Source organism: Neorhizobium populisoli, from assembly GCF_019430945.1.
GTDB classification, from domain to species: Bacteria; Pseudomonadota; Alphaproteobacteria; order Rhizobiales; family Rhizobiaceae; genus Neorhizobium; species Neorhizobium populisoli.
Window position 1 is genome coordinate 1 of sequence record NZ_JAHYCB010000012.1, and the last position, 56,153, is coordinate 56,153.

Sequence of the window (56,153 nt, forward strand, 5' to 3'; positions counted from 1 at the left end):
CGTGGCGCTGGCTAACAAGATGGCCCGCACGATATGGGCGATTTTGGTCAAGGGCGGCACATACCAAGCGCCAGCAATGGCAGAGGCGTAGGAACAGAATTCCCGGCGTTCCTGCGTCGGGATAAAGTGGCAAGGTACGAGAGCGTGATGAACCCGAGGGGCGATACCTCGATGTCGATCAGACCGTCTGACTCACTGCGCCTTTAAGCGCGCAAGATTGATTAGGCGATCGACATCGCGGATCTCATCGTGGCCAGCGGTCAATGACCGCGCTCACAGGCCGGACATATGACTGCACCGTCCGGAGGTGATTTGCGCTGAAAAACCTTGCCAACCGGGCCGTTCCACATATGAGGCAGAGACGTGCTGCGAGACTGATACTCAAGATGTTGGTGCAGGAAATGTCGATCGTCGCCGTACCATCGACAGAGGAGCCGGAAAGAAGGTTTACCGTGCCGAAATTGAGCGTCGAAACACTGAAATTGCAGCTTTGTGCTGCGGCGCCGCCTGCGGATGCAAGGAACAGGCCGATCAGGAGCAATAGGAATTTCATTCAATTCTCCTGCACAAGGCATCCATGGCCGCGGTCGTCTTGTCGAGGTCGATCTGGGCCTCGCAAGTGCCTGCGGTGGGTGTTGGACAATAAGGGTGGTCTTGCCGGTCAGGCCTGTCAGATAGGCCTGGCCATCGTAACCGACGACGTAGCTCGCATCCGAGCCTTCGACGGAAATGAGCGAGCCGCTTTCCACGACCTCGCCGTGGACGTCTTCAGCGTAACGAGTGCTGCACCCGTTTGCGGTTTTACGGCGAAACGGACGACGACACCGCTGCCCTTGTGCGGCATGACGGTCTCACGCGCGCTGTCCAGAACGGCATCGATCGGCAGGCCGGCGGGGTCGATCGACAGGCTGTTCTCCTCGTAGGAGCGAAGGTTCGGCACGAGTAGCCTGCCATGACGGTTGGTCTTTCCGGCCGGCCGGTTTTCGAATTCGACGGCCACATCAGGTGTGCCTGCATCGACGATCCCGAAAGAATCTTCGATCCTGTCCGAGATGAAGACGTCACCGCCGGCGAGAATCAGCGCGCCATCGACCTGCCCACGGACGGAGACGTTCTTGTCCGATTGCTCCACGCGTCCCTCGACGCGGCCGCTACCGCTACGATAGGCGACGGTGGCGGCCCGGCTTGATCGGGACCCTTCGACATCGCTCACACAAGAAAACCGCTTTCGTCACCATACCGGCTTCCGGCAACCGCCGCCGTGCCGATGCCAAGCGTGCCGAGCGCGAAGGCGGCACCAGCGCCGCCGTTCAGAAAATCCAACCCGGCTTCCGCATGCGCTTCCAGCGTCAACCGGTCTGTGAGACCGTAACGTGCACTCGCCATGCCGAAAGGTCGCTCGTCGTAATTGAAGGATTCCAGACCGTAGTTACGGCGCGCGAAACCGATTTCCGCAGAATAGTCGATTAGACCGGGAGCCAGGAGATCTGCCGATGCAAACAGCGGCGTTTCCGTAACCGTCTCGCGGCCCAGCGCATCACGCACGACAAGGCGTGCCGTCGCATCACCGCTAACGGCCGGAATATCCGAAATCGAGAATGGTCCGGCCGGCACCTCGTGAGACGAACGGCGGGTACTGTTGACATAAAGATCGACCGTGGAAGGAACGGCCGCGGTACCTGATACTTCCGGAAGCGGCATGGTGACGAGGTCTGAGCGCAGACCGAAGTTACGACGGATTTGTACTCCGCCGAGACGAACGGGACGTGTCCAGGCCAGCCCGCCGGTAATCAGGTCACCGACCTGATAGGTCGGCATACGGTCCGGGTCGGAATAACTCCAGGTCGTATCCAGCCGGGCGGTGGAGTAAAGATCGTTTGGGAGAGCGTGACGACTTGCGACGATGAAAACAGGCCAAGCGGTCCGAATACGCGCATGTCGAAGGCGCCGGAAAGTCCCTGAAATTCCCAGAGGTCCTTGAGGCCTTCGCCGCCACTTGCGCCATACAGCGTGTAGTTGACCAGTGCGCCGGCGCTGCTTTGCGGTTTCAGACGCTCGCCGTCAGCAGCAGAGGATCTGCTATCGATATTGTGAACGGCAAGGGCATTCGTCGTGGCTGTAAAGGTGATCGCCTGCAGCTTTTCCTCATATAGAAAGGAAACGCCTGGTAGCTTGCCGATATCGACGCGATTGCCGGGAAGGCGCGCCTCGTCGGCGGCCTTCAGCCCGCAGTTCTCGAGTTGCACAGCCTCGATCGTAAGCCTGCCGCCCTCATGCCGAAAGGCCGCGATCAAGCCGGTCGGCCGGCCGTTGACAGAGACTTCGAGCTGAAGATCGAAGGCCGACCCGGGCGCATCGACATTCATGGAAGCGATCTGCGGTATTTGCTGGGCGCACGCGTCGCCGCTCCAGCTGATCGCCGCGAGCAGTACGACTGCCAGACGCCAATCAGCCGCCTTGAAGCTTGGCCTTGGCATCGAAGCCACCCGCCTCGTTTTCACCACGGATCGCCAGCGCGCCGGCGCTTTTCCCGTTTGCCGGTACGAACCAGGTTGCTGTGGAACGACCAAGCACATAACCGACCAGGCCATCGCGCTTGGCAACGGCACTGCCGCCACTGGTCAACGAGAGGTTTGCAAGCTTGAAGCGTCGATCTCCACGGTTTTCCGCACTGACTTTGTAGCCGCCCGAGACGGGCCGGATGCTCCACGAAATTGCCGGATTGGTGGCCCCGCCATCGGCGAAGACGACTGGGATGGAATGGCGCACGACCATAACGACGGTCGCGGCCTGCTTCCCAACCGGCTGCAGTTCGTCGACGATCAGGCGGTAGCTTTCCTCTCCCTTGACCGGTGCTTTCGAGGTCCGCACGATGCGCACCATATTCTCACCGCCCGGCTTCAGCTGGATAATGGGCGGACTGGCGACGACGTCCTCCGCCGGAGTGAACACGTCCTGCCCGTCCTTCTGCGACCACCGGAAGTGCGAACCTGCACGTTGATCGCTTTCGGAGCATCGTTCCAGACGCGGATGTTCGACGTTGCTGTGGGCGCAGACAAGTCGATTATGACGGGGGCGACGCGCAACGAGGCGGAAAGCGCCGGTGGCGATAACCCAAGGGCGGCCATAAAGGCGATGGCGAATGGTTGCAGGCGCAAGGGGCTGTTCCGATCAATAGGTAAGCGTAACGGTGACCGTGTCGGCATAGGAGCCGGGCGCGGGCGTCGTCTGTGCCGATACACGGCCATATACAGTGTAGGTCTGGGCCGAGCCGGTGCAGTTGGAGCTCACCGTATTGCTGCCGACCGTATTGCCCCAGATGCTGGAACGGGACGTGTCCGTGTAGAGGGAATAGCCGATTGTTGCGGCGCCGGAGCCGGTCATCTTGCGCGCCGAAGTGGTCGCGCCGCTGCCGAGGCCTTCGTTCAGCCCGATATTGTAAGCCGTGCCGTTGGTGCACTGGACGACGATCGAGCTGGTTGCATCACGATTGGAGCCGATGACGCCGGTCGAGCCAAAGCTCAAGTTGCTTGCCGAGGAAATCTGGCAATCGGCGGTGATGGTCATCTGCACGTTGAACTGGGACGTCGCCGTCTGGGCAAGTGCCGTCGTTGCGAAAACCGTGAAGAGTGCGGAAAAACCAACGAGGAGGCGGGTCATCAATGCTCCTTGGAACAAAAGCGAGGCAGGACGTCTGCACACACGATGCGTACTGCGCCGAACCTATTCCGGAGTCGATAACGAGCAGCTAAGAGTGTTTAATTAGAATTTACATATAACAACCGTGAATTGATAAAATTACCTGAGGGATTTCCCGTACATTTCTCTGCGTAACGCGAACTGTCGTGCACATTGCCGGAGGCCGGCGTCGAAATCGCGTTGAAAAGATCAAGCGTGCCCTAGGGTTATCGGGAGGCGTGTTGTGCTGAGAGGTCACGCACCAGCTTGAGGCGGACAAGCTCCAGCTCCGCATCCGGCAAGGCCCGGTGAGCTGGAAACACCGGTTCGGTTTGCGCTATTGCGCCCGCTACAAGCTCTGCGAGCCTTTCCCCTGACAGCCTGTCGCCGACAATCTGTCGCGCGGCAGCGAGAAACACGTCGTCGGACTTTTTGAGCCGAAGCGCATGGCGCGGGAAGCCGCCCGTCCGAAGCAATATACTCAGCCATTTGCCATCCCACGAGGGGGCGCTTGCGCAGAGTTCATGCCCTGAAAGCACGTCCATGGCAGTTGCTGCAACCTGTTCGACGGCAAGTCCCTCCCGCTCCAGTTGCCGGCGTGAAATGCCGTGGATCGCCTCCGCTTTCACCGACCAGTCGCTCCAGCCGGGAGCTGGCCGAATGAGGCTTGAATAGCGACTGCCGTCCTCAAACACCCAGCCGATCTCGATCGGGTAGCTATGTTTGGTGAGGGAGGAAGCCTCAAAATCGAGAAAGACCAACATCCGGATATCTGCACATTCGAGCGTCTATTGCGTCAGCTATAGCCAATCGGAATCCCTCACAACAGCCTTATGCGAGATGCAGCGGATGGAGTGCTTGCCTCGTCGCGCCCTCCAGCTGCCGGCGAAGCGGCGCAACATGGACGACTATGCGCGGATTTCGTGGGTCAGAAGCACTCTCGGCCAAGCTCAAAAGTCGTGCCCCCGAAAATACCGTGTATATTCACCGCCGGTATCGAACCGCGATACATGCGCGCCGTGGTGAAGCCCTGCGAAACGCCCTGATCCGCGAGTACGGCGGTAAATATCGTCTATGCAGCGGGAACATCGATATGCAACATCTCGCTCATCGCGGCAACGCTGATGTTTCATAACTTCTGGGCGTCGCCGGCCGCGATGGTCGTGCCTCAGACGCTGAATTTCCTGAAGAATGTCGGTCTCGTCGGCGGTATGGCGATCATCATGACCTTTGGCGCAGGCCCGTATCGGTTTGGCCGTTAATCTGGATCGACATAGGCTAGATGGTCGCCGCCGGGCGCTATCGAGGCGATCGGCGGCGGCCGTGAGCTCGCAGTTTCCGGAACTGCAACTCAAGATATTTTGTCGAATACAACGCTAGCTAAAGCCTGCTCTCCGAGATATTCAGGGAAATATCCCGCTTAAGGATTTGGAGGAAAATCATGATCATCAACCGCCGTTCCTTGTTTGGCGTTGCCGTTGCAACGGCCGCCGGCTTTCTGTCGCTGACCTCGCTTGCGGCTCCGGCCGTTGCGCAGGAAAAGGTCACCGTCTTCGCTGCCGCCAGCATGAAGAATGCCCTCGACAATGCCAACAAGGCCTGGGGTAAAGAGGTTACGGTCTCCTATGCCGCGAGCGGCGCGCTTGCCAAGCAGATCGAAAGCGGCGCTCCGGCCGACATTTTCATCTCGGCCGACCTCGACTGGATGAAATATGTTTCCGAAAAGAAGCTGGTGAAGGAAGATACCAAGTCCAACTGGCTCGGCAATCGCCTGGTGCTGGTTGCCCCGAAGGATGCCGCCAAGCCGGTCGAGATCAAGCCTGGTTTCGATCTTGCCAGCCTCCTGAAGGGCGGCAAGCTTGCCATGGGCGAGCCGAAAGCTGTTCCGGCGGGCAAATATGGTCAGGCTGCTCTCGAAAAGCTGGGCGTCTGGTCGTCCGTCGAGAAGAGTGTTGCCCTGGCCGACAGCGTGCGCTCCGCACTTGCCTTCGTATCGCGTGGTGAAGCCCCCTATGGCATCGTCTATCAGACGGACGTGACCGCAGATCCGGGCGTCGCCATGGTCGGCAAGTTCCCGGAAGACAGTCATCCTCCGATCATTTATCCGATCGCCATTCTGACCGAATCCAAGTCGAAGGATGCGCCCGCCTATCTGGAATTCCTGAAGTCCGCCAAGGCTGCACCCTTCTTCGAGAAGGAAGGCTTTACGGTCCTGAAGTAACAGGATTTAAGGTCATGGCTCCCGCCTGAAACGGGAGCCATGTTTTTTGGGGACCGCGTTTGGACTGGCTTCATCTGAGTGACGAGGAATGGACTGCGATCAGGCTCAGCCTCTGGGTGTCCGGCATTGCCATGGTCGTCAGCCTGCCGTTCGGCATCTGGGTTGCTTATCTGCTGGCGCGAGGTGGGTTCTGGGGTAAATCGATCCTGAACGGGATCGTCCACCTGCCGCTCATCCTGCCGCCGGTCGTTACGGGATTTATCCTGCTTGTGCTTTTCGGGCGGCGCGGTGTTATCGGCGCATTTCTGGACCAATATTTCGGCATCGTGTTTTCCTTCCGCTGGACGGGAGCGGCGCTCGCCTGCGGTATCATGGGGTTCCCGTTGCTCGTTCGCTCGATCAGGCTTTCGATCGAGGCGGTTGACCGTAAGCTGGAGGAGGCGGCCGGTACGCTTGGTGCAAGCCCGACCTGGGTTTTTATGACGGTGACGCTGCCGTTGATCCTGCCCGGCATCATTGCCGGCATGATCCTCTCCTTCGCCAAGGCGATGGGTGAGTTCGGCGCAACGATAACCTTCGTTTCGAACATTCCCGGCGAGACCCAGACACTGTCTGCTGCGATCTATACCTTTACCCAGGTGCCGGGCGGAGATGCCGGAGCCATGCGATTGACGCTTGTGGCGATCATCATCTCGTTTGCAGCGCTGCTTGCTTCGGAATTCATGGCCCATATCGTCGGCAAGAGGGTCAATGTCGAATGACCCTGATCGTTGAAGCCCGACAGACGCTTGGAGAGTTCAACCTCGATGCCGGTTTTACATCGGAAGGCGGAGTGACGGCGTTGTTCGGCCGCTCCGGCTCCGGCAAGACTTCGCTGGTGCGGGTGATCGCCGGCCTGTCCAAGCCAGATCAGGGGCGGCTGATGGTCGATGGCGACGTTTTGCTTGATACGGAAAACCGTATCTTCGTGCCGAAGCATCGCCGGCGGTTCGGTTATGTTTTCCAGGAAGGTCGGCTTTTCCCGCATCTTACCGTTCGCCAGAACCTCAATTACGGCCGCTGGTTTGCCGGCATGAGCAGGCAGGGCGATGATTTCGACCGGATCGTCGAACTGCTCGGGATCGAGCTTTTGCTGGAGCGGCGGCCGGGCAAGCTTTCCGGCGGCGAGAAGCAGCGTGTCGCGATCGGTCGGGCACTGCTTGCCGCGCCGAGGCTTCTATTGATGGACGAACCGCTTGCCGCACTGGACGATCAGCGAAAAGCGGAAATCCTGCCCTATCTCGAACGCCTGCGTGACGAGATGGCCACGCCGATCGTCTATGTCAGCCATTCCGTCAGCGAAGTTGCACGGCTGGCCGATAAGGTCGTGATGATGAAGGGCGGACGGGTTGAGGCAATCGGTACGCCGTCCGAAATCCTGGGTGGACAAGCGTTTCTTTCCAGCGACAGGCGCGATGCCGGTGCTGTCCTGACCGGTAGGGTCGAGGCGATCGACGATGCGCACCGGCTCGCGACTATCCGTCTTTCAGCATCGGAAATCGTCGTGCCCAATGCGCATGTGGAAACCGGCCGCAGTGTGCGAGTTCATATTCCCGAGCGGGACGTCATGGTCGCAACCTTGCGGCCTGAAGGGCTGAGCGCGCTTAATATCCTCGAAGGTCGCATTGTTTCGATCGAGCCTGACGGAGAAGGCATGATGCGTGTCCGAATCCGCAGCGGCGAGGACGATCTTCTTGCCCGCATTACCGCATTGTCTGTCGAGCGGCTTGATCTCAAGCTGGAGAAAGCGGTCTTCGCGGTAATCAAGACCGTAGCTCTGGAGCGGTAGCGAGCTTTCCGCTGAAAATCAGGCCCGAAATGCCTGCATGGCTTCTCGTAAAGGTCTGCTCAGGTGTTTGTCGCGCCGCACGACCAGGCCGAGTGAGCGGTCCAGCCTGGGCGATAACGACCGTATGGTGAAACGGGCGGCGTCCTGCGCTTGGCGAACAGAGAGCCGCGGCAGGATCGCCCAGCCGAGTTCCGAGGCGACCAGTTCCTTGATTGCCTCGACGCTGCCAAATTGCATTGCCGGGCGCGCCGTCTGGCCAGCCGCCCTGAACCATTCGTCGATCGCCTTGCGGGTGTGGCCGCCTTCGTAGAGAAGCAGGGTCCGGTTGCAGAGGGATTCCGCATCGAGCACCTGCGGCGCGCTTTTCTCTCGAATGGAGGCGACGGCGACGAGTTCGTCCTCGGCGATCTTTTCCACCTCGAAGGCACGACCGGGGGCGGGCAGGGTGACGATTGCGAGATCGAGCCGGTTGTTTTCCAGATCGCGCAGGATCTCGGGCGTGTTCCCTGTCCGGACGGTGACCTCCAGCCCGGGCATCCGCTCCTTCAGGCGCGTGATGACGCGGGGAAGAATGTAGATACATGCCGTCGCGCCGGAGCCGATACGAATACGCCCGGCAAGTCCGCTACGGTGTGGCGCCATTGCCTCCATGGTCTCGGAAACCTGCTTTTCGATCAGGCCGGCATGGACGAGTAATTCTTCGCCGGCGAGCGTCGGCTGTGCTCTGCGACCTACGCGCTCGATCAGCCGCACGCCGAAGTGTCGCTCAAGCTGCCGGATCTGCAGGCTGATGGCCGGTTGCGTCAGGCCCGCTCGTTCCGCCGCAGCGGAAAAACTGCCAAGTTCGGCGACGGATGCGAAAGATCGGAGCTGTTCGAGGTTCATATTTTCCAAAGTTATTCTTATGCTTTGCATGAGATGCATAAGCTTTATTTTTGATCCGATAAAGGGCAAAGATCGTTCACATGCCTTTCAGGAACGTCAGATGAATACCCCTCTTCACCCCGTGCAGATCACGCTTCATGCCTGCGAGCCCGCAGACATCCCCGAAATCACGGCAATCTACGCCGATGCCGTAACCTACGGGACGGCGAGTTTCGAGCTCGAGCCGCCGATGATTGACGACATGCTGGCGCGGCGCGCGGCATTGGTCGACGCGGGATATCCTTATCTTGTCGCGAAGGCCGGTGAGAAGGTTGTCGGCTATGCCTATGCCGGGGCCTATCGCGCTCGGCCGGCCTACCGTGGCACGGTCGAAAATTCCGTTTATGTCCATCCTGAGGCGAAGGGCTACGGCATCGGTCGCACGCTTCTGCTGGCCTTGATTGAGGCAAGCGAAACGCGCGGCTTCCGGCAGATGGTCGCGGTAATTGGCGATTCCGGCAATACGGCTTCGCGGCGCTTGCATGAAAGCGTCGGTTTCGAACTCACCGGCGTTCTGAAATCCGTCGGCTGGAAACATGGTCGCTGGCTGGATACCGTGCTGATGCAACGTCCGCTCGGACCGGGCGACGGCCTGCCGCGCTAAGACGATGATCGGCGCCGGCACTGTTGTCCTGCTCAGCCTGTCGCAATTCCTGTGCTGGGGCATCGGTTATTATATGATCGGCGTCTTCGGTCCCGCGATTGCGGCGGAAACCGGTTGGACTCTGCCGGTCGTTTATGGCGGTTTTTCCGGAGCATTGATTGTCATGGGCCTATCCTCCGGGCCGGTCGGACGGATGATCGACCAATATGGCGGCAGGCCTGTGATGACCGTGGGTTCGGCACTGTTGGCGGTCGGCTTCTGTAGCCTGGCTCTGTCTCATTCCCTTGCGGCTTACGGTGCCAGCTGGCTGCTCGTGGGGCTCGCGCTTCGCATGACGCTTTACGAAGCGGCGTTCGCCACGCTTGCACATCTTGTCGGTCGCGCCGCACGCAAACCGATTTCGCGGATCACCTTGCTCGGCGGGCTCGCATCTTCGGCTTTCTGGCCCGTCGGCGATCTGCTGGTTTCTGAAATCGGCTGGCGAAATGGACTGTTCGTCTATGCCGCACTCGCAGTCGTGTCGATGACGCTCCATTGGTTTATCCCTGCCACCGCGGAACGGTTTCCAGAAGCGGGTGTGGAGCCTACCGTTTCCGAGACGTCCCGCCCCAAGCTCAAGACAGCGGCGCTGCTGTTTGCTCTGATGAACACCGTGTCCGCCTTTCTGAATTCTGGCCTCTCGGCGCATATGGTCGCCATCATCGGCGGCTTCGGGTTTGCTGCCGGGGTCGCCGTCGGCGTGTCATCGCTTCGAGGTGTCGGCCAGTCGCTTGCTCGCCTGGCAGAGATAGCGGCTGGCAGTCGTGTCGATTCGTTTGTGCTGGGCGTCGTTGCGGCTGCGGCACTTGTGTGTTCGATCGGCTTTGCACTGGCGGAAGGAGTGGTCGCCGCCATTATCTTTGCATTCGTCTATGGAATTGGTATCGGCCTTCTGACGATCGTACGCGGCATCCAGCCGCTCGAACTTTTCGATCCACGTAGCTATGGCCGGCTGTCAGGCTGGATGTTGATGCCGGGTTTCATCGCCTCGGCCTTCGCGCCTGTGGTCTATGCGGCCATTATCGAAAGCCAAGGCCAGAAGGCGGCGATAGTGCTTTCGCTGGTGCTCGCGCTCGGGACCTTGGCCTGCGCGATAGCCATGCAACAGCTCCTCCGCAAGCGCGGAGCCACACCCACCAGGGAGATGGATTGACCCGGAGCGAAGCGGAGGCAATGTATAGCGCTTGATCTGAGCCTCTGACTCCTTCCCAAGTGAATTGCATGCCCTCCGAAGACCGCCCATCCGGTGACCGTAAAAAGAGCCGAGTAACGCTTCTCGACGTGGCGCAGCACGCCGATGTTTCGCGCGCGACCGCTTCGCTCGTTATCCGCAAGAGTCCGCTGGTGGGGGCGGAAACCCGCGCCCGCGTCGAGGCGGCGATGCGCGAGCTGGGCTATGTCTATAATTTGGGTGCGGCACGACTTCGGGCGGAACGCAGCCATACGGTCGGCGTCGTGGTGCCCAATCTGACTAACCCGTTTTTTGCAGAACTGCTCTCCGGTATCGAATCTGTCATCGACGCGGCCGGCATGGTGGTGATCCTTGCCAATAGCGGCGATCTTGTCGAACGGCAGGACATGGTGATGCGCAGGATGCGCGAGCATGGCGTCGATGGCGTCATTCTTTGCCCCGCCGCGGCCACGGGCACGGATTTCCCCGACCGCATCGAGGAGTGGAACCTGCCGCTGGTCCAAGCACTGCGCCACATTTCGGACGATATGGATTATGCCGGTGTGGATTACGCGGCCGGCATGCACCAGGCCGTCGAGCATCTCGCTTCGCTGGGGCACCGGATTATCGCGTTTGCCGTTCATGGGCCGATCCACTCGGCCTACCATGAGCGGATCGAGGGTTTTCGCGAGGCGATGCAATCCCGTGGTCTGGAGCCGGACCTGATTGTGCGGGTGCCGGATCAGACAGCTCAGATTCCAGGCTCGGCATCGCTTCTTTTCCAGGGGACGGCAAAGCCGACAGCGGTCATCTGCTTCAATGATGTGATCGCGCTGGGCCTTGTTGCCGGCCTGCACGATCTGGGCCTGAAAGTGGGCGAGAGCTTCTCGCTGATCGGCTTCGACGATGTGGCGGAAGCCGAAGTTGTCCGGCCGCGGCTTACGTCGGTGTCGACTGCGCCGGTTTCGATCGGCGAGAATGCTGCAAAGCTTCTGCTCGACCGCCTTTCCGATCCATTGCTGCCACCTCGCAAGGTTGTCAAGGCAACGCAGCTACATATCCGCCAGTCATGTGCATCGGTTGGCGAAGCAGTGCTGTAAGAATCTGTTAGTTTGCCGTTGACGTGTGATCTAAAAGCTTTTAGATCGATCTAAAAGGATGGCGCGGCAGAGGAGCGGCGCAGTCCGGGCTTCATTGGGCCAGACATATTGGGGAGGTCCCAAGTTGTACAAATTCAATTTCGAGCCGGTTATCGCCGGGCTCGACAAGCTGCTTTACGGCGCCGTGCTGACAATCCAGCTTTCGGTCGCGGCGATGATCCTCGGCCTGATCGTCTCGATCGTCTGCGCTGCGGCGAAAACCTCGAATGTCGCGCCGCTGCGCTGGGTGATCAACGCCTATATCGAGATCATCCGCAACACGCCTTTTCTGGTGCAGATCTTCTTCATATTCTTCGGCCTGCCGTCGCTTGGCCTGCGCCTGACGCCAAATGGCGCGGCCCTTCTGGCGCTGGTCATCAATTTCGGCGCCTATGGCACCGAGATCATTCGTGCCGGCATCGAGTCGATCCAGAAGGGGCAGATGGAGGCCGGCACCGCGCTCGGCCTCTCGAAGCTGCAAATCTTCCGTTATATCGTCATGAAGCCGGCGCTGCGCACGGTCTATCCGTCGCTGACCAGTCAATTCATCTATCTGATGCTGACCTCGAGCGTCGTCTCGGCGATCTCGGCCGACGATCTCGCGGCCGCCGGCAACGACCTGCAGTCGGCGACCTTTGCGAGCTTCGAAGTCTATATCGTCGTCACGCTGATCTATCTCGCCATGTCCGTCGGTTTCTCGCTGATCTTCTCGGCGATCGAGAAGGCGGCCTTCAAATATCCGCTGAGCCGGTAAGGGGAGACGGAACCATGCCTCTTATCAGAGCCTTCGGCCCCAACGAGTTCTGGATCATCGTGCTCGCCGCACAGTGGACGATCGCGCTGTCTGTGATCGCCTTTGCGGGCGGCGGATTAGGCGGCTTGTTCATCGCGCTCGCCCGTGTCTCGGATGCGAAATGGCCGCGCCGCATCGCGACCTGGTTCATCCGCCTCTTCCAGGGCACGCCGCTCCTGATGCAGCTTTTCCTGGTGTTCTTCGGGCTCAATATTTTTGGCTTGGGTATCAATCCGTGGTTTGCGGCGGCGATCGCCTTTACGCTGCATGCAAGCGCCTTCCTCGGCGAAATCTGGCGCGGCTGCATCGAGGCCGTGCCGCCCGGCCAGCGGGAAGCAGCTACCGCGCTCGGCCTGCGTTACTTCAACCGCATGCGCTACATCATCCTGCCGCAGGCGTCGAAGATCGCTGTAGCGCCGACGGTCGGCTTCCTCGTGCAGCTCATCAAGGGCACGTCGCTTGCGGCGATCATCGGCTTCACCGAGCTGACGCGCCAGGGGCAGATCATCAACAACGCGACCTTCAGCCCCTTCCTGGTTTTCTCCACGGTGGCTGCGGTCTATTTCGTCCTCTGCTGGCCGCTGTCTTTGCTGGCCGGGCGCATGGAAAAGAAATTCTCCCGGGCGACGACACGCTGACGGGACCCGCGCCGGAGGGAGGTTAACCCGGCACAACGAAAGGGTAGGAAAAATGAGCATTTCAAGACGCATGATGATGGCCGCGATCGGCGCAGGCCTGATGGTGGGCGCAATCGCTTCCACCGCTGCCGCACAGACCGTCGACAGCATCAAGGCCGCAGGCACGCTGAAGGTCGGCATGCTCGTCGACTTTCCGCCTTTCGGCATCATGAACACGTCGAACGAGCCGGATGGCTACGACGCCGACGTTGCCAAGCTGTTGGGCAAAGAATGGGGCGTGAAGGTGCAGATCGTTCCGGTCACCGGCCCGAACCGTATTCCGTACCTGCAGAGCAATCAGATCGACCTGCTCGTCGCCTCGCTCGGCATCACCGAAGAGCGTGCCAAGACCGTTGATTTCTCGCAGGCCTATGCCGGCATTTCGATCGGCGTGTTCGGCGCCAAGGAAACCAAGGTTGCCAAGCCAGAAGACCTTTCCGGCAAGACGGTTGGCGTGGCCCGCGCTTCGACGCAGGATACCGGCGTCACCAAGGTCGCTCCGGCCGATGCCAAGATTCAGCGTTTCGACGATGACGCGACCGCGGTTCAGGCGCTGCTTTCCGGCCAGGTTCAGCTGATCGGCGTTTCCAATGTCGTTGCCGCCCAGATCGAAAAGGCCGCTCCGGGCCGCTTCGACCAGAAGCTGCAGCTCAGCCAGCAGGTTCAGGGCATTGCCGTCCGCAAGGGCTCGACAGAGCTTCTGACCGCTGTCAACGCCTTCATCGACAAGGCCAAGTCCAGCGGCGAACTAAACAAGATCCACGAAAAGTGGCTCGGCGCTCCGCTGCCGGATTTCGTGGCGAACGCCAAGAAGTAAGGTTCAGGCCCGGCGAGTGGTGAGGCCCCCCCTCTGCCCTGCCGGGCATCTCCCCCTCAAGGGGGGAGATTGGCAAGAAGCACTGACATCGCTCCATCTCAACGTTGGAGTTCGGCGAAACGGCGCTCCAAATCGATCTCCCCCCTTGAGGGGGAGATGGCCGGCAGGCCAGAGGGGGGTGTTGTTGAGCACAGTACGCCGGATGATCCAAAAATAAGGAATTCCTCGCATGACCAATCTACAAACCAACGCATCGGCCGCGCAGGGAACCTCCGATCTCGCCGTCCGCATGGAAGCTGTCGAAAAATGGTACGGCGAATTCCACGCGCTGAAGAATGTCGAATTGTCGGTAAAGCGCGGAGAGCGGATCGTCATCTGCGGCCCGTCCGGCTCCGGAAAATCGACGCTGATCCGCTGTATCAACCAGCTCGAGACGATCAAGAGCGGCAGGATCGTCGTGGACGGCCACGACCTGACGGCAGGCGGCAAGAATGTGGATATCGTGCGGCAGGAAACCGGCATGGTCTTCCAGCAGTTCAACCTCTTTCCGCATATGACAGGGCTCGAGAACTGCACGCTGGCGCCGATGAAGGTGCGCGGCATTTCGAAGGCGGAGGCGGAAAAGACCGCCCGCAAGTTCCTGGAGCGGGTGCGCATTCCCGAACAGGCCGAAAAATACCCGGCCCAGCTCTCCGGCGGCCAGCAGCAGCGTGTGGCAATTGCCCGTGCGCTTTGCATGAACCCGAAGATCATGCTGTTCGATGAGCCCACGTCGGCGCTCGACCCGGAAATGGTCAAGGAAGTGCTCGATACGATGATCGACCTCGCCAAGGAAGGCATGACCATGCTCTGCGTCACCCATGAAATGGGTTTCGCGCGCCAGGTCGCCGACCGCGTCATTTTCATGGATCGCGGCGAAATCCTTGAAATGGGCACGCCGGACGAGTTCTTCGGCAACCCGAAGAACGAACGACTGAAAATCTTCCTCGGCCAGATTTCCTGACCTTTTTCAAAGACGGATGCACTCCATGAAGCCAGATATCCTGCTTGTCGAAAAGATGATGCCGTATGTCGAGGAACGCCTCGATGCGGACTACACGGTTCACCGCATGTATGATCCGGAAGCGAAAGCCGCGCTTGAAGCCGCGCTGCCGAACATTCGCGCGGTTGCGACCGGCGGCGGCACCGGTCTTTCCAACGAGTGGATCGAAAAGCTTCCGTTGCTCGGCGTCATCGCCATCAACGGCGTCGGCACCGACAAGGTGGATCTACCTTTCGCGCGCGCCCGTAATATCGACGTCACCACGACGCCGGGCGTACTGACCGATGACGTCGCGGACATGGGCATCGCGCTGATGCTCGGGTCTCTCCGCCACATCGCGAAAGGCGATGCCTTCGTGCGTGCCGGCCAGTGGGGCAAGGAAGGTTTTCCGCTTGGCAACAGCCCGAAGGGCAAGCGCCTCGGGATTCTTGGTCTCGGCCAGATCGGCAAGGCCTTCGGCCGCCGCGCCGAAGTCTTCGGCATGGATATCCGCTTCTGGAACCGCTCGCCGGTCAAGGATACGAGCTGGAAGGCTTGTGCCTCTCCGGTGGCACTCGCGGAAGATAGCGACGTGCTCTGCGTCATCGTCGCGGCGAATGCCGAAACCCAGAACATCGTCGATGCGGATGTGTTGAAGGCGCTCGGCCCGAAAGGCATCCTGATCAATATCGCCCGCGGCAGCGTCGTCGATGAAGATGCGCTTCTGGCGGCGCTGAACGACGGCACGATCGGCGGCGCCGGGATCGACGTCTATCTCAACGAACCGCGCATCCGCGAAGACTTCTTTACGGCGCCGAATACTGTTCTCGCCCCGCATCAGGGCAGCGCCACGGTCGAGACGCGCGTCGCGATGGGCGAACTCGTGCTTGCCAACATCGCGGCGCATTTCGCAGGCGAAAAGCCGCCGACCACGGTCAACTGAGAGAGATTGAAATCATGATCATTCGTCAGGCCTTCTTCGAGGGCACGATCAAGGCTGGCCAGGAAGAAGCGTTCAAGGCCTACGTGGCCGACAAGCTGATGCCGATGTGGCTTGCTTTTCCGGGCATCAAGGAAGTTCGCGTCCTCTACAATATCGAACGGGACGAGGGTGCGCCGCCCTATCCGATGGCGCTTTCGACCATGTACGAGAGCCGCGAAGCATTGGCTGCGGCCCTGGATTCTCCGGTGCGTTACGAAAGCCGCGAGATGACCAAGGGCCTGCTCGCAATGTTCGACGGGCATATCCATCATCACGTTTTCGATCTGGCACTGAGCTGAGACGATATCCGCTGCCCCTCAGGTCGCGGGGCAGCACACCGATCATGCCGCGTCGTAAAATAGAGAAGACGAAAGCGCCTTTTCTGCTTTAAACACCTTTGCCACGAAACACGCAGGGTGAGACCGCATGACAAAAGAGCGTATCGGTGTAATCGGCCTCGGCCGGATGGGTGCCGCCATGGCGGAGCGGCTGGCACGGCAAGGCTTTGACGTGACCGGCTGGACCCGGAGCGGCATTTCGCTGGAAAGAGCCTCCGACCTCGGCATAAGCGCGGTAGATGATATAGCCGCGTTGGCCGATGCCTCCGATGTCATCATTCTGGCGCTTCTCGACGACGCGGCCGTGCATGCCACGCTCGAAGCGCTCATTGGATCGTCCATCTCCGGAAAGCTGATCGTCGATACCAGCACGGTCAGCCCGCAGACGTCGCGCGCTCATGAGGCCGCGTTGAAGGACAAGGGGGCCGCGATGCTCGACGCGCCGATTTCCGGTGGCCCGGAAATGCTGCTTTCCGGCACGGTCGGGCTTTATATCGGCGGTGCTGAGGCGGATTTTCGCCGGTTTTCGCCGGTCGCGGAAACGCTGTCGAACCGCATCCACCATGTCGGCCGTCTCGGCGATGGTGCGGCGGCCAAGCTCGTCAACAATATGATGCTGATGGGCCTATGGCAGGTGATGAGGGAAGCGATCAAGCTTGGCGGTGCGGCCGGTCTCTCGCGCGAGAAGATGATCGACATTCTCTCCGGCAGCCCCGCGGCAAGCCCTGCCATGCGGTCCCGCCTGTCGGTTGTACTCGGTGAAACGGAGGCCGTCGGCTTCCCGGTATCCGGTGTGTTGAAGGACATGGGCGTGGTCTTCGACTTCGCCGGCCACCTCGGTGTCGAAACGCCGGCGATCCGCGCTTCCCAGGCGAGCTTCAAACAGGCGGCTGAACTCGGCTTTGCCGAGGCCGATCTCGGGACGGTGGTGCGTCTTGCGCTGGAAGGTCGTACCTGAGCGCAAGCGCATTCAGGTGGCATAAGGCTCTTGAATGAATGCAGCCGCAGGATTTTGCGGCTGCTCCTAGGCGTTATCTTTTCAGTAGACCCCTTGGACATTGGTGATTGGCGAACAGGCCGCCTCACGGAAAAACTCGCAATTTCAAATTTCTGAAGTCATCAGCGCGCCGTAGCTGGGCAGGGCGCGTCTGCTTGTCATTACGCCAACATAAAACTGTTGACAATTTACATTCTACTTCCTACACCTCTCATCAAGAGGAGAGGTTTATGGCTTTAAGCGCTGTCGAGATTTTGCGTTCGCAATCCCTGCCCATGGTCCTGGAGCAGGAGATCGAGCGCGTCATTTTGAGCGGCGAGTTTTCTCCGGGTGATCGCATCAACGAGAAGGAGCTGGCGGATCGCTTCGGCATCAGTCGCGGCCCGATCCGCGAGGCGCTGCGCTCGATGGACTCCTCAGGCCTTGTCGAGCAGGTGCCGAACCGCGGTTTTTTCGTACGTGAATTGAGCGCCGAGCAGGCCTGCGATGTCTATGACGTGCGCGCTGCCCTGTTCGGCCTTGCCGGCAAGCTGCTGGCTGAGCGGATCACCGATGAGGGTATCGAGAAACTCAAGGCGCTCGTCGCGGAGATGGATGCGGCAAACGCCGTCGATGATTTCGAGCGCTACGTGAAGATCAATTTCCGCTTCCACGAATTCATTGTGACGAATGCCGGCAACCCGACACTGGCCCAGCAATATCTCGGCCTCGTCAAGCAGCTTAGGCTTTACCGCACCCGCAACCTGATGCTGAGCGACTCCATGCACGCCTCGCATCTGGAGCATCACGCCATGGCCGAAGCCGTGATCGCCCGCGATCCGGCCAAGGCACTCGCCGCCCATACCTGGCATGTCGAGGCCTCGAAGGAGCGATTGATGGCGAACGTATCGAATTCAATACATCACAGGGAGACACACGAGTGACCAATCAATCCGACATCACGGCGCAGGCCATACGTTTCATCGAGCGCACGACCTATGCCGACCTGCCGGAAGAGGCGCTCGCTATCGGCCGCCGCTGCATGGTCGATACGGTCGGCCTCTATCTCGCCGGCAGCCAGGAGCACTCTGTTCGCATCCTCGTAGAAGACGCGCTGGCGCAGGGCGGTCGCGGCGATGCGCCGTTGCCAGGCGCGGGTTCCGCCAAGGTGCCGGCCGCACTTGCCGGCCGCGTCTGGGGCACGTCGGGACATGCACATGACTGGGACGACACTCAGGTCTCGCATGACCCGGCGCATGTCTACGGCCTTTTGACCCATCCGTCGGTACCGCCGCTGACCGCAGCGCTGGTGATCGGCAGCCAGCTCGGCAATGTCGACGGTCGGGATATCATGCTCGCCTTCCAGGTCGGCTTCGAAGTCGAAAGCAAGATTTCCGAATGGATGACCCCGCGCCACTATCGCCGCGGTCACCATACCAGCGGTACGGTTGGCACGTTCGGCGCGGCTGCGGCCGCGGCAAAACTGCTTGGCCTGAAGGGCGACAAGCTTGCCCATACGCTTGGCATGGCGGCTAGCTTCGCTGCCGGCATCCGCTGCAATTTCGGCACGATGACCAAGCCGATGCATGTCGGCCGCGCCTGCGAAAACGGCATCACGGCAGCCCTGTTGGCGGCCCGCGGTTTCGACGCCGATCCTACAGCGCTCGACGGCACCTGGGGCTTCTTCTCGGTGATGGGCGAAGGCTTCAGCGAAGAAAAGGCCAAGGCAGGCTTCGGCTCGCCGCTCACCATCGTTTCGCCGAGCGTCAGCGTAAAACCCTATCCGTCGGGCATTCTTACGCACCAGTCCATGGATGCGATGCTGAAGCTCGTTCTCGACCATGACCTGAAGGGCGAGGAAGTCGAGCGCATCCGTTTCCACGCCGGCAAGAACATTATCGAGCCGATCCGTTATCCGATCGCCAAGAACCACCTGCAGGCCAAGTTCTCGATGCCGGCGCTGCTCGCCATGATCGTTCTGTGCCGCCGCGCCAGCCATCATGAATTCGTGGATGCCTTCGTTGCCGGCGAAGCGATGCAGGATCTGCAGGCGCGCACCGAAGTCATCAACGATCTCGAGATCGACGCCCAGGGTTACGACAAGATCCGCTCGCGCATCGAAGTCCTGACCAAGGACGGCCGCACGCTCGTCCAATGGGCGGATGAGCGTTATCGCGGCGGCCCGTCCAACCCGATCGACGATGCCGGCCTCGACGCGAAATTCCGCATGTGTGCCGAAGGTGTCGTCGATAGCGCCCCGCAGGAGGAGCTCCTTGCTCTGGTGCGCAACATCGACAAGGGCGCCGACATCAAGCGCCTCGTATCGCTGATCAGCGGCGCGGATGACAACGCCAAGGGAATTGCAGCCGAATAAGTTCAACCGGACAACGCCGCTCCGGGAGAAGCGGTGATCTAGAGGGAGAGAGTAATGAGCATTATCAAGATGATCGGGAAAGCAGCCACGGGCCTTGCCGCCTTGGCGCTGCTCTCCTCCGGGCCGGCTTTCGCAGAGCCGGCCGCCTATCCGGTCAAGGTCGTGACATTGGTCACGCATTCGAGCCCGGGCGGTGGCAGCGACGTCTTCCTGCGCGAGATGACGAAATATCTCGGCAAATACATCAACGCTACATTCGTCGTCGAAAACGTACAGGGCGGCAGCGGCGCAAAGGCCATGGCCCGTGTTGCGTCCGCTCCGGCAGACGGCAGCGTCTTCTACGCCACGACGCCGACCTATATCTACACCTCCTTGATGAGCAAGCCGCAGTCCACCTACAAGGACATGCAGCCGCTCGTGAATTTCTTCCTGGATAGCGAGGTGATCTTCACGCGTACCGACGGCCCTTTCAAGTCGCTGAAGGACGTTATCGACCATGCCAAGAAGGAACGCGGCAAGTGGGGCGCGGCAAACCCGGCCTCGCTGGAGCGCCAGGCCGCCGAACAGCTGAAGCGCGTCGCCGGCGTCAATGCCGCGATCGTCACTCATGAAGGCGGCGGCGACATGATGCTCAACGTCATGAACGGCACGCTCGACATCGGCATCGGCGAGATCCAGGAACTGCGCTCGCAGCTCGACGCCGGCAAGATCAAGCTGCTCGCCACCTTTAACCCTGAGCGCATCGTAGACAAACCGGATGTGCCGACCGTCAAGGAGTCCGGTTTCGACGTTTCGTTCGTCAAGTTCCGCGGTCTTGCCGGCCCGAAGGGCTTGGCCGACGCGACTGCCGCAATCTGGGACAAGGCGGTGATCGAAGTCCTCAACGACCCGGAATACAAGAAGGCCTATTCCGCCGAAGTGCTCGTCGCCAAGCCGATCGATCACAAGGAATATCCGGGCTTCGTCAACAATTTCGCGACGACGACCGAAGAGTTCCTGAAGACCACCGGCGCGATCAAGTAATGCCCGCGCTGCTTCGGGACCGTGCCTCGCTCGGTCCCGAAATACCGTTTTCCCCGTGAGGACGTTCTCATGAACAAAGATATTCTCAGCGGCGTGGTGCTTCTCGCCATCGCTGGCATCTATTACACGTGGTCCACCAGGATTGCCGACAGCACGCTCTCAGACGAGATCGGTGCCGATGGCCTGCCGAAAATGCTGGCGATCCTCCTTGGCGTACTGGCGGTCTGCCTGATCGGCCGTACCGTGCTCGCCATGGGACTTCGTGCCGCCGCCGCTACCGCCACCAAGGCGGAGACCGAAGAGGAAGAGGACGACAACGCGCCTCTGCCGCGCGCCCTCGGCTTCCTGGCTTTCGGAGCGGCTTATGTCTTCCTGCTTCCCTTCGTCGGTTACATCGTCGCCACCGCGCTCCTGATCGGCACAATCGCGATTTACGAGGGCGCTCCGCGCCGCAGCTGGATCGTGCTCGCAGCCGCTATCGGCGGCGGCCTGTTCTACTGGGCGATCTTCGTAAAGCTGCTCGGCGTCAACCAGCCCATGGGTTCGATTTTTCAAGGACTGTTCTGATGGCCACGTTCTGGGACATCTTTCATCTTCTCACCGAGACGCCGATCTTCTTCGTGGCGATCATCGGTCTCACCTGGGGCATTATGGGCGGCGCGCTACCCGGCATTTCCGCCTCGATTACCATGGCGCTCGTGCTGCCCTTCACCTATGCGATGGACCCGGCACAGGCGATCGCGCTGCTGGCCTGCGTCTATATTGGCGCTGAGTACGGCGGCTCGATCCCGGCGATCCTGATCCGCACGCCCGGCACCAATTCGTCCGCCGCAACCGTCATTGACGGTTATGAGATGAACCGCCAGGGACGTGCCGGCGAGGCGCTTGGCATCTCGCTGATGTCCGGCGTGGTCGGCAGCCTGTTCGGCCTAGCCATGCTCATCCTGCTCACCGAACCACTATCGTGGCTGGCGCTTGCCTTCACCCCGGCATCCTATTTCGGCCTCGGCATTCTGGGCTTGAGCGTCATCGCCTCGATGAGCGGTGGTTCGCTGATCAAGGGTCTCTGCGCCGCGACCGTCGGCCTGATGATCTCGACCGTCGGCACGGATCCGATCTCCGGCGTCACCCGCTTCACCTTCGATGTACCGGACCTTATCGGTGGCATCGAACCGGTTCTGGTCATGGTCGGCCTCTTCGCGCTGACCGAATTGATGAGCCAGTCCGGTTCGGTCGGCATGGCGCGCCTCAATGCAAGCATCCGCATCAAGCTGCCGAGCTGGCAGATGATGAACAAGCTGAAGCGTTCGCAGTTCATCGGCTGCATCCTAGGCCTGTTCGAAGGCCTGACGCCCGGCGGCGGTGGCTCGATCGCGGCATTTATGTCCTATAACGAAGCCCGCCGCTGGTCGAAGACGCCACAACTGTTCGGCAAGGGCTCGGAAGAAGGCGTCGCGGCGCCGGAAACGGCCAACAATACGGTGGCCAGCACAGCGATGATCCCGCTGCTCAGCTTCGGCATCCCGAGCTCGAACTCCACGGCTGTCCTGCTCGGCGGCCTCCTCATGCACGGCCTGATCCCCGGTCCACGCCTGTTCGAACAGAGTGCCCAGGTCATCGACAGCATTTATGTCGGTTCGTTCATCGCCATCATCGCCCAGATCGGCGTCGGCATCGTCATCCTGCCGGCCTGCATCTGGCTGGTGAACCGGCCACGCCACTATCGCGCCGGCTTCATTTTCGCGCTGATCCTGTCGGGCATCTATACGCTGAACAACAGCCTGTTCGATCTTGGCATTGCGCTCGGCCTCGGCGTCGTCGGCTTCTTCATGCGGCTTGCCCGCTTCCCGGTCCTGCCGATGATCCTCGGCGTCGTGCTGGGTCATATGGTGGAATCCAGCTATCGCCGGTCGCTGGTTCTGTCCGGCGGCGATCTTCGGGTCTTCCTCGAAGATCCGATCGCGGTCGCGCTGCTGTCGCTCGCCCTCATCTTCATCGTCTTCTCGCTCGCTCGCGAAATCCGCGATGCCCGCAAAGCTAAGCTCAAGGAAGCTCATTCATGAATGTCGCCGTTTCCCCGTCGACGCCGGTCGCAGTGAAGCTCGCGACCTTCGCAGCCGAAGCCTCGCCGCCGCCCGCGGCGGCCGACACCTGCCGCCGGCTGATCTTCGATATCGTCGCACTCGCAATTGCCGGCCGTGAGACGGATTACGTCCAGGCTGCGCTGAACAGCGCCGTCGACGACGGCCCCTGCACCGCCTTCGGCCACGGTCGCAAACTCGGGCTCTATGACGCAGCGCTGGTCAATGGCACCGCTGCGCATGGCGAAGACTACGACGATACATTCGAAGGCGGCCCGATCCATGCCGGTGCGGTGATCGTTTCCGCCGTGCTGGCGATCGCCGAAAAGCGCGGCCTGGACGGCAAGGCTGTGATGCGTGGCATCGCTGTCGGCACGGAGCTGATGTGCCGTATGAGCCTTGTTGCCCCGCAAGCGACCCACAAGGCAAGCTTCCACCCAACGGCTATCTTCGGCGCTCCGGCCGCGGCTGCGGCGGTGGGCGCGGCGATCGGACTTGACGTAAACCAGATTGCCCGCGCCATGGGCATTTCCGGCAGCCTCGCTTCCGGCATCATCGAATACCTTGCTGATGGCAGCTCGACGAAGCGTCTGCATGCCGGCGCCGCCGCACAGGCCGGCGTTCGTGTCGCTCTGCTGGCGGAAAGTGGCTTCACCGGTCCGCTCACCGTCTTCGACGGCACGAACGGCATGTACAAAGCATTCGCGCCGTCCAAGACGCCGGATTTCAGCCATCTTGTCGATACGCTCGGCAAGGAGTGGATCCTCGAGACGCTGGCTTTTAAACCTTATGCCTGCGGAACCATGACGCAGCCCTTTATCGACTGTGCCATCGCGCTGGCCAAATCTGGCGTCAAGGCGGACGACATCGTCTCTATCACCTGCAATGTCGGTGAGGGGACGGTCCATCGTCTCTGGGAACCGCTTGCCGACAAACATCGCCCGCCGAACGGCTATGCCGGCAAATTCTCGACGCCCTATTGCATGGCGGTCGGTTTCACCGATGGCGAGGCGGGCCTCGGCCAGTTTACCAATGAACGGGTGCTCGACCCGTCGCTGCGGGCGCTGGCGGCGAAGGTCTCCTACGAGATTGATCCGAACGATCCCTATCCGCGCAATTTCACCGGCCATCTCAAGGCCGTGCTGAAGGACGGCTCGGTGAAGGAAATCCGCCAACCCTATATGCGTGGTGGCGCGCATGAGCCCTTGTCGGATGACGAGATGCAAGCGAAGTTCGAAGCGAACCTGAAGTTCGGTGGCCTGACGGGTGAACGGATCGGTGCATTGCGAGATGCGCTGGGCCTGATTGCCGACGGCGGTGCTGTCGATCTTTCAGCTTCGAGGGGATAAGCGGAGTTCACATGCAGAATCTGGGTCTCGAAGGCCGGGTGGCGCTGGTCACCGGTGCCTCCCGCAATATCGGCCGCTCGATCGCGCTGGCTTTTGCCGATGCCGGCGCTTCGGTCGCGATCGTCGCTCGGTCGGATCGTGAGGCGGCGGAAGCCGTCGCCCGCGAGGCCGAGGCGAAAGGGGTTGCTGCTGCAGTATTGCTTGGCGATGTCGGCAAGGAGGATGATGCGGAACGTCTGATCGATCAGGCAGTCGAAAAGCTCGGGCGTTTGGATATCCTCGTCAACAATGCCGCCATCCGCCGCGAGGCGCCGATCGGTTCGCTCTCCTTTGCCGACTGGAAAGATGTCTTCAGCGTCACGCTCGATGGTGCCTTTCTGATGACCCGCGCCGCCATCCCGCATCTGAAAGCTGGCGGGCAGGGGGCGATCATCAATATCGGCGGCCTTACCGCCTACACCGGTGCGATCAACCGCGTCCATGTCGTGGCAGCCAAGGCCGGTCTCGACGGGTTCACCAAAGCGCTTGCGCATGAGCTCGGCACCGAGGGCGTGACGGTCAATCTCGTCTCGCCCGGTATGATCGATACCAACCGACAGCATGCGACCACGAGCGAGGCGGCGCACCACAAGACGACCCGCACGCTGGTTGGCCGCCGCGGCACGCCGGAGGAGGTGGCCGCCGCCGTGCTCTATCTCGCCGGTGCGCAGGCCCGCTACACGACCGGTCAGACGCTGCATGTCAATGGCGGCGCATTTTTACCATAACTGAGGCTTGAACCGGCTGGCGGCTAACCGGCCGCTCCGTTCCATCGCAACAGTGGATATGGGCCATGTCTCTCTCGGAAGCTCCAGGCTCACCGAAAAAGCCCCGTCTCGCCACCCTTTTCATGCTCTGCTTCAAGATCGGAATCCTCAGTTTCGGCGGCGGGCTTACCGGCTGGATCTATCAGGAATTCGTGTTGCGCCACCAGATCCTCAGCGAGGACGACTTTTCCAGCAGCGTTGCGATCGCCCAGATGCTGCCGGGCGCCAACGTGGTGAACCTCGCCATCTGCATCGGCGAACTGCTGCGCGGTACGCTCGGGTCGATCGCCTGTTTTCTCGGTTTCCTGATTGGCCCGTTTGTTGCCGTCATAGCGCTTCTGAACGTCTTCGACCAGCTTGCCGCTTTCGAATTCCTGCCAGTGATGTTCAATGGTGTCGCGTTTGCAGCGATGGGTTTGCTTCTGCTGACCTGCATTCAGGGAACGCAGCGGGCCATGCGCTTTCCGCCGTCGCTGATCGTCGTAGTGTTGACGGCGGTTCTAGTCGGTGTGCTGGAATGGCCGCTTATCCCGGTGGTTCTGTCGATCGCGCCTTTCAGCATCTTTATTGCCTGGAAGAGGAGTTGAGATGCGCGACAACCTCTTCGTCAACCTTGCCCTGGTCTTCATTCCCTTCTCGCTGACGTCGATCGGCGGCGGCATCGCCATCATTTCCGGCCTGCAGAACGAGGTGGTCAACGTCCACGGCTGGATCACCGAGACGGAGTTCGTTCATCTCTTCGCGGTGTCGCGCACCTCGCCCGGCCCCGGCACGATGTTGGCAACGGCGCTCGGTTGGAAGATCGCCGGTTGGTCAGGCGCGGCTGTCGCATCTCTGGCCTTCTTCCTGCCATCCTCGTTGCTCTGTTACGCAGTCTTCCGCTTTACCAATACCCACCGGGAAAAACAGTGGCACCGCGTCATGCGGGAAGGTCTGGCGCCGGTCGGGACGGGGCTGATCATTGCCGGCATTATCTCCTTGTTTCGTCTGGCGGATGGCGGGTTGCTGGCACTTGTGATCGCCGGCCTTTCCTGTGCCCTGTTTTTCTGGAAACCGAAATTTCCCGTGCTCATCGTTCTCGCACTCGGTGGAGCGTTGGCGGTTCTGGCTTGGGCTTGGTTCTGACCGCTTTGCCTGGAGGTTGAATGAGGCGAAGCTTAAGTTCCCGGTGGAACGCGGCCGCAAGCCCTTGCGCTGCTCAAAGATTAGGCTAAAGACGATCTGTTGTTTGTCGACAGATTTCAACCGATGTGCTGGAATCTGTTCGAAAATATCTTGCAGCGCCGCGCCTGACTCTTACACGGCTTGATAATGTCTGATCCGAACACCCCGCCACACAATCTTTCTGCCATCGATTTCCTGCGCACCCGCTCGCTCGCGAATGTCGTGCAGGCGGAAATCGAACGCATGATCATAGACGGCGAACTGAAGCCCAATGAGCGGGTCAACGAAAACGGCCTGTCTCAGAAACTCGGGGTCAGCCGCGGCCCAATCCGCGAGGCCTGCAGCGCGCTGGCGGCCATGGGCCTGATCGAGATCATCCCGAATCGCGGCTTCTTCATCCGTGCGCTGAGCGAGGAAGAGGCACTGGACCTCTCGGAAGCCCGTGCCGGTGTGTTCGGCTGCATCGCGATGATGCTCGCAGAGCGCATCACGGATGAGGATATCGCCATCCTTCGTGACCTGCTGACGAAGATGGATGAGATCGCCAGGGATGGCGACGTGCATATCTATTATCCGGTCAATCTCGAATTCCATAAGCAGATCGGCCGCATGGCCGGCAATCAACGCCTGGAAAGCGTGTACCAAAGTTTCGTACGGGAACTTCATATCCAGCGATACCGGGCGCTTTCCACGCCGGACATCCTGCACACATCCAACCAGGAACATCGCGAGATCGTCGATGCGTTGGAAGCCCGCGATCCTATGCGCGCGCTTGTCGCTGCGCGTAGCCACATCCTCAATGGTATCGGGCGTGCTCGCCGGGCAAATCAGCCGGCAAAATCCTGACTTAAAAAAGCGGCCGTAAAAGCTTTTATTGTGCCGCTAATAATTGTTGACAATCTACAGTCTTCAATTCAGTGTCTGTCCATCCGGTTTGGAGGGGCGTTGGCTTTGCTGCGTCTCTCTTTTCGAACCACATCGGCGTTACGAATTGAAAGGATTGCATGCATGACCAGTCATCTCGTTCTCGGCATCTTGAATGGCGACGATATCGGCCACGAGATCGTTCCGGCGGCGGTCTCCGTCACGAAGGCCGCAGCGGTAATAACTGGGCTGGAGATCGACTGGCGCCCGATGCCCATCGGCCGGTCGGCGCTAGATACGCATGGCTCGACCTTCCCGGAAGGCACGATGGAGACGCTGGCAAAGATGGACGGCTTCATCCTCGGGCCGATCGGCCATCAGGCCTATCCGAAGGTGCCGGGCGCCATCAATCCGCACCCGATCATGCGCAAGGGTTTTAACCTCTTCGCCAATGTCCGCCCGACGAAGTCCTTCCCCGGCCTCGGCGCGATCCATGAGAACATCGACCTCGTCATTGTGCGCGAGAACAATGAAGGTTTCCAGCCGGATCGCAACGTCGTGGCCGGCTCCGGCGAATTCCGCCCCACCGAGGAGATGACCATTTCCGTGCGTGTCATCACCCGCACCGGCTCATCGCGCGTCGCGAAGGCAGCGTTCGAGATCGCCCGGCAGCGCAAGAAGCGGCTGACGCTGGTGCACAAGAACACCGTCTTCAAGCTCGGTTGCGGCATGTTCGTCGAGGAGTGCTATCGCGTCGGCAAGGAGTTTCCGGATGTGACGATCGACGAGGTGATCGTCGATACGATGGCGATGCGACTGATCCGCGATCCGCAGAGCTTTGATGTGATTGTTACCACCAACATGTTCGGCGACATCCTGACCGATGAAGCGGCTGGCCTTGTCGGCGGTCTCGGCATGGCCCCTGGCCTCTGCATTGGCGAGGGCAATCTGGCCATGGCGCAGGCCACCCACGGCTCGGCTCCGGATATCGCCGGCAAGGGCATCGCCAACCCGTTCGCAATGATCGAATCCACCCGTATGATGATCGAGTGGCTCGGTCACAACCGCGGAATCCCGCAGGCGATCGAAGCCGCGGCGATCATGGAAAAGGCGATTGCTTCCGCGCTTGCCAATCCGGCAACGCGTACCCGCGACATCAAAGGAACGACGGATACGAAGGGGATGACCGAAGGTATTATCACCGCACTTCATTGAGAAGGCGGCTGCGGCCCTTACAGAACCAAGGTATCCCGCCGCGGCTAACGGCGGGATATTTGCCTGAGTTGCAATTCGATCAATCGAGCTTGATGCCGGCCTTCTTGATGATCGCGCCCCAGCGGTCGATTTCCAAGGCGATATGATCGTGGAACTGCTTTGGCGTATTCGTCCAGACATCGGCGCCTTCCAGCGCCAGCCGCTCTCGGACTTCCTCGCCAGCCAGAGCTGCCACGATTTCCTTGTTCAGAAGGTCGATGATCTCTTTCGGCGTGCCGGCAGGCACAAGGATGCCGTACCATTGCGATGCTTCAAAACCCGGGAAGCCCTGTTCGGCAACGGTCGGCACGGTCGGCGCCGCGCGAAGACGGGTCGTGCCTGAAACCGCCAGCGCACGCAATTTGTCGGCCCGGACATGCTGGATGAGGTTTGGAGCGCCGGTGAAGGTCAGCTGAATCCGTCCGCCGAGCAGGTCGGTGACGGCCGGCGCCGTTCCCTTGTAGGGCACATGGGTCATCTCGATGCCGGCGCGGTCCGCGAGCGCAACCATGGCCATATGGGCCGCGCTGCCATTGCCGCCGGAAGCGTAGTTGAGCACGCCGGGGTTCTTCTTGGCGTAGTCGATCAGCTCCTGCAGCGTCTTCGCCGGTACGTCCGGATGGACGACGAGAATGTTGTGAACCTGCGCGATGCCGCTGACCGGATCGAGGCTCTTCAGCGGATCATAAGGAAGCTTCGGGTAAAGGCCGGGTGCCGCGCCGAGCGTGCCGATATGGCCCATGACCAGCGTATGCCCATCCGGCTCCGCGCGCGCAACCGAGGCGACGCCAACCGTGCCGCCGGCGCCCGCCCGAGATTCCACGATGACCGACCGTTTCAGGACGGTCTCCAGTTTCTGGCCGATAACGCGGGCAAGAATATCGGTCGAGCCGCCCGGCGTGAACGGTACGACGAGTGTCAGGTTCTGGCTGGGATAGCCGACCGCGTTCGCCTTCGAGAGGCTGGTCGCAGCAAAACCGAGTGCGGAAGCACCGACTAAAAACCGGCGGCGGGTGAAGGGTAGTCGTGGTGTGTTGGTCATTTGCATTCTCCTCCTTCAATGCATTCGACGGATTTTGTCGCGATGATCGGATGACAGGGCAGGTATTCCTCCCAGACCCTGCAGCCCACTGCATGCATCCTCCGCTTGCAGAAGTGGCAGAGATCGCTCATATTTCGTGATGAAACAAACGAATTTTATGAACCATCAGATGAATCAGGTTCATCCATTAGCGTAGTCGTAGATCGTATGAACTACAGTTCGAGAGTCGACTTCCTCGGCCTTCATGCCTTTGTTGCGATTGCCGATCGCGGCAGTTTTCGGGATGCGGCAACGCATCTCAACCTTTCGCATACGGCGATCAGCCATCGGATCAGAAAGCTTGAAGACGAACTCGGCCAGAAGCTGTTCGTCAGAACCAGCCGGGAGGTTCGTCTCACGCAGGCGGCGGTGGATCTTCTGCCGAAGGTGAAGCAGACGCTGGCGCAACTGGCATCGTCCATGGACGAGCTGCGGCGGGCCGGAGAGGGGAGACATAACAGGCTTTCCATCGCCTGTTTGCCGACAATCGCCGCGGGGCGCCTGCCGCACATCCTCAAGCGGTTTCACGAAACTCATCCGGAGGTTTTCGTCCAGATCTACGACCAATCAGCCTCTGAAATTTCCGATCTGGTCGAACGCGGCACGGTCGAGTTCGGCGTCACGATCAATACGAGCCATCGCTGGGATTTCGATACGGAAGTATTGGTGGATGATCCCTTCGTTCTCGTATGCCCCATGGGGCACCTGCTGACGCAGAAAGACAGGGTGGAATGGTCCGATCTTGAGGGCTATCCGCTGATCCGGGTCAGCCAGCATTCCGGCAACCGCATGATCATCGACGATGCACTCGCGGGCACCGGCGATCACCTGGTCTGGCGCTACGAGGCACAACATCTGCAAACGGCCATTGCCATGGCACATGCGGGGGCCGCACTCGCAGTCGTGCCACAAATGGCTTTTGCATCGGCAGATGAGGAAAGCCTGGGGTTGCGGCAGCTCCACAATCCGCAGGTCACGCGGCAAATAGGCATCGTCTCGCGCCGTGGCGTGCCGCTTTCGCCCACCGCAACCGCCCTCAGAAACCTGGTGCGCGAGGCATTCCGTTGACGGTGCGGCGGCTCGTGGTGAACGCCATCAAACCAGCGCAGGCACGGATACTGTCCGCTCCGCGGTCTCTGGCTTCGATACGGTATGGGCTGTCGGCTGAACGTCGATGACACGGCCGTCCTTGGCGAAGAAATGCAGGTGTTCGGAAGGGAGCTTGATCGCTAGCGCGTCGCCGATCACCTGCTTGTCGTTGGCGGAGAGCAAAGCCGACACCGCCATGTCGCCGATCCGCAGATGAACCTGCCGTCCGTTGCCCAGCTCCTCGGCGAACTCGACCGGGACGATATGGCCATTGCCGATCTCGACATGCTCGGGTCGGATACCGGCGACGATCTCGGTGCCCGGCGCCACTGGCAGTGCGTAACCGAGCGAGATCTTCATGCCGTCGCCGAAAACGATGCCGCGATTGTCGGTATCAACGGTCGCAGGGATGAGGTTCATCGGTGGCGAACCGAGGAAGCTTGCGACAAAGGCGCTGGCGGGTTTTTCGTAGATGTCTGCCGGTCTGCCCACCTGCTCGATCCTTCCCTTGTTCATGACGATCAGGATATCGGCCAGCGTCATTGCCTCGATCTGGTCGTGGGTAACGAAAAGACTGGTGACACCTTGCTTGCGATGCAGCCGCTTGATCTCGAGCCGCATCTGGGTGCGCAGCTTGGCGTCGAGGTTCGACAACGGTTCGTCGAACAGGAAGACTTTCGGCTCTCGGATGATGGCGCGGCCCATTGCGACGCGCTGGCGCTGGCCACCGGAAAGCTGGCCGGGCTTGCGCTTCAGATATTCGTCGAGCTGAAGGGTGCGGGCGACCTCGGCGACACGCTTTTCGATTTCGGGGCGCTTCACGCCCGCGACGCGGAGCGAATAACCGAGGTTCTGCGCGACGGTCATATGCGGGTAAAGCGCATAGTTCTGGAAGACCATCGCGACGTCGCGCTCGCGGGGCTGCAGCTCCTCGACACGCCGGCCGGCGATCGAGATTTCACCACTGGATACTTTCTCCAGACCGGCCAGCAGCCGCAGCAGCGTCGACTTTCCGCAACCCGACGGGCCGAGGATGACGGCGAATGCGCCGCGCTCGATCGAAAGGTTGAGGCTGTGGAGCACCTGCGTCGTACCGAACGACTTGGTGATGTTGGAAAATTCGATTTCGGCCATGGGAAGCCTCCTTGATTGATGAGTGCCGCCGAGGGCTATTTGTCTGTGTTGACCAGGCCCTTGACGAACCAGCGCTGGGCCAGCACCACCACCAGAACCGGCGGCATCATGACGAGCAGCGCACCGGCGAGGATGACGTTCCAGTCGGCGGTTGCGTCGGAGCCCGGTTGCATGGCGGTCAGACCGATGGTGAGTGTGCGGTATTCGGGGCCGGTGGTGACGAGCAGCGGCCAGAGATACTGGTTCCAGCCGAAGACGAACATGATGACGGCGAGCGCCGCGATATTGGTGCGCGACAGCGGTAAAAGGATATCCCAGAAGAACCTGAGCGCTCCGGATCCGTCCATCTTGGAGGCCTCCGCCAGTTCGTCGGGAATGGTCAGGAAGAATTGCCTGAACAGGAACGTGCCGGTAGCTGTAGCGATCAGCGGCAGGGTGAGGCCCAGATAGGTGTTGATCAGGCTGAGCTTCAGCACGACCCGGACGCCCGAAAGAGTCTGGATCAGCCAGGCAAGGCCCGTCCATTCGAGAATCCTCTGAATCGGCAAAAGCACGTTCGAGACGATTTCATAGGTCGGCACGATGCGCACTTCGAGCGGCAGCATCAGCGTGATGAAGATCATCCAGAACGCCAGCGCCCGGAAGCGAAAGCGGAAATAGACCAGTGCGAAGGCGGTGATCATGGCGATGACGATCTTGCCGACCGTGATGATCAGCGTCGAAATGATCGAGTTCATGAACAGCGTGGAGAAAGCGCCCTTCTTCCAGGCGGCCGCCATGTTGACCAGCAACTGATCGCTGGGCCAGAGGGGTTTCGGGACTTCGGCGACCCGCTCGAAAGGCATCGTGGCGGTGATCAGTGATACATAGATCGGAAAGCACATTGCGAATGCTGCGGCAAGCAGGATCGCATGCGTGACGAAATTGAGGATCGGGCTTTTCTCGATCATTCGGAGGCCTCCCCCTTGTCGGAACCGGCGTAATGGACCTTGCGCTCGACGAAACGGAATTGAAGCAGGGTCACGGCGATGATCAAAATCATGAGAAGCAGCGACTGCGCCGAGGATGACGAGAGATCAAGCCCGATAAAGCCGTCCTGATAGATTTTATAGACCATGGTCTGGGTGGCATTGCCCGGTCCGCCTTGGGTCATGACGTTGATGATGCCGAACCCTTCGGTAAACGAGGTGGTGACGTTGAGCACCAGAAGCAAGAAGAAGGTCGGCGAGATCAACGGGAAAACCAGATCGAAGAAACGCCGCATCGGGCCGGCGCCATCCATGGCGGCCGCCTCGACGAGATTGTTCGGAATGGCCTGAAGGCCGGCCAGGAAGAAGACGAAATTGAAGGTGATCGAGGTCCAGCTGGAAGCAATGATCACCATGGTCAGCGCGTGGGCGCCATTCAGCGCCGGGTTCCAGAGACCCGGATACCATTGGTTGACGATGCCGAAAATGCCGATCTGCGGCTGGAAGATGAACTGCCAGGCGATCGCTGCGACGGGAGCGGCAACCGCATAGGGCCACATGATGGCGGTCTTGTAGAAGATCATGCCGCGCAGGCCGCGATCGGCGAAGACGGCGAAGATCAGCCCGAGGCCGAGCGAGATGACCGTCGTTGCGACGGACATGATCAGCGTGTTGCGGATGGCGATGTGATAGACCGGGCTGGTGACGATCTCGGTGAGATTGCGCAGGCCCACCCACACGGCATCGCCGCCGAATGGCGGTTCCAGCGTGAAGGACCAGAAGAGCGCCTGGCCGGTCGGCCAGTAGAAGAACAGGAAGATGATCAGCAGCTGCGGGCCTATCAGAAGATAGGGCAGCCACCGGTCTTCGAAGACGACACGTTTGATCATGCGGATGCTCGGACCAAATTCTGGGGTGGAGATCGGGGAACCGGCCCGGATCGGCGATGCGATCCGGGCCGGCGTTTCTGCGGCTCAGGCTTAAACCTGGCGACCGGACCGATCAGGGCAGCGTGCGGCCGGCGTAGGTGTCGGCGAAGCGCTTCAACAGCTGGTTGCCGCGAGTGGTGGCGGTGTCGATTGCCTGCTGCACCGTCACCTGGTTGTTGAGCGCCTTCTGCAGCTCTTCGGTGATGATGTTGCGGATCTCGACATAATTGCCGAGGCGGACACCCTTGGAGAGCGGGGTCGGCGCGGCCCGGGTCAGGCTCTGCACGGCGAGATCGCGGTTGATCTTGCCCTTCTGCTTATAATAGCCGGAGGCGACGAGCTCGTTGTAAGCCGATTTGGTGACCGGGATATAGCCGGTGCCATCAGACCAGAGCTTCTGCTGCTCCGGCTGGGCAATGAACTGATAGAAGGCGCCGACGGCCTTGTATTCGTCCTTGGAGAAACCCTTCATCGTCCAGAGTGCCGCGCCGCCGACAAGGCTGTTGATCGGCGTGACGTCCTTGTTGTGCGGCAGCTGGGCGACGGTCCATTTGGTGCCCTTCGGGGTCGCAAGCTCGTCGGTCGAGGTGAAGCCGGCGATCGAGTCGAACATGATGGCGCAACGACCGGTGACGAACATGTCGCGGCGGTTGTTGAAGTTCGGATCGTATTTGGCAAGACCGGCGTCGAACCAGCGCTTCTGGCGCTCCATGTGCTTGACGAAGATGGTCTTGTTGAGCTCAAGCTGGGCGTCGAGGCCGTCATAACCGTTGTTCTTCGAAGCGACCGGAACGTTATGGATCGCCGAAAACTGCTCCATGTCCGACCAGAGGTCGATATTCCAGGTGAGCGGGCACGACGAGCCAGCCTTGTCGCGCAGCGCGACGAGCAGGTCGTCGAAACCTTCCCAGGTGTCCGGGAAGGTGGTGTAGCCGGCGGCCTTCAAGGCGTCGGTGTTGTAATAGACCATGGCGGTCGAAGAGTTGAACGGGAAAGCCCAGAGCTTTCCGTCGCGGCCGGCATAATAGTTACCGATGACCGGGAAATAGTCGTCCCAATTGATCTTGAGACCCTGCTCCTCGGCGAGCTGGTAGGCCGGAATAACTGCGCCGGACAGCATCATCGTGCCGGTGCCGCGGTCGACTACCTGCAGGATATGCGGCTGGTTGCCGGCGCGCACGGCGGCCATCGCCTTCTGGAAGATTTCGTCATAGTCGCCCTCGCGGGTGCACTTGATTGTGTAGAGGTCCTGGCTCTTGTTGAAGCGGTCGCACTGGGCGAGCACTTCGTTCTGCAGGCGGCCGGACAGGCCGAACCACATGTTGATCTCAGTCTTGGCGCTGGCGGGCGCGGCACCGGCGAGTGCTGCGAGCGCGGTTGCAGCAACGAAAGCAGTCTTGAGCATCCCTGTCTCCAAATCCTTTTGTGCGACGGCCGGCATTTCCGACTGCGCGAGAACAGGCAGGGCAACTATCGTGAAAACGTTTCATTTGGATGACGGCACTATGTCCGGTTGGTGATGGTTGTGCGACAGAGCGACCGCAGGACGCAATTTCGCGGCGCCGAAACCGGCGCGCCGATCGGTTTAAAATGATGAGGGGTGGCGTCTAGGCGCGTTCGGCGATCTCGGTGAGACCGCCGGCAATCAGCTTGGCGGTAATTTCGATCGTGTTCACGCCGACCGCGCCGATCGAATAGGAAGCCCCGACTGCTGCCCAGCGCGCCGCCAGAACGGCATCGCCGGTGTTGAGATAAACGGCCAGGAAGACGCCGACGAAGACATCTCCCGCTCCGGTAACATCGACGGGGTCGAGTACAAGAGCAGGCACGATGACCGGGGCGGACCTTGGCTGAATGAGAGCGGAGCCACCGGCACCCATCGTCAATACGACGCTTGCGTCAGTATCCTCGATACGGCGGGCGAGCGCCGCCACAAGCTCATCGTCTTCGATATCCAGATTCATGATTTGCCGGGCTGCGGGCCTGCTCATGAAAATGAAATCGCAGCTTCGGCAGAGTTCGTCGAAGGCCGCTGGTGTTCTCCAATGGGCGGGTAAGCCTGTCGTATCGATCGTCACCAGGTCCGGCCGAGTCGTGCCGGTGAAATGGAATTCATCGAGCAAGCCGACGCGAAAACCTTCGAGATGAAGGCAGCGGCGTCCGGCTTTTTCAGCCGCTTCGGCGAGATAGTCGCGAATGCGTGGCGCTGGAAGCGAAAGCGGTTCATTGAGGATGGTGCGACGTCCGCCGGTCTCGACGATAATGACGCTGCGGGACAGTCGCCCGCCCGCGACACGCTCGACCGCATCGACATTCAGTCCGAATTCCAGAAGTTGAGAAAGTGCCCAATCGCTTTCCGGATCGTCGCCGAGGGAGGAAATGAGGTCGACCGCCACTGGGAAGTCGCCGCCAAGGCGGCTCGCCGCAATCGCCACATTGGCAGCCGGGCCGCCGACCGATCGATGGATGAGTTTGGCCGAGACGCGGCTGCCCGCCGGCGGCATTTCCTCGGTCAGGATAGAATGGTCGGTGCTGACATAGCCGATCGTCGTCAGGCGTGGCGCATCGGGAAGCAGGGCGGCGCCGTTGCGCGCCCTTTCGGTCTGCCCAACCAGTGACCGGGCAACTGAATTCGGCCGATAGCCCAGCCGCTTGACAGCGTCGAACACCGCAATGCGGTTCTGTTCCGTCACCGCCGCATTGCCGTTCACGACACGGCTGACTGTGCCGATGGAGACCTGCGCCAGCCGCGCGACATCCTTGATGGTGGCACGGCTTTTCATGGCTTGGGCTGTGTTCCGTCGAGAGAGGGCAGTTGAAGGTTCATGCAATCGTCACAAAAGAGAATCGGAAGTTTCACACTAGAGGCCTAATTCCATCATGCGCATGAAATGAAACGTTTTCTTTAAATTCATGCAATTCAATTTCACGCGAGGCCTTCTTATGCTGATCACGACCTACAATATCCAATACACCCGCGGCCGCGATGACCGTTTCGATCTGGAACGGATTGTCGAAACCGTCAAGGACAGCGATATCATCGCCTTGCAGGAAGTCGAGAATTACTGGGACCGTTCCGGTAATATCAGCCAGGCCGACGAGATCGCCCGCTTGCTGCCCGATCACTTCTTCGTCTGGGGTCCGACCGTCGACGTGCTGAAGGTTTCGGACGCGGAAGGCAAGAAGCCGACCGAATACAAGCGCCGCCAGTTCGGTAACATGATCCTGTCGCGTTATCCTATCCTGTCGACCCGCAACCACATGTATCCGAAGTTTACTGCGCCTGGCCCGCACACGATCCAGCGCGGCGCGATCGAGGCGCTGATCGATCTGCCAAGCGGCCCGGTCCGCTTTTATTCGACCCATCTCGATCACCTCGCCAGCCGCCACCGCATGGTCCAGTTGCAGGAACTCATCAACGTCTCCAACCGTGCCTTCCAGGATGGCCCTGCGATCGGCGGCCGCGAGATCGTCCCGTCCTGGCGTGAAGAACCGGCGCTACCGGACATGCCGCGCGAAGCGATACTGCTTGGCGACTTCAATTTCGAGCCGACCTCGCCGGAATATGAGTGGATCTGCGGCTCGGTAAACCGCTGGCACGGCCGCCTGCCGGATGCATCCGGTTTCGTGGATGCCTTCGTGGCGGCCGGCGGTGCAGAAGATCAGGGTCATACCCTTTATCGCGACTTCGCAGCGAAGACCGGTATCCGCATCGATTATTGCTTCGTCCCGACCTGGCTCTCCAACCGGATCGCCAAGGTCTGGGTGGACGAGCAGGCCGATGGATCGGACCACCAGCCGCTTCGCATCGAAATCGACCTCTGATTTCAGCCGGTAATGACAAGAGCGCTCCGGGAAACCCTCTTTTGAGTCAAAGCCCGGAGCGAGCACATCAGTTGCAAGAAATGCAACAGTACGGGCGCTATTTTCAATTTTTGAAATGGCAGGAGGACGCTAGACTGAGCTTGTATCTGGGAGGATTCCAAATGATCAAGCTTAAGCGGGCCGTCGGCTCAACCCTTTTTGCTATTACGCTCAGCCTTTCGCTTTCCACCGCACCCGCCTTCGCCAAGAAGGCCGACGATACGCTGCGTGTGGCGATGGCCGAGGAAATTCTCAATCTCGATTATAATTACACGACCAAGCGCGAATATATCATCCTTGCGCAGATGACAGATGCGTCGCTCTTCGACGTCGATCCGAAAACTCAGGAAATCGTCCCTTCCGTCGCAAGCGGCTATAAATTTATCGACGACAAGACGCTGGACGTGACTTTGCGCACGGATGTCAAATTCCATGACGGTTCAGTGCTGAATGCGGAGGATGTCGCCTATACCTATAACTGGATCATCGATCCGAAGAGTGAATCCAATGCGACCGGCATTATCGGCCGCTGGCTGGACCGCGTCGAGGTCACTGGCGCCAATACGCTCCGCTTCCACATGAAGGCGGTTTATCCGCTGGCGCTGCGCGACATGGCCCAGCGCATCATGTTGCGCAAGAAGGATACCTATAATCCGGGCGGCGTGGTCAACAAGAACGCCATGGCGCAGAAGGTCAACGGCACTGGTCCGTACAAGGTCACCTCGTTCAAGCCCGGTCAGGAGGTAGTGCTGGAGCGTTTCGACGGTTTCTTCGGTCCGAAGCCGGCAATCAAGAAGATCATCGTGCGCAACATTCCCGATATCGGCACGCAGCAGGCCGAATTGATGGCCGGCGGTGTCGACTGGATGTTCAACGTGCCGCTCGACCTCGCCCAGAGTCTCGGTGCAACGCCGATCGCCAAGCACCTGAGCGGCCCGGATCTGCGCGTCAGCTTCGTGGTGCTGGATGCGGCCGGCTATACAGATCCGAAGGGGCCGCTGACCAAAGTCGAGGTTCGTCGGGCCATCAACTACGCTCTGAACCGTGGTGAAATGGCGAAATTCCTGATCGGCGGTTCGGCTGAGGGAATTCATACCGCCTGCCATCCGGCCCAATTCGGCTGCGACCAGAAATCGGTCGATTATCCTTACAATCCGGCCAAGGCCAAGGAAATGCTGAAGGCCGCCGGTTATCCGAACGGTTTCCCGCTCGACCTCTGGGCCTATCGTGAGAAACCCGTCGCCGAAGCGGTCGCGGCGGACCTGACGGCCGCCGGCATCAAGGTGAACCTGCGGTATGTGAAGCTGGAATCGCTCGATCAGGCCCGGGCCAACAAGCAGATCTCCGCCTATATCGGCACCTGGGGGTCAGGCGGTACGGCGGATACGGCGGCGATCGCCCGCATCCATTTCTCCGACGAAACCGACCGCAATCTCTCCGGTGACGCGCAGCTCAACAAGGATGTGCTGGCGGCCGAACAGACCAATGACGAGAACAAGCGCCGCGAACTTTACACCAAGGCGGTCGGCCGTATTGCTGATCAGGCCTATTGGGCGCCGCTCTTCACATATTCGGCCAATTATCTGGTCTCGCCGGAACTGAACTTCCCGCTCGATTCCGATGGCCTTCCGCGCCTCCAGAACGCAAGCTGGAAGTGACCGCAAAACGGGCGGCGGATAAGATCACAGCCGCCGCCCGTCCTTGCCGTTGTCTTCCGGGAGAATGCCCATGCTTAGATATATCCTTTTGCGCGGAGTGCTGGCGCTCGCCGTCGCGTTCACCGTTTCCCTCGCCGCCTTCCTGCTCCTGAACGTTGCGACCGATCCAGCTCGCGCCATTGCCGGTGAGGATGCAACACCGGAAGTCGTGCAGACGATCCGCGTCCGTTATGGTCTCGACCAGCCCATGCCGGTCCGTTACGCACAATGGCTTGGCGGTGTCGTGCAGGGCGATTTCGGCGAGAGCTATTACTGGCATAAGCCGGTTGCCGAACTGGTGGCGGAGCGGGCAGGGGTAACGATCGCGCTGGCGCTGGCCGCCATGGCCGTGACGATCCTGATCGCCATTCCGCTCGGGGTGCTTGCGGCGCTCAATCCGAATTCATGGATAGATCGCACGGCGCTCGGGGTGGCCGTGTCAGCGCAGGCCGTGCCGAATTTCTGGCTCGGCCTGATCATGATCATTCTCTTTTCCGTCACCTTCCCGATCTTCCCCGTCTCGGGTGATGCGACCTGGATGCATTTCGTTCTGCCGGCCTTCGTGCTCGGTGCGACATCGGTGCCTGCCGTCATGCGCCTCACCCGTACCGGCCTGATCGAGGTGATGGGCGCCGATTACATCCGCACTGCCCGCTCGAAGGGGTATAGCGGTGCAAGCCTCCTCTGGCGCCATGCTCTCCGAAACGCTTTGCTGCCGGTTATCTCGGTGCTGGCGGTGCAGCTCGGCCAGAAATTCGGCGGCTCGGTGATTACCGAAAGCATTTTCGCGCTGAACGGGCTCGGGCGGCTGGCGCTCGAATCCATCCTCGGTGCGGATATCCCGACCGTGCAAATGCTCATCTTCGTCTTCGCCATCGTCTTTGTGGTGATGAACCTGCTCGCCGATATCCTCAATGCGGCGCTCGATCCCCGTATCCGGATAGGATGACGCCTATGAATATCGGCATCGAACCGAACCTTACGGCTGCGGAAGAACCCGCGCCGCTGACGCCCCGCCAGATCATGCGCCGCCGCGCCCGCAAGCATCGCAGCCTGATGATCGGCGCCGGCATCATCCTCGTGCTCGCTTTCATCGCGCTCTTCGCGCCATTGCTCGCCCCGCATGATCCGTTCGTGCAGTCGCTCGGCAAGCGCATGCTGCCGCCAGTCTGGGTGCAGGGCGGCAACTGGGATTACCTGCTCGGCACCGACCAGAATGGCCGCGACTACCTGAGCCGCCTCATCTACGGCGCCCAGGTCTCGATGGTGATCGGCATCGGGGCCGCGACGATCGGCCTACTGATCGGCGTCACCCTCGGTGTGCTCGCCGGTTATTTCGGCGGCTGGGTCGACCATGCGGTGAGTTTCCTGCTGACGGCGCAACTGGCACTGCCAGGCCTGCTGCTCGCCATGGCACTGGTTTTCATCATCGGACCGTCGGTCTGGGTGGTGATCGGCATTATCGGCGTGCTGCACTGGACCTATTATCTGGTCGTCACCCGCTCGGCGACGCAGCGCATCCGCCAGCTCGATTTCGTCGCTGCCGCATCTGCCTCGGGCGCCACGTCGCGCCAGATCATCTGGCATGAAATCCTGCCCAATCTCATCTCGCAGATCATCGTCATCTTCACCTTCGAGCTCGGCATAGCGATCCTGGCGGAAGCGAGCCTCTCCTTCCTTGGTGTCGGCATCCAGCCGCCCACGCCCTCCTGGGGCCTGATGATCGCCGAAGGCAAGGCGATGATGTTCTACCGCCCCTGGCTGGTCATCCTGCCCGGCATCTGTCTTTTCGTGCTGGTCATCGGGGCGAACCTGATGGGCGATGGTCTTCGCGATATCACCGCGCCGGAAGGGAGGAACTGATGGCTCCGCTTCTCGAAATCCGCAATCTCTCCGTTTCACTGGAACTGCCGAATGCCCGGCTGCATGCCGTGCGCGGCGCGACCGTCAGCCTTGATCGCGGCCAGACGCTTGGCATCGTCGGCGAAAGCGGTTCCGGCAAGTCGATGACCGCGTTGGCGCTGATGCGGCTTCTACCGCGCGGCGCGGAGGTGAATCTCGACCGGCTCGCCTTTGACAGCCAGGATCTGACTGCCGTTCCGGATGCCGTTTTCGCCCGCGAAATCCTCGGGCGCCGCATGGCGATGATCTTCCAGGAGCCGATGACCTCGCTCAACCCGGTCTATACGATCGGCCGGCAGTTGACCGAGGCCTCGGTGCGGCAAGGGGTGCTGAGCGCCAAGGTGGCGCATCAACGGGCGATCGCACTCCTTGACCGTACCGGCATTCCGGACCCGGCCGGCCGCATGTCGCAATATCCGCACCAGCTTTCCGGTGGCCAGCGCCAGCGCGTGATGATCGCCATGGCGCTGATGATGGAACCGGAACTGCTGATCGCCGACGAGCCGACCACGGCGCTCGACGTCACGGTGCAGGCACAAATCCTCGAACTGCTGGCAGGCCTGCAGTGTGAAATGGGCATGGCGATGATCCTGATCTCGCACGATCTTGCCGTCGTATCCGAACATACGGACCGCGTTGCGGTCATGTATGGCGGCGAGATGATCGAGGAGGGCAGGGCGGCCGAGGTGATGGCCGCGGCGAAACATCCCTATACACAGGCGCTGCTCAAGGCTATTCCGCGCATGGATGGACCACCGGTGAAGCTCGCGGCAATCCCCGGCACGGTTCCATCAACGACCAGCATCCCTAAAGCCTGCATCTTCGCCTCCCGATGCGATTTCGTGCGCGATGTCTGCCGAAGTGGACGCCCGCCCGTGCAAGGATCGGACGAGCACTGGCGCCGCTGCATTCTGGGAGAAACGGAGCTTGCGACACAGCGTCAGGCTTCGCCCGTCGCCGCGATGGTCCGAAAGGCCGTCGAAGCCTCGACGGCGCCGGTCATCGAGGCGCGCGATATCGTGCAGGTATTCCAGTCTCGCCGTGGTCTGTTCGGGCCGAAGAAGGAAATCCGCGCCGTCGACGGTGTCAATCTCACCCTGAAGCGGGGCGAGACACTGGCTTTGGTCGGTGAAAGCGGCTCCGGCAAGTCGACGTTGGCGCGCGTCATGCTCGGTCTCAGCCTGCCGACGTCCGGCAGCGTGCTGATGCGGGGCAAGACGCTTGGCGGCATGTCGCCGCGCGAGCGGGCGGCGCTGGTGCAGCCGGTGTTTCAGGATCCCTATTCCTCGCTCAATCCGCGCCGGACGCTGGCCGAAATCATCGTCCGGCCGCTGGAATTGCGTGGCGATGGAAATTCCCAGACCCGCCTCGCCCGGGTGCGGGAGGTGATGGACATGGTGCGGTTGCCGCAACGGCTGATCCACAACTACCCGGCCCAGCTTTCTGGTGGCCAGCGGCAACGCGTGGCGATTGCGCGTGCACTCGTCACCTCGCCGGAAGCGCTGGTTTGCGACGAACCGACTTCGGCGCTCGATGTCTCGGTGCAAGCGCAGATCCTCAATCTGCTGACCGATCTGCAGGCCAATCTGGGCCTCAGCTGCCTGGTCATCACCCACGACATGGGAGTCGTTCACCAGATCGCCAACCGCGTGGCGGTGATGCTGAAGGGCAAGCTTGTCGAGGAAGGCTCGACGGATGCGGTGCTGAACCATTCCTCCCATGAATATACCCGGACGCTGCTTGCCGCGGCACCTCGCTTCCGGGCCGAAGAAACCCGCCTGGAGTTTTCCGGACATGAATGAAATGCCTCGTCCGTCGCTGACGCCTGAAACTCTGTTTGCTCGAGACACGCTCTGGCAATCCTGGCTCGACGTCGAAGCCGCGCTTGCCCGGGCGCAGGGGAAGCTCGGGATGATCCCGGAATGGGCCGCAACGGAAATCACCCGCGCCGCCGATATCCGCAGGCTGGACCGCGAAGCCCTGGCGGCGGACGTGGCGCGCACGCTGGCACCGATCCTGTCGATCACCCGGTCGCTGGCCGCCGCCTCCGGCCCGGCCGGCGATTTCGTGCATTGGGGGGCGACCACGCAGAACGTCATGCAGACCGGCCAGATACTGCTTCTGCGCGAGGCGGATCAGGCGATCCGCGCGCATCTGGCGGTCGCGGTCGAACATCTTGGTCAGATGGCGCACACCCATGCCCGCACGTTGATGGCCGGCCGCACCAATCGCCAGCATGCTTTGCCGATGACCTTCGGGTTCAAGGTGGCCGGTTGGATCGAGGAGATGGACCGGGTCGAAGAGCGGCTTTCCACGTCGGCGCAGCGGCTTTTCTCGCTGCCTTTCGGCGGCGCGGTTGGTGCCATGCATGCCTATGGCGAACAGGGCCGCGAACTGAACCGCCAAATGGCGAGCGATCTGGGCCTTCGGGAGCTCCTGGTGCCCAGCCGCACCGTCAATGACCTCTTCGTTGAATATCTCGTGCAGCTCGCGCTGCTTGCGATGACGGTCGAGCGGATCATGGGCGAACTTTATCGGCTGATGATGGAAGAGGTGGGCGAGATCGTCGAGCGGCTGGATGAAGGCACGGTCGGTTCCTCCACCATGCCACAGAAGATCAACCCGAAACACGTCGTGCGGGTCATTTCTCAGGCAATCGAGCTGCGCGGGATGGCGGGGCCGGCGCTCGAAAGCAGCCGCTCCAGCCATGAGGGGGACGCGGTTGCCAACCAGCTTCTGTCTTCGCTCGTCGAAAAGGCGGTGCCGCTGACCTGGAAGATGGCGGAAGGTTTTGCCAAGACGTTGAACCGGATCATCGTCGTGCCGGAGCGCATGCGGGAAAACCTCGACCGCAGCGGCGGCGCCATCGCTTCCGAAAAGCTGATGATGGTGCTGGCTCCGCTTGTCGGCCGGGCCCAGGCACATGATCTCGTCCACCATGTGCTGGAAAATGCCATGGAGGAGGGGGTTTCACCGCGAATAGCCATTTTCGCCGACACTGAAATCGGCAAGCATCTGACTGTGAAGGAGATCGAAGCGGCGCTCGATCCGGCATCCTATGTTGGCGACAGCGTCGAGATTGCGGAAAGTGCTGCCGAGCTTGCAATGAAACTCTCCCTACGTTTCCGTAGAGCCTAGGGCAATTTCAGCAGAATTGTTAAGCGGTTTTGCCATCCGAAGAAAGGCGGCACTGTTCTAAATCAGCTCCAGCATTTCCGCGGCCTGCGGGTCTCGTGCCCGCAGGTTCTCGATATGGGCCGAGATCGCGTCCAGGAACCGCTCCGACAGCGGCGCCCTCGGTCCACGCGGATGGAGCGATGCATAGGTGATCCAGTAATCGCCCTCGAGCGGCCTAAGAGCCAGACCGCAGCCCGGCCATAACGTCACGCAGATCCGGTCGATCAGCGTGATGCCGAGTCCCTGGCGCACCATCTCCACGGTAACCAGTGTCGATCCCGTCTCGAACGGCGCCTTGAGCGCCTGCCCTTTGTTGCCAAGAAGCTCCGAAAGCCGTTCGCGCCAGCGTTGACCGGGGGCAAGCGTGGCAAAACTTTCCCCTGCAATGTCCGAAATCGACAATACGTCCTTGGATGCCAGCGGGTGGTCGTCCGCCAGAAGAATGCCGAGCCGAGACCTCAGGAACGGCACGACATCGAGCTCGATGATGGCGTTTTCGACCGGCAGCGAGATGAGGCCGAGGTTGTAGCCGCGCGCCGCGACCTTGCTCTCGATCTCGAAGCGTGTCTCGACATTGACGGTGCTCTGGAATTCCGGGCCGCTTCTCCGCATCTGTGCCAAGCCCGGAATGGCGAGCCCGTTGGCGAGCGGCGCCGCGGTGACGATCGACAGCCAGTCCTGCGTCCTGCGGCGGATGTCCGCTGAGACGGTGCGGATTTCGTCCAGTCCGATCAGCGTATTGGCGATCTGCCGGTAGAAAAGCTCACCTTCCTCGGTCAATTCCAGTTGGCGCTTGGCGCGAGAAAACAGGGTAAGCCCGATCTCCGCTTCGAGCTGGGAAATCAACCGACTTGCCGCCGAGGTGGACACATTCATCCGCTCCGACGCTTCCGAAAGGGCGCCCGTCAGCACGATATGGCGGAAGAGTTGCAGCGCGCGCAGGTTCAACGTGTTTGCCCGAAACAAGAGGGTGAAGTATCGAATGGTAAGCTATTGAAAGTGCGAAATAACATCAAGGTGGTGCCTGCAGGTCCAGTGCGGATGCGCCCTTGCGGATAAGCTCGATGAACTTGCGCACATGCGGGTCCGTCCGCCGTTCGGGCAGGACATAAATGCCGAGCAGCCAGCTCGGCAACATTTCCTCTCCGTCGATCTCGACTTGCGCCAGCCCATGGGAAGCGAACGAGGCCGCCAAGAGGTCGGAGTGGATCAGAACGGCATCGGTATCCCGGGCGAAATCCATGCAGGCGCGCATCGAGTTCGACGTGAAGGCGTGGCCAAACCGGTCCGGTTGAGGAACGGGAATAGCGCTGTCGATAAGCAGTCGCTTCTGGCGCGATTCCGGTGGAAAGGCCATGGTCGTCGGGTAGGCAAAGATATCGGCAAGACGCCGGGGCTGGCCGAGCAGCGGATGGTCCGGCCGCACGAAATAACCGTCCTTCGCAAGACCGAGCGGAATGAAGTCGATATCGACTTCGCGGGCAAGTCCCTGGATCTGATGTCCGACGAAGAGCGAGATGTCACCCGCCCACAGCTGTTCCATACAGCGCATGGCATTGCCGATGCTGACATTGATCGGCGCATTCGGATGGTCGCGAAAATGCGCGACGACAAAATCCTTGAGGAAAAGCGTCCAGGACGAATAACCCGTGCCGATGCTGATGCCGTGTTCGTGCTCGGATTTTTGCCGCTCGATCGTCTCCAATGCGTTGGCATAAAGGCGGCGCATGATTAGCGAGTTCTTATAGAGCGTCTCGCCATAGGTGGTCAGCCGCACACCGCGCGAGGAGCGCTCGAACAGCCGTACCCCGAGGCTCTCTTCGAGCTTCTTGATGCTGTAGGTCAGCGCCGGCTGCGACACGAAAAGCCGTTCAGCGGCAGCGACGAAAGAGCCGAGCTCGGTCACGGCCATGAATTGTTCGAGCGATTTATCCACCCCATTCCTCCCCGGCAGGACGCTTTCTTCTATAAATGAATTTTATAAAAGATGCCATTTTTTGTATTTGTTTTGAAGGTCAGGCGACTGTAATTTTCCTGTCATCGGCCAGCCGAAGCCTTTCGAGGAGACGACACGGGGTTTGGCGCCGAAACGAATGCGTGCTGCTGGGGAGTCGGCACGAAAGCGCGCATCATGTCGTGTCCGTTTCAATGGGAGGAATTCATGAGCAATTTTACGATGGATCGCCGTCGGTTTCTCGGCGCGGGTCTGGGCGTGGCGTCCATGCCGCTTTGGGGTTCCGTGCCCGGCTTTGCGGCCGATGGCGCGCAGCTGCGCATGGTCTGGTGGGGTTCTGAAGAGCGCGCGCGCCGCACCAAGGAAGCGGTCAAGGCTTTCGAAGGCGTCAATGCCGGGGTGACCGTCGCGTCGGAATCCATGGGCTGGGATGATTATTGGCCGCGTCTTGCCACGCAGGTCGCCGGCGGCAATGCGCCGGACTTCATCCAGATGGATTACCGCTACATGTTCGAATACGCGCGGCGCGGGACGATCCTGCCGCTCGACCAGTATATGGGTTCGGCCCTGAAGATCGCCGATTTCGGCGACGTCAACCTGAAGAGCTGTTCCGTCGACGGCAAGCTTTACGGCGCCAATGTCGGCGTCAACGCCTTCGGCACGATCGTCGATACGGCAGCCTGGCAGGAAGTGGGCATTGCTGCACCGACCTACGGCACCAACTGGGAGCAGTATGCCGAAAAGGCTGCAGCCTACGGCAAGGCTGCCAAGGGCAAGAAGAAATACGCTTCCGCCGACGGCAGCGGTAACGAAAACCTGTTCGAAGGCTGGCTGATCGCCCGCGGCAAGTCGCTCTACAAGGACGATGGCAGCCTCGGTTACGAGCCTTCCGATGCGGCGGAGTGGTTCAAGTTCTGGGCCGCGATGCGTAAATCCGGCGGCTGTGTGCCGGCCGATGTGCAGGCGCTCTACAAGAACACGATAGAGACCTCGCCGCTGACGCTCGGATACACTGCATCCGACTTCGGTTTCTCGAACCAGTTCGTCGGCTTCCAGAAGATGAACAAGCCGGCGCTGGCGCTGACCGCCCAGCCGGTCGTCGCCAATGGCAAGCCGGGTCATTACCTGAAGCCGTCGCAGATGTTCTCGGTCTACGCCAAGTCCAAGGCTCCGGAAGTGACCGCGAAGCTCATCAACTTCCTGGTCCGCGATCCGGCCGGCGCGATGATCCTTGGCGTCGAACGCGGCGTTCCGGCCTCGCCGGCCATCCGTGATGCGCTGATCCCGCAGTTGGATGGACCGAGCAGCGAAGTGGTGAAGTTCATCTCGGCACTGACGCCTTATGTCGGCTCGCTGCCGCCGGCTCCGCCGCAGGGTGCTGGTGAAATGAACGCCGCGCTGATCCGCATCAGCCAGGAAGTCGCCTTCGAGGCATCGACGCCGGAAGCCGGCGGCGCAACCCTGATCGCGGAAGCCAAGTCCGTCCTGAAGAAGGGATAAGTTGAATGTCGGTCAGTGAGCGGTCGGCCGCTGCGACCGGGAAGGGCGAGAGTTCAGCACTCGCCCGTTCCCTTCGCGGAGCGGTTCGAAGAAACGCGCCCGGTTATCTCTTCCTTGCCCCTTGGCTGATCGGCTTTCTCTGTCTGACGCTCGGCCCGGCGCTGGTGTCGCTGTATCTTTCCTTTACGGATTTCGACCTGCTGCAGGCTCCGAACTTCGTGGGGATGCAGAACTATATCCGCATGGCGACGGCCGATCCGAAATTTATCGCCGCCATGCGGGTGACGTTCCTTTACGTCATCCTCTCCGTGCCGCTGAAGCTCGCCTTCGCGCTGGCCGTGGCGATGATGCTCAATCGCGGCCTGACCGGCCTGCCGGTCTATCGCGCGATCTTCTACCTGCCGTCGCTGCTCGGCGCATCGGTGGCGATCGCCGTCCTGTGGCGTCAGCTTTTCGCAGCCGATGGCATGATCAACAGCGTGCTCGCCATTTTCGGCATCGAAGGCCCGAGCTGGATCTCCAACCCGCGTTATTCGCTTTATACGCTGGTGGTGTTGTCGGTCTGGCAGTTCGGCTCGCCGATGATCATTTTCCTTGCGGGTCTAAGGCAGATCCCGACGGACATGTACGAAGCCGCCAGCCTCGACGGCGCTTCGTCTTCCCGCCAGTTCTGGAAGATCACCCTGCCACTGCTCTCGCCGGTGATCTTCTTCAACTTCGTCATCCAGACGATCGAGGCCTTCAAGGCCTTCACGCCGGCCTTCATCGTATCGGGCGGCACCGGCGGGCCGATCAATTCGACGCTGTTCTATACGCTCTACCTCTATCAGGAAGCGTTCGGCAATTTCCGCATGGGTTATGCCTCCGCGCTCGCCTGGGTGCTGGTGATCATCATCGCGATCTTCACGGCCTTCTCGTTCCTCTCGACACGGTATTGGGTGCATTACGATGAGTGACGAAGCCCGCGTTCTTCCCGGCCAGGGCAGCGACCATCCCTATCTGCGCTCGGCCCTGTCGCACTGTCTTCTGATGGCGGCATCTTTCGTGATGCTCTACCCGATCCTGTGGATGCTGGCGGGCTCGTTGCGGCCGGCCGAGGATCTGTTCGGCGGTGGGGCGAACCTCATCCCGTCGCAGGTCACGGTCGCCGCCTATCCGCAGGGCTGGTTCGGCCTGCAGGTGAATTTCGGGCATTTCTTCCTGAATTCGCTGCTGATCTCGTCGCTCGCAACCCTCGGCAACGTCTTCGCAGCCTCGCTGGCAGCCTATGCCTTTGCCCGGCTCAACTTCTTCGGCCGGAATTTCTGGTTCGCGCTGATGTTGGGCACGCTGATGCTGCCCTATCACGTGACGCTCATCCCGCAATATGTGCTGTTCCTCAACCTTGACTGGATCAACACCTGGCTGCCGCTGATCGTCCCGAAATATTTCGCGGTCGATGCCTTCTTCATCTTCCTGATGGTGCAGTTTTTTCGCGGGATCCCGCGCGAGCTGGACGAGGCGGCGCAGATGGATGGATGCAGCCCCTGGCGGATCTATTACAAGATCATCCTGCCGCTCTCGCTGCCCGTTCTGGCGACTGCCGCGATCTTTTCGTTCATCTGGACCTGGGAGGATTTCTTCGGGCCGCTGATCTACATCAGCGACATGAACCTCTACACAGTCCAGCTGGGCCTGCGCTCCTTCGTGGACTCCAGCGGCACGTCGAGCTGGAACGAGCTCTTCGCCATGTCGGTCCTGTCCCTCATCCCGATTTTCCTGATCTTCCTCTTCTTCCAGCGGCTGCTCATCGAAGGCATCGCGACGACGGGGATGAAGCGATGACGGTGCGCCTGCAAAACGGATGCCCGCCCGCTCGGAACAAATTGTGAGAAACACATGTCCACCAGCATTCAATTGAAAAAAGTCGTGAAGCGGTTCGGGGCGATCGATGTCATCAAGGGCATCGATCTGGATATCGAACCCGGCCAGTTCACCGTCTTCGTCGGCCCGTCCGGCTGCGGCAAGTCCACCCTGCTGCGGATGATCGCCGGCCTTGAAACCATCTCCGGCGGCGACCTGCTGATCGGCGGCGAGCGGATGAACGATACCGCGGCTGCCAAGCGCGGTATCGCCATGGTCTTCCAGTCCTACGCGCTCTATCCGCATATGACGGTCTACAAGAACCTCGCCTTCGGCCTCGAAACGGCCGGCCTGAAACGGGACGAGATCGACCGCCGCGTCAAGGAAGCGGCCGCGACGCTGCGCATCACCGAATATCTGCAGCGCCGACCGAAGGCGCTTTCCGGCGGTCAGCGGCAGCGCGTCGCGATCGGTCGTTCGATCGTGCGCGATCCGAACATTTTTCTGTTCGACGAACCGCTTTCCAACCTCGATGCCGAGTTGCGCGTGCAGATGCGCGTCGAGATTTCCAAGCTGCATGAGCGGCTCGGCAATACGATGATCTACGTCACCCACGACCAGGTCGAGGCGATGACCATGGCCGACAAGATTGTCGTGCTCAAGGCCGGCGAGGTGATGCAGACCGGCAGCCCGCTGGAACTCTACAACAGACCCGCCAACCGCTTCGTGGCTGGCTTCATCGGCTCGCCGAAGATGAATTTTCTGGAAGCCAAACGGACTGCGGCGGACACGATCGAAGTCGCGGGACAGTCGCTGCGGCTTAGCTCGGACCAGCTTGGGCAGGCGATGACAAGCGTACCGATCACCTTCGGCATCCGTCCGGAGCACATCGTTCTCGGCGGCGAAGCGGGCCAGTCTCTGGGCGAAGCGAAGGTCGATCTCGTCGAACATCTCGGCGGCAGCACCTCGGTCTATGCGACCATGACTTCCGGCGCGAGCCTCACAATCCTGGCTCCCGGCCAGCTCGCCATCCAGCATGGCGAAACCGTGCCGCTCCGGATCGATGCGGCGAACTGCCATGCGTTCGGCCCCGACGATCAGACATTGCGCAGGTGAATTGGGCGCAAGTGAAGTGATTTACCGGCGGCTCCCAAACGCCGGCCAAGAAGGACAGGATTATGAAATACGCTATCGTTGGAACCGGCTCCCGTCACAAGATGTTTCGGCGGGCCGTGGCGGATACCTATAGCCGCGAGAACACGCTCGTCGGTCTTTGCGACGTCAACGAACACCGTCTGGCGATTTCCGCGGCGGCCGTCGCGGCCAAGGGCAATGGCATCGCCACCTATCGCGCCGAGCAGTTCGGCGAGATGATCACCGAGCAGAAGCCGGATACGGTCATCGTCACGGTTCCGGACTATCTCCACCACGAATATATCGTCGAGGCGATGCGGGCCGGCTGCAATGTCATGACCGAAAAGCCGATGACGATCGATCTCGACAAGCTGAAGGCGATCCTCGATGCGCAAGAAGAGACCGGCCGTTCGGTCACGGTCACCTTCAATTACCGCTACACGCCGGCGCGCACGCAGCTCAAGGACATCCTGATGTCCGGCGCCATCGGCGAGATCACCGCTGTCGATTTCACCTGGTACCTCGACCGTGTCCACGGCGCCGATTACTTCCGCCGCTGGCATCGCTACAAGAACCAGTCGGGCGGCCTTCTGGTCCACAAATCGAGCCATCATTTCGACCTGGTCAACTGGTGGCTCGGTTCTTCGCCGGTTTCCGTCACCGCCCATGGCCGCCGTGCCTTCTACAAGCCGGAAACGGCCGAAGCCCTCGGCCTGTCCGAACGCGGTCCGCGTTGCCATACCTGTCCGAGCGCTGATCGATGTGATTTCAAGCTTGATCTTGAGGGCAACGAGCCGCTGCGCGAGCTTTACCTCGAGGCAGAAGATCACGACGGCTATATGCGTGATCTCTGTGTGTTTGACGATGACATCACCATCGAAGACACGATGCAGGTACACGCGCTTTATGCCAACGGCGCGACCATGAATTACACGCTCTGCGCCTACAGCCCGTGGGAAGGTCTCGAAATCACTTTCCACGGTACCAAGGGTGAACTCACCCATCGCCATGTGGAAGTGCACGGCGTGTTCGGCGGCAAGCAGGACAAGGCCAAAGGCTCTGAGTCCATGACGACGACCCTGCATGTTGCCGGTCAGGCGCCGCAACATCTCGATGTCTGGGCGGGCGAAGGCGATCACGGCGGCGCGGACCCGGTCATGCTCGCGCATCTCTTCGATCCTTCGGTCGCCGCAGACAATTATGGCCGCGGATCGAGCTATATCGACGGCGCATGGTCGATTTTGACGGGCATTGCGGCAAATACGTCGATCGAAACGGGGGAGACGATCCACATCGATCGCTTCCTCGCCGAAAATGGAATCAAGCTGCCGCAGAAGAAGTGGTAAAGCTTGCCGGATCATCGAAAGGCAAGTGCTGGGTATTTTGAAAGCTCGCCCGACACTTGCGCTTTATACCTCCCGCGTTAAACGGTAAGCAGCGATACGAAAATGCGCTGAAGCAGCCGGCGGGAGCAAATCTAGATGAAGCGGATCGTCCTGTTTTCGGGAGGCAGCGCCTGCCGCACCATTAATATCGCTCTCAGCCGCAGGAATGTCCGCCTGACCCGCATCGTCCCGGCCTGGGATAGTGGCGGCTCCTCGAAGGTTATCCGCGAAAAGCTCGGTATTCTGTCGGTTGGCGATATTCGTCAGGCACTGATGACGATGGCCCACGGGGAGGGCTGTTCGGGCGACGTCGTCAGGATTTGCAATACGCGCCTTTCGGCCAACCGGGATCTGGAAGAAGCTAGAAAAGAATTCCAGTTTTATGCCGAGGGCCGCCATCCGCTGCTGGAGCGCATGGAGCCCGGCCTGCGCGGCGCTATCCTCAACTATCTGAAGACGTTTGCATCCACCGTTGGTGGCGATTTCGATTTCCGCAACGGCAGCGTCGGCAACTTCATCCTGACCGGCGCCTGTATCGCGCATAACGGCGACGTCAACACGGCGATCTTCGTATTCCGCAAGCTTTGCGGCATCAGCGGCAATGTCTGGCCGTCTTCTCTCGACAGCGACCTGGTGCTTTCCGCCCGCCTAAAGAACGGAGACCGGCTTTCTCCCCAGGACGTGATCACCAAGCTATCCGACAAACAGGCTGCGATCGGCATCGAGGCAATAGAACTGGCACGCCCGGGTGGACAGGCGGCTAGGCCCAATCCGGCGGCCGTGGAAGCGATAGAGGAGGCCGATCTGATCGCATTTGGGCCAGGCAGCTTCTACACAAGCATCCTGCCGCATCTGCTGGTCGATGGTACGATCAGCGCTGTGGAGCGCGCCCGCTGCACAAAGGTGATGATCGGCAATATTCTGCAATGTCGGGAGACATTGGGGATGACGCTAAACGACGTTGTGGAGGCGTTTCAGGCGCAATGGGGTCAAGGGCGAGGCGACGGCGCGCGTTTATCCATGCACGTTCTCGGCAATCGTGTGCTTTTTCCCTTCGAGAAGACCGTGGGAGCGTTTCCCTACCTGCAGGATGATTTACCGGAGGATGGCGAACACATGATCATGCGGGGCGAGTTGGAAGACGCATGGAATCGCGGTCAGCACGATGGCGACGTGATCGCCGATCGCTTGCTCGCGATTGCGTCAAACGCTGCCGGCAAAAGAGCGCTTCATGACTGATCTTACGGCTGGCTTGAATGCTCTGCGGCGCGAAAGAGGTTTCCTGACAATCGAGGAGACATTCCTGTTGAGCGATCAGAGCGTCACGGTCATGGATCCTTTTTCGACATTCATCTCCCGTGACGTGCGGATTGCGTCGGGAGTGATCATCTGGCCAAACTCCAGGATCGCAGTCGGGGCGAGCGGCTCAATCGATATTGGTGCAGGAACCACTCTTCACAGCGGTGTTCGTATCGAAGCCGAAGCGGGGTCGATACGGATCGGTGCGGATTGCGATATCGGCCAGGAGGGCGGCTTTACGATACTCGCCTCGGCCGGCCGCGACGCGGTCGTGATCGGCAATGAAGTACGCCTTAACGGCAACGGTTCCATCGCGATAAACGCTGAAATCGGCGATGGAGCACAGGTAATCGGCCCGATCCGGGTGCAGAATTGCCGGCTGGGTGCCGGAGGCTCCTTCCGTGAGCCCGACCCGGACAAACGTGGCGGTGTCCTGAAAGGCTGTGGAGTGGCGCGTGATCTTGAGGTTCCGGCCGGTATGGTCATTCAAGCTTTTGGGATTTTTGCAGAAGCGCCCTTGCGTTCGCAAAGTTTCTTTCATCCACAAGTGGCGGCAAATACCTGAAGTCGGTGCCTCTGCGCTATCGCGTGACGCATTTGTGACGCCCGACGCCGAACCGATCTTACGCGAAGGGATCGTAACCCGGCTTTTTATAGATAAGGTTAGGCTGCTGCTGAATATCCGGCACGTAGACTTTATCTCTCCACGCATCTTTCTCAAAATCTTCGATGGCGACGGATACCGAACTCTCGGCGCAGCCGATCGAAGACATGATCGCCTTGGTAAGCTCTGCAGTCAGCGTCTGCTTTTGTGCCTCCGTGCGTCCCTCGATCATCTTGACTATGATATGGGGCATCTTTCTCTCCCGCGTTCGAGGCATAACGCCAACCTCGACGAACTTATCCCACCGTTTCCGCATGGCAACTGCGAGCGACGCGATTGATGGGGATTTGAGATGGAAACGTTTCCCTCCTGCCATCGCCCATTCGGCGGTGGATGCCGGGAATTAGGCTGCGTCATCGGCGTGACGCCAGCGTGACGCATGGCAGATTAGTGTTTCCATATCGGGTTGCACAGGAACCCGATCTTGGACTTGGCAGGTCGGGATGGTTTGCAGCTGCCCCGACCTGCCGTCTACGCATATGCCCGGATAACGATCATTATGGAGCATGGTAGCACCCATGGACATCAGGCTGTTTCTCGTCGGATCAGCAATGCTTACAGCCTTATGGCTCGTCGGCCTTTTTAGCCTCGCTTATATCTATCTGATCTGATTTCGAAAATTTACCGTGTTGCGGGTAACTCGCAGCAACCGGCTTTGGGCAAGCCACGGAAAATCCTCATCGGCTTGCACTATTCCCCCCCCGAAAGCCTTATCCGGCCATCATGCAGAGATCATCGTGTAATTCGGTGATTATAAGCTTCAATGCGCGTGATGCTGTGACGGGATGGACGATTTCGATCGCCGGAAAATGATGCCTTTTCAATGGGGTTCTCTCCGACGAAGCGATATTGACCCAACTCGCGGTTATATTCGAACCGAGCCGGAAATCCGTCGTAGTTGGTCACCAGAACACGATAGCCTTCGATAAACTCATCGACTATCTCAAGGTCCTCTCCCCAAAGCCAGCCGCCATAGGTCGTACCGTAATCCGATCTCAGAACGACCTCGAACATATGCTTGCCCTGAGGGCCGCGCATCTGAAAAACCAGATCAAGATTGTCTTCGTCGAGTTCTTCGTAAAGCGCTGCGGAAAGACGCACGCAGGCGACCCTTGCATCGGTCAGCGCGCTCATCGGATAGTAGGGTTTGCCTTCGAACCACATGAATTCGGTCATGGCATAACCAACATCATCAGCACGCAAAAAGGGTTGCGCGCTTGACGCAAATGTCAGACATGGATCATTGAATTTCATTGGGGTTCTCATGTGCAGCTATATGAAAATCAATAGCTTGTCTGCTTCAGCCTCCGCTTGAATGTCAGACTATAGCACATCCCGTCACGCCACCGTCAAACCGGGTGCCAACGGCTCTTTCAATTTCTCGTTGGCCGTTGTTAGATGCGCAAATCAGCAGGGGTAATGATGTGTTCGGTGACGCAGAACAAGTGCCGATCAAGCTTTTTGGAACGCCGCGTTATGGTGCGGGTTCGCAAGCGTTTTTTCCCCTAAAAGGTTTCGTTCTGATCGCAGCGCTGGTATTGGCGCCGGGGCAGGCGTTGACGCGGCAGGCTGCTGCATCGCTTCTGTGGGAAAACGCCAGCCAGAAAAGAGCGTTGGGCAACCTGCGCCAGTTGTTGCTGCGTCTCCAGCAATGTTTCGGCAATGACGAGCCTGCAGTCATCATCAACAACAATGATGTTGCTGCCGGACCGACTGCGTTACGCTCGGATTTGTCGCAGTTCCTGACTGCCGTCCGGGCCGGCGACGTCGAGACCCGCAGAGACGGTATCCTCGGCATGGACGGGGACCTTCTTGACGGGACGGATGTCGACGGCGAGCAGTTCTATCTATGGATTGCCTCGGAGCGGAATCGCTTGAGGGAGCTTTTCTTCTCTGCCGTCGCGCAGTTGCTTGAAGATGTCACCCGTTTTGGCGGACGAACATCGAGCCTTATCGCTTCCATCGCTGATTGCGCTCTTCGACTGGAGCCGGACAGGGAGGAAACGTATCGCAACCTTATGTCCGCCTATGCCCGGACGGGCGATCATGATGCCAGCGAACGGATATTCGAAAGCCTCGGCAAGCGGCTTCGTTCGGAGGATAGGGCACCGGAGGCTTCGACGATCGCGCTTCGGCGCCGGCTCAAGGGCTACGTTGCCGACAGCAATGCTCTGGATATTCCGCCGGAGCGGCCGACCCGCGCCAAACCTCGCGTGGCTTTCCTGCCACCGGTCAGCGTGGACAAGAGGCCGACCCAGCCGATCGTTCAGGCATTTATCGAGGATGTTGCCAATACCCTCGTCCGGTACAGGACATTCAGGGTGCTTGCTCCTCACAGCAGTTTCGCGGCGGCCCGGGATGCCGTTGGCGAGAGCTATCAGTTGCTGCGTGCGGACTACCGCGTGCAGTCG

Annotated in this window: 58 protein-coding genes (1 of these 58 running past the window's edge); 40 read left to right on the plus strand and 18 right to left on the minus strand. The window is 60.4% G+C overall.

The window, feature by feature from the left end; genetic code table 11:
- Positions 1 to 244 precede the first annotated feature (244 nt).
- The 7 genes from KX729_RS26230 to KX729_RS26260 all read right to left on the minus strand — a co-directional run bounded on the left by KX729_RS26230 (position 245) and on the right by KX729_RS26260 (position 4,442).
- Complete coding sequence (locus tag KX729_RS26230) at positions 245 to 553, minus strand: spore coat protein U domain-containing protein (protein WP_219745444.1); 309 nt, start codon at positions 551 to 553, stop codon at positions 245 to 247.
- A 117-nt stretch (positions 554 to 670) separates the two neighbouring features.
- Positions 671 to 1,213, minus strand: a complete 543-nt coding sequence (locus KX729_RS26235; RefSeq protein ID WP_219745445.1) for a fimbria/pilus outer membrane usher protein — start codon at positions 1,211 to 1,213, stop codon at positions 671 to 673.
- On the minus strand, positions 1,210 to 1,818 hold the full coding sequence (locus KX729_RS26240; protein ID WP_219745446.1) for a fimbria/pilus outer membrane usher protein: 609 nt from the start codon (positions 1,816 to 1,818) through the stop codon (positions 1,210 to 1,212). The genes KX729_RS26235 and KX729_RS26240 overlap by 4 nt, the downstream gene beginning before the upstream one ends.
- Positions 1,791 to 2,477 carry a hypothetical protein gene (locus KX729_RS26245; RefSeq protein WP_219745447.1) on the minus strand — a complete coding sequence of 229 codons (687 nt, stop codon included), beginning with the start codon at positions 2,475 to 2,477 and terminating at the stop codon, positions 1,791 to 1,793. Before KX729_RS26245 ends, KX729_RS26240 begins: the two co-directional genes overlap by 28 nt.
- Positions 2,449 to 2,952 (minus strand): fimbrial biogenesis chaperone, encoded by a 504-nt coding sequence (locus KX729_RS26250; protein ID WP_312992063.1) that lies wholly within the window; start codon positions 2,950 to 2,952, stop codon positions 2,449 to 2,451. Before KX729_RS26250 ends, KX729_RS26245 begins: the two co-directional genes overlap by 29 nt.
- Before the next feature lie 219 nt (positions 2,953 to 3,171).
- The gene (locus KX729_RS26255) at positions 3,172 to 3,660 is read right to left on the minus strand and encodes a Csu type fimbrial protein (RefSeq protein WP_219745448.1); all 489 of its coding nucleotides are present in this window, start codon (positions 3,658 to 3,660) and stop codon (positions 3,172 to 3,174) included.
- Between the two features lie 245 nt (positions 3,661 to 3,905).
- Positions 3,906 to 4,442, minus strand: coding sequence for a 3'-5' exonuclease (locus KX729_RS26260; protein WP_219745449.1), 537 nt, complete (start codon positions 4,440 to 4,442; stop codon positions 3,906 to 3,908).
- A gap of 360 nt (positions 4,443 to 4,802) precedes the next feature.
- Here KX729_RS26260 and KX729_RS26265 point away from each other — a divergent pair, with 360 nt between their 5' ends.
- From KX729_RS26265 to modC, 4 genes are all read left to right on the plus strand, one after another.
- Complete coding sequence (locus KX729_RS26265; protein ID WP_219745450.1) at positions 4,803 to 4,940, plus strand: hypothetical protein; 138 nt, start codon at positions 4,803 to 4,805, stop codon at positions 4,938 to 4,940.
- Between the two features lie 179 nt (positions 4,941 to 5,119).
- Entirely contained in the window at positions 5,120 to 5,899 is a 780-nt protein-coding gene (gene modA / locus KX729_RS26270; protein WP_219745451.1) for a molybdate ABC transporter substrate-binding protein, read from the plus strand.
- Positions 5,900 to 5,958: 59 nt separating this feature from the next.
- A complete protein-coding gene (gene modB, locus KX729_RS26275; RefSeq protein WP_219745452.1) occupies positions 5,959 to 6,660 on the plus strand; it encodes a molybdate ABC transporter permease subunit in 702 nt (233 codons plus the stop codon).
- Positions 6,657 to 7,727, plus strand: a complete 1,071-nt coding sequence (gene modC, locus KX729_RS26280; RefSeq protein WP_219745453.1) for a molybdenum ABC transporter ATP-binding protein — start codon at positions 6,657 to 6,659, stop codon at positions 7,725 to 7,727. The genes modB and modC overlap by 4 nt, the downstream gene beginning before the upstream one ends.
- A gap of 18 nt (positions 7,728 to 7,745) precedes the next feature.
- Here the strand turns inward: modC and KX729_RS26285 are convergent, their stop codons facing one another.
- The gene (locus tag KX729_RS26285) at positions 7,746 to 8,612 is read right to left on the minus strand and encodes a LysR family transcriptional regulator (RefSeq protein WP_219745454.1); all 867 of its coding nucleotides are present in this window, start codon (positions 8,610 to 8,612) and stop codon (positions 7,746 to 7,748) included.
- A 100-nt stretch (positions 8,613 to 8,712) separates the two neighbouring features.
- On the opposite strand from KX729_RS26285, the gene KX729_RS26290 reads away from it, so the two are divergent.
- The 21 genes from KX729_RS26290 to KX729_RS26390 all read left to right on the plus strand — a co-directional run bounded on the left by KX729_RS26290 (position 8,713) and on the right by KX729_RS26390 (position 28,084).
- Positions 8,713 to 9,255 carry a GNAT family N-acetyltransferase gene (locus KX729_RS26290; RefSeq protein ID WP_219745455.1) on the plus strand — a complete coding sequence of 181 codons (543 nt, stop codon included), beginning with the start codon at positions 8,713 to 8,715 and terminating at the stop codon, positions 9,253 to 9,255.
- 4 nt (positions 9,256 to 9,259) lie between these two features.
- On the plus strand, positions 9,260 to 10,447 hold the full coding sequence (locus KX729_RS26295; RefSeq protein ID WP_219745456.1) for an MFS transporter: 1,188 nt from the start codon (positions 9,260 to 9,262) through the stop codon (positions 10,445 to 10,447).
- 68 nt (positions 10,448 to 10,515) lie between these two features.
- Positions 10,516 to 11,565, plus strand: a complete 1,050-nt coding sequence (locus tag KX729_RS26300; RefSeq protein WP_219745457.1) for a LacI family DNA-binding transcriptional regulator — start codon at positions 10,516 to 10,518, stop codon at positions 11,563 to 11,565.
- A gap of 124 nt (positions 11,566 to 11,689) precedes the next feature.
- On the plus strand, positions 11,690 to 12,358 hold the full coding sequence (locus tag KX729_RS26305) for an amino acid ABC transporter permease (RefSeq protein WP_219745458.1): 669 nt from the start codon (positions 11,690 to 11,692) through the stop codon (positions 12,356 to 12,358).
- Between the two features lie 14 nt (positions 12,359 to 12,372).
- Positions 12,373 to 13,035, plus strand: a complete 663-nt coding sequence (locus KX729_RS26310; protein WP_219745459.1) for an amino acid ABC transporter permease — start codon at positions 12,373 to 12,375, stop codon at positions 13,033 to 13,035.
- A gap of 52 nt (positions 13,036 to 13,087) precedes the next feature.
- Positions 13,088 to 13,891, plus strand: coding sequence for a transporter substrate-binding domain-containing protein (locus KX729_RS26315; protein WP_219745460.1), 804 nt, complete (start codon positions 13,088 to 13,090; stop codon positions 13,889 to 13,891).
- Between the two features lie 229 nt (positions 13,892 to 14,120).
- Positions 14,121 to 14,894, plus strand: coding sequence for an amino acid ABC transporter ATP-binding protein (locus KX729_RS26320; RefSeq protein ID WP_281423269.1), 774 nt, complete (start codon positions 14,121 to 14,123; stop codon positions 14,892 to 14,894).
- 25 nt (positions 14,895 to 14,919) lie between these two features.
- A complete protein-coding gene (locus KX729_RS26325; protein WP_219745461.1) occupies positions 14,920 to 15,855 on the plus strand; it encodes a 2-hydroxyacid dehydrogenase in 936 nt (311 codons plus the stop codon).
- A 14-nt stretch (positions 15,856 to 15,869) separates the two neighbouring features.
- A complete protein-coding gene (locus KX729_RS26330; protein ID WP_219745462.1) occupies positions 15,870 to 16,193 on the plus strand; it encodes an EthD domain-containing protein in 324 nt (107 codons plus the stop codon).
- 127 nt (positions 16,194 to 16,320) lie between these two features.
- Entirely contained in the window at positions 16,321 to 17,190 is an 870-nt protein-coding gene (locus KX729_RS26335) for an NAD(P)-dependent oxidoreductase (protein WP_219745463.1), read from the plus strand.
- A gap of 269 nt (positions 17,191 to 17,459) precedes the next feature.
- On the plus strand, positions 17,460 to 18,152 hold the full coding sequence (locus tag KX729_RS26340) for an FCD domain-containing protein (RefSeq protein ID WP_219745464.1): 693 nt from the start codon (positions 17,460 to 17,462) through the stop codon (positions 18,150 to 18,152).
- Positions 18,149 to 19,582 carry an MmgE/PrpD family protein gene (locus KX729_RS26345; protein ID WP_219745465.1) on the plus strand — a complete coding sequence of 478 codons (1,434 nt, stop codon included), beginning with the start codon at positions 18,149 to 18,151 and terminating at the stop codon, positions 19,580 to 19,582. Before KX729_RS26340 ends, KX729_RS26345 begins: the two co-directional genes overlap by 4 nt.
- Before the next feature lie 54 nt (positions 19,583 to 19,636).
- Entirely contained in the window at positions 19,637 to 20,605 is a 969-nt protein-coding gene (locus KX729_RS26350) for a tripartite tricarboxylate transporter substrate binding protein (RefSeq protein ID WP_219745466.1), read from the plus strand.
- Positions 20,606 to 20,674: 69 nt separating this feature from the next.
- Positions 20,675 to 21,172, plus strand: a complete 498-nt coding sequence (locus KX729_RS26355; protein WP_219745467.1) for a tripartite tricarboxylate transporter TctB family protein — start codon at positions 20,675 to 20,677, stop codon at positions 21,170 to 21,172.
- Complete coding sequence (locus KX729_RS26360; RefSeq protein ID WP_219745468.1) at positions 21,172 to 22,668, plus strand: tripartite tricarboxylate transporter permease; 1,497 nt, start codon at positions 21,172 to 21,174, stop codon at positions 22,666 to 22,668. Before KX729_RS26355 ends, KX729_RS26360 begins: the two co-directional genes overlap by 1 nt.
- Positions 22,665 to 24,035, plus strand: coding sequence for an MmgE/PrpD family protein (locus KX729_RS26365; protein WP_219745469.1), 1,371 nt, complete (start codon positions 22,665 to 22,667; stop codon positions 24,033 to 24,035). The genes KX729_RS26360 and KX729_RS26365 overlap by 4 nt, the downstream gene beginning before the upstream one ends.
- Before the next feature lie 11 nt (positions 24,036 to 24,046).
- Positions 24,047 to 24,802 carry an SDR family NAD(P)-dependent oxidoreductase gene (locus tag KX729_RS26370; RefSeq protein WP_219745470.1) on the plus strand — a complete coding sequence of 252 codons (756 nt, stop codon included), beginning with the start codon at positions 24,047 to 24,049 and terminating at the stop codon, positions 24,800 to 24,802.
- 65 nt (positions 24,803 to 24,867) lie between these two features.
- Positions 24,868 to 25,428, plus strand: a complete 561-nt coding sequence (locus KX729_RS26375; protein ID WP_219745471.1) for a chromate transporter — start codon at positions 24,868 to 24,870, stop codon at positions 25,426 to 25,428.
- Between the two features lies 1 nt (position 25,429).
- Positions 25,430 to 25,966 carry a chromate transporter gene (locus KX729_RS26380; protein WP_219745472.1) on the plus strand — a complete coding sequence of 179 codons (537 nt, stop codon included), beginning with the start codon at positions 25,430 to 25,432 and terminating at the stop codon, positions 25,964 to 25,966.
- A gap of 186 nt (positions 25,967 to 26,152) precedes the next feature.
- Complete coding sequence (locus KX729_RS26385; RefSeq protein ID WP_219745473.1) at positions 26,153 to 26,851, plus strand: GntR family transcriptional regulator; 699 nt, start codon at positions 26,153 to 26,155, stop codon at positions 26,849 to 26,851.
- A 162-nt stretch (positions 26,852 to 27,013) separates the two neighbouring features.
- On the plus strand, positions 27,014 to 28,084 hold the full coding sequence (locus KX729_RS26390) for an isocitrate/isopropylmalate dehydrogenase family protein (RefSeq protein ID WP_219745474.1): 1,071 nt from the start codon (positions 27,014 to 27,016) through the stop codon (positions 28,082 to 28,084).
- 79 nt (positions 28,085 to 28,163) lie between these two features.
- Here the strand turns inward: KX729_RS26390 and KX729_RS26395 are convergent, their stop codons facing one another.
- Positions 28,164 to 29,165, minus strand: coding sequence for a Bug family tripartite tricarboxylate transporter substrate binding protein (locus tag KX729_RS26395; RefSeq protein ID WP_219745475.1), 1,002 nt, complete (start codon positions 29,163 to 29,165; stop codon positions 28,164 to 28,166).
- Between the two features lie 105 nt (positions 29,166 to 29,270).
- Here KX729_RS26395 and KX729_RS26400 point away from each other — a divergent pair, with 105 nt between their 5' ends.
- Positions 29,271 to 30,272: a LysR family transcriptional regulator gene (locus KX729_RS26400; RefSeq protein ID WP_219745476.1), complete on the plus strand. Its 1,002-nt coding sequence runs from the start codon at positions 29,271 to 29,273 to the stop codon at positions 30,270 to 30,272.
- 27 nt (positions 30,273 to 30,299) lie between these two features.
- On the opposite strand, the gene KX729_RS26405 is transcribed toward KX729_RS26400, so the two are convergent.
- The 5 genes from KX729_RS26405 to KX729_RS26425 all read right to left on the minus strand — a co-directional run bounded on the left by KX729_RS26405 (position 30,300) and on the right by KX729_RS26425 (position 36,107).
- Entirely contained in the window at positions 30,300 to 31,427 is a 1,128-nt protein-coding gene (locus KX729_RS26405) for an ABC transporter ATP-binding protein (protein WP_219745477.1), read from the minus strand.
- Between the two features lie 35 nt (positions 31,428 to 31,462).
- On the minus strand, positions 31,463 to 32,377 hold the full coding sequence (locus tag KX729_RS26410) for an ABC transporter permease subunit (RefSeq protein WP_219745478.1): 915 nt from the start codon (positions 32,375 to 32,377) through the stop codon (positions 31,463 to 31,465).
- Complete coding sequence (locus tag KX729_RS26415; RefSeq protein ID WP_219745479.1) at positions 32,374 to 33,285, minus strand: ABC transporter permease subunit; 912 nt, start codon at positions 33,283 to 33,285, stop codon at positions 32,374 to 32,376. Before KX729_RS26415 ends, KX729_RS26410 begins: the two co-directional genes overlap by 4 nt.
- Positions 33,286 to 33,397: 112 nt before the next feature.
- Entirely contained in the window at positions 33,398 to 34,729 is a 1,332-nt protein-coding gene (locus tag KX729_RS26420) for an extracellular solute-binding protein (protein WP_219745480.1), read from the minus strand.
- A gap of 202 nt (positions 34,730 to 34,931) precedes the next feature.
- On the minus strand, positions 34,932 to 36,107 hold the full coding sequence (locus KX729_RS26425) for a PfkB family carbohydrate kinase (protein WP_219745481.1): 1,176 nt from the start codon (positions 36,105 to 36,107) through the stop codon (positions 34,932 to 34,934).
- A 160-nt stretch (positions 36,108 to 36,267) separates the two neighbouring features.
- Between KX729_RS26425 and KX729_RS26430 the strand changes: the two genes are divergently transcribed.
- From KX729_RS26430 to KX729_RS26455, 6 genes are all read left to right on the plus strand, one after another.
- The gene (locus KX729_RS26430) at positions 36,268 to 37,149 is read left to right on the plus strand and encodes an endonuclease/exonuclease/phosphatase family protein (RefSeq protein WP_219745482.1); all 882 of its coding nucleotides are present in this window, start codon (positions 36,268 to 36,270) and stop codon (positions 37,147 to 37,149) included.
- A 161-nt stretch (positions 37,150 to 37,310) separates the two neighbouring features.
- Positions 37,311 to 38,846 carry an ABC transporter substrate-binding protein gene (locus KX729_RS26435; protein WP_219745483.1) on the plus strand — a complete coding sequence of 512 codons (1,536 nt, stop codon included), beginning with the start codon at positions 37,311 to 37,313 and terminating at the stop codon, positions 38,844 to 38,846.
- Positions 38,847 to 38,916: 70 nt separating this feature from the next.
- The gene (locus KX729_RS26440; protein WP_219745484.1) at positions 38,917 to 39,834 is read left to right on the plus strand and encodes an ABC transporter permease; all 918 of its coding nucleotides are present in this window, start codon (positions 38,917 to 38,919) and stop codon (positions 39,832 to 39,834) included.
- A gap of 5 nt (positions 39,835 to 39,839) precedes the next feature.
- Complete coding sequence (locus KX729_RS26445) at positions 39,840 to 40,748, plus strand: ABC transporter permease (RefSeq protein ID WP_246617873.1); 909 nt, start codon at positions 39,840 to 39,842, stop codon at positions 40,746 to 40,748.
- Positions 40,748 to 42,589, plus strand: coding sequence for a dipeptide ABC transporter ATP-binding protein (locus tag KX729_RS26450; RefSeq protein WP_219745486.1), 1,842 nt, complete (start codon positions 40,748 to 40,750; stop codon positions 42,587 to 42,589). The genes KX729_RS26445 and KX729_RS26450 overlap by 1 nt, the downstream gene beginning before the upstream one ends.
- Positions 42,582 to 43,925, plus strand: a complete 1,344-nt coding sequence (locus KX729_RS26455) for a lyase family protein (protein ID WP_219745487.1) — start codon at positions 42,582 to 42,584, stop codon at positions 43,923 to 43,925. The genes KX729_RS26450 and KX729_RS26455 overlap by 8 nt, the downstream gene beginning before the upstream one ends.
- 57 nt (positions 43,926 to 43,982) lie before the next feature.
- On the opposite strand, the gene KX729_RS26460 is transcribed toward KX729_RS26455, so the two are convergent.
- Positions 43,983 to 44,912, minus strand: a complete 930-nt coding sequence (locus tag KX729_RS26460; protein WP_219745488.1) for a LysR family transcriptional regulator — start codon at positions 44,910 to 44,912, stop codon at positions 43,983 to 43,985.
- Positions 44,913 to 44,976: 64 nt separating this feature from the next.
- Positions 44,977 to 45,900 carry a LysR family transcriptional regulator gene (locus KX729_RS26465; RefSeq protein WP_219745489.1) on the minus strand — a complete coding sequence of 308 codons (924 nt, stop codon included), beginning with the start codon at positions 45,898 to 45,900 and terminating at the stop codon, positions 44,977 to 44,979.
- 225 nt (positions 45,901 to 46,125) lie between these two features.
- Between KX729_RS26465 and KX729_RS26470 the strand changes: the two genes are divergently transcribed.
- From KX729_RS26470 to KX729_RS26500, 7 genes are all read left to right on the plus strand, one after another.
- The gene (locus KX729_RS26470; protein ID WP_219745490.1) at positions 46,126 to 47,418 is read left to right on the plus strand and encodes an ABC transporter substrate-binding protein; all 1,293 of its coding nucleotides are present in this window, start codon (positions 46,126 to 46,128) and stop codon (positions 47,416 to 47,418) included.
- Positions 47,419 to 47,423: 5 nt separating this feature from the next.
- A complete protein-coding gene (locus tag KX729_RS26475; protein ID WP_219745491.1) occupies positions 47,424 to 48,374 on the plus strand; it encodes a carbohydrate ABC transporter permease in 951 nt (316 codons plus the stop codon).
- Positions 48,367 to 49,242, plus strand: a complete 876-nt coding sequence (locus KX729_RS26480) for a carbohydrate ABC transporter permease (protein ID WP_219745492.1) — start codon at positions 48,367 to 48,369, stop codon at positions 49,240 to 49,242. The genes KX729_RS26475 and KX729_RS26480 overlap by 8 nt, the downstream gene beginning before the upstream one ends.
- 54 nt (positions 49,243 to 49,296) lie before the next feature.
- Positions 49,297 to 50,376 carry an ABC transporter ATP-binding protein gene (locus KX729_RS26485; RefSeq protein ID WP_219745493.1) on the plus strand — a complete coding sequence of 360 codons (1,080 nt, stop codon included), beginning with the start codon at positions 49,297 to 49,299 and terminating at the stop codon, positions 50,374 to 50,376.
- A 62-nt stretch (positions 50,377 to 50,438) separates the two neighbouring features.
- Positions 50,439 to 51,740, plus strand: coding sequence for a Gfo/Idh/MocA family protein (locus KX729_RS26490; RefSeq protein WP_219745494.1), 1,302 nt, complete (start codon positions 50,439 to 50,441; stop codon positions 51,738 to 51,740).
- A 135-nt stretch (positions 51,741 to 51,875) separates the two neighbouring features.
- Positions 51,876 to 53,018 carry a gluconeogenesis factor YvcK family protein gene (locus KX729_RS26495; RefSeq protein WP_219745495.1) on the plus strand — a complete coding sequence of 381 codons (1,143 nt, stop codon included), beginning with the start codon at positions 51,876 to 51,878 and terminating at the stop codon, positions 53,016 to 53,018.
- Positions 53,011 to 53,643, plus strand: a complete 633-nt coding sequence (locus KX729_RS26500; RefSeq protein WP_219745496.1) for a hypothetical protein — start codon at positions 53,011 to 53,013, stop codon at positions 53,641 to 53,643. The genes KX729_RS26495 and KX729_RS26500 overlap by 8 nt, the downstream gene beginning before the upstream one ends.
- A 58-nt stretch (positions 53,644 to 53,701) precedes the next feature.
- Here KX729_RS26500 and KX729_RS26505 read toward each other — a convergent pair whose 3' ends face one another.
- Positions 53,702 to 53,935, minus strand: coding sequence for a tautomerase family protein (locus tag KX729_RS26505; RefSeq protein ID WP_219745497.1), 234 nt, complete (start codon positions 53,933 to 53,935; stop codon positions 53,702 to 53,704).
- Between the two features lie 539 nt (positions 53,936 to 54,474).
- Positions 54,475 to 54,996 (minus strand): hypothetical protein, encoded by a 522-nt coding sequence (locus KX729_RS26510; protein ID WP_219745498.1) that lies wholly within the window; start codon positions 54,994 to 54,996, stop codon positions 54,475 to 54,477.
- Positions 54,997 to 55,166: 170 nt separating this feature from the next.
- Here KX729_RS26510 and KX729_RS26515 point away from each other — a divergent pair, with 170 nt between their 5' ends.
- Positions 55,167 to 56,153 carry the 5' portion of a BTAD domain-containing putative transcriptional regulator gene (locus KX729_RS26515; RefSeq protein WP_219745499.1) on the plus strand. It continues 933 nt past the right edge of the window, so 987 of the gene's 1,920 nt are visible here — the first part of the coding sequence; the start codon lies at positions 55,167 to 55,169; its stop codon lies off the right edge, out of view.

Excerpts from the sequence above, each read along its gene's own strand:
- KX729_RS26420 (WP_219745480.1), bottom strand. The coding sequence starts at position 34,729 with ATGCTCAAGACTGCTTTCGTTGCTGCAACCGCGCTCGCAGCACTCGCC.
- KX729_RS26320 (WP_281423269.1), top strand. The coding sequence starts at position 14,121 with ATGACCAATCTACAAACCAACGCATCGGCCGCGCAGGGAACCTCCGAT.
- KX729_RS26440 (WP_219745484.1), top strand. The coding sequence starts at position 38,917 with ATGCTTAGATATATCCTTTTGCGCGGAGTGCTGGCGCTCGCCGTCGCG.
- KX729_RS26405 (WP_219745477.1), bottom strand. The coding sequence starts at position 31,427 with ATGGCCGAAATCGAATTTTCCAACATCACCAAGTCGTTCGGTACGACG.
- KX729_RS26370 (WP_219745470.1), top strand. The coding sequence starts at position 24,047 with ATGCAGAATCTGGGTCTCGAAGGCCGGGTGGCGCTGGTCACCGGTGCC.
- KX729_RS26375 (WP_219745471.1), top strand. The coding sequence starts at position 24,868 with ATGTCTCTCTCGGAAGCTCCAGGCTCACCGAAAAAGCCCCGTCTCGCC.
- modC (WP_219745453.1), top strand. The coding sequence starts at position 6,657 with ATGACCCTGATCGTTGAAGCCCGACAGACGCTTGGAGAGTTCAACCTC.
- modA (WP_219745451.1), top strand. The coding sequence starts at position 5,120 with ATGATCATCAACCGCCGTTCCTTGTTTGGCGTTGCCGTTGCAACGGCC.
- KX729_RS26290 (WP_219745455.1), top strand. The coding sequence starts at position 8,713 with ATGAATACCCCTCTTCACCCCGTGCAGATCACGCTTCATGCCTGCGAG.
- KX729_RS26335 (WP_219745463.1), top strand. The coding sequence starts at position 16,321 with ATGACAAAAGAGCGTATCGGTGTAATCGGCCTCGGCCGGATGGGTGCC.
- KX729_RS26495 (WP_219745495.1), top strand. The coding sequence starts at position 51,876 with ATGAAGCGGATCGTCCTGTTTTCGGGAGGCAGCGCCTGCCGCACCATT.
- KX729_RS26330 (WP_219745462.1), top strand. The coding sequence starts at position 15,870 with ATGATCATTCGTCAGGCCTTCTTCGAGGGCACGATCAAGGCTGGCCAG.
- KX729_RS26455 (WP_219745487.1), top strand. The coding sequence starts at position 42,582 with ATGAATGAAATGCCTCGTCCGTCGCTGACGCCTGAAACTCTGTTTGCT.
- KX729_RS26415 (WP_219745479.1), bottom strand. The coding sequence starts at position 33,285 with ATGATCAAACGTGTCGTCTTCGAAGACCGGTGGCTGCCCTATCTTCTG.
- KX729_RS26475 (WP_219745491.1), top strand. The coding sequence starts at position 47,424 with ATGTCGGTCAGTGAGCGGTCGGCCGCTGCGACCGGGAAGGGCGAGAGT.
- KX729_RS26285 (WP_219745454.1), bottom strand. The coding sequence starts at position 8,612 with ATGAACCTCGAACAGCTCCGATCTTTCGCATCCGTCGCCGAACTTGGC.
- KX729_RS26410 (WP_219745478.1), bottom strand. The coding sequence starts at position 32,377 with ATGATCGAGAAAAGCCCGATCCTCAATTTCGTCACGCATGCGATCCTG.
- KX729_RS26505 (WP_219745497.1), bottom strand. The coding sequence starts at position 53,935 with ATGCCCCATATCATAGTCAAGATGATCGAGGGACGCACGGAGGCACAA.
- KX729_RS26230 (WP_219745444.1), bottom strand. The coding sequence starts at position 553 with ATGAAATTCCTATTGCTCCTGATCGGCCTGTTCCTTGCATCCGCAGGC.
- KX729_RS26360 (WP_219745468.1), top strand. The coding sequence starts at position 21,172 with ATGGCCACGTTCTGGGACATCTTTCATCTTCTCACCGAGACGCCGATC.
- KX729_RS26425 (WP_219745481.1), bottom strand. The coding sequence starts at position 36,107 with ATGAAAAGCCGTGCCACCATCAAGGATGTCGCGCGGCTGGCGCAGGTC.
- KX729_RS26255 (WP_219745448.1), bottom strand. The coding sequence starts at position 3,660 with ATGACCCGCCTCCTCGTTGGTTTTTCCGCACTCTTCACGGTTTTCGCA.
- KX729_RS26435 (WP_219745483.1), top strand. The coding sequence starts at position 37,311 with ATGATCAAGCTTAAGCGGGCCGTCGGCTCAACCCTTTTTGCTATTACG.
- KX729_RS26470 (WP_219745490.1), top strand. The coding sequence starts at position 46,126 with ATGAGCAATTTTACGATGGATCGCCGTCGGTTTCTCGGCGCGGGTCTG.
- KX729_RS26395 (WP_219745475.1), bottom strand. The coding sequence starts at position 29,165 with ATGACCAACACACCACGACTACCCTTCACCCGCCGCCGGTTTTTAGTC.
- KX729_RS26445 (WP_246617873.1), top strand. The coding sequence starts at position 39,840 with ATGAATATCGGCATCGAACCGAACCTTACGGCTGCGGAAGAACCCGCG.
- KX729_RS26385 (WP_219745473.1), top strand. The coding sequence starts at position 26,153 with ATGTCTGATCCGAACACCCCGCCACACAATCTTTCTGCCATCGATTTC.
- KX729_RS26490 (WP_219745494.1), top strand. The coding sequence starts at position 50,439 with ATGAAATACGCTATCGTTGGAACCGGCTCCCGTCACAAGATGTTTCGG.
- KX729_RS26310 (WP_219745459.1), top strand. The coding sequence starts at position 12,373 with ATGCCTCTTATCAGAGCCTTCGGCCCCAACGAGTTCTGGATCATCGTG.
- KX729_RS26260 (WP_219745449.1), bottom strand. The coding sequence starts at position 4,442 with ATGTTGGTCTTTCTCGATTTTGAGGCTTCCTCCCTCACCAAACATAGC.
- KX729_RS26500 (WP_219745496.1), top strand. The coding sequence starts at position 53,011 with ATGACTGATCTTACGGCTGGCTTGAATGCTCTGCGGCGCGAAAGAGGT.
- KX729_RS26350 (WP_219745466.1), top strand. The coding sequence starts at position 19,637 with ATGAGCATTATCAAGATGATCGGGAAAGCAGCCACGGGCCTTGCCGCC.
- KX729_RS26340 (WP_219745464.1), top strand. The coding sequence starts at position 17,460 with ATGGCTTTAAGCGCTGTCGAGATTTTGCGTTCGCAATCCCTGCCCATG.
- KX729_RS26450 (WP_219745486.1), top strand. The coding sequence starts at position 40,748 with ATGGCTCCGCTTCTCGAAATCCGCAATCTCTCCGTTTCACTGGAACTG.
- KX729_RS26430 (WP_219745482.1), top strand. The coding sequence starts at position 36,268 with ATGCTGATCACGACCTACAATATCCAATACACCCGCGGCCGCGATGAC.
- KX729_RS26365 (WP_219745469.1), top strand. The coding sequence starts at position 22,665 with ATGAATGTCGCCGTTTCCCCGTCGACGCCGGTCGCAGTGAAGCTCGCG.
- KX729_RS26245 (WP_219745447.1), bottom strand. The coding sequence starts at position 2,477 with ATGCCAAGGCCAAGCTTCAAGGCGGCTGATTGGCGTCTGGCAGTCGTA.
- KX729_RS26295 (WP_219745456.1), top strand. The coding sequence starts at position 9,260 with ATGATCGGCGCCGGCACTGTTGTCCTGCTCAGCCTGTCGCAATTCCTG.
- KX729_RS26300 (WP_219745457.1), top strand. The coding sequence starts at position 10,516 with ATGCCCTCCGAAGACCGCCCATCCGGTGACCGTAAAAAGAGCCGAGTA.
- KX729_RS26265 (WP_219745450.1), top strand. The coding sequence starts at position 4,803 with ATGTTTCATAACTTCTGGGCGTCGCCGGCCGCGATGGTCGTGCCTCAG.
- KX729_RS26480 (WP_219745492.1), top strand. The coding sequence starts at position 48,367 with ATGAGTGACGAAGCCCGCGTTCTTCCCGGCCAGGGCAGCGACCATCCC.
- KX729_RS26485 (WP_219745493.1), top strand. The coding sequence starts at position 49,297 with ATGTCCACCAGCATTCAATTGAAAAAAGTCGTGAAGCGGTTCGGGGCG.
- KX729_RS26380 (WP_219745472.1), top strand. The coding sequence starts at position 25,430 with ATGCGCGACAACCTCTTCGTCAACCTTGCCCTGGTCTTCATTCCCTTC.
- KX729_RS26325 (WP_219745461.1), top strand. The coding sequence starts at position 14,920 with ATGAAGCCAGATATCCTGCTTGTCGAAAAGATGATGCCGTATGTCGAG.
- KX729_RS26240 (WP_219745446.1), bottom strand. The coding sequence starts at position 1,818 with ATGCCGACCTATCAGGTCGGTGACCTGATTACCGGCGGGCTGGCCTGG.
- KX729_RS26355 (WP_219745467.1), top strand. The coding sequence starts at position 20,675 with ATGAACAAAGATATTCTCAGCGGCGTGGTGCTTCTCGCCATCGCTGGC.
- KX729_RS26390 (WP_219745474.1), top strand. The coding sequence starts at position 27,014 with ATGACCAGTCATCTCGTTCTCGGCATCTTGAATGGCGACGATATCGGC.
- KX729_RS26315 (WP_219745460.1), top strand. The coding sequence starts at position 13,088 with ATGAGCATTTCAAGACGCATGATGATGGCCGCGATCGGCGCAGGCCTG.
- KX729_RS26510 (WP_219745498.1), bottom strand. The coding sequence starts at position 54,996 with ATGAAATTCAATGATCCATGTCTGACATTTGCGTCAAGCGCGCAACCC.